This window comes from Flavobacterium sp. KACC 22761, from assembly GCF_034058155.1.
GTDB lineage: Bacteria > Bacteroidota > Bacteroidia > Flavobacteriales > Flavobacteriaceae > Flavobacterium.
The window spans coordinates 4,210,020-4,267,690 of the sequence record NZ_CP139148.1; the positions used below are offsets into that span (position 1 = coordinate 4,210,020).

25 protein-coding genes and 1 pseudogene (2 of these 26 cut by a window edge) are annotated in these 57,671 nt (G+C 38.5%); all 26 read right to left on the reverse strand.

Annotated elements, in window-relative coordinates; translation table 11 throughout:
- Positions 1 to 1,571 carry the 5' portion of an OmpA family protein gene (locus SCB73_RS18265; RefSeq protein WP_320567616.1) on the reverse strand. The gene continues 361 nt to the left of window position 1, outside the view, so 1,571 of the gene's 1,932 nt are visible here — the first part of the coding sequence; it begins with the start codon at positions 1,569 to 1,571; its stop codon lies off the left edge, out of view.
- Positions 1,572 to 1,581: 10 nt separating this feature from the next.
- Positions 1,582 to 2,499 (reverse strand): PorP/SprF family type IX secretion system membrane protein, encoded by a 918-nt coding sequence (locus tag SCB73_RS18270; RefSeq protein WP_320567617.1) that lies wholly within the window; start codon positions 2,497 to 2,499, stop codon positions 1,582 to 1,584.
- 39 nt (positions 2,500 to 2,538) lie between these two features.
- Positions 2,539 to 14,583, reverse strand: coding sequence for an Ig-like domain-containing protein (locus tag SCB73_RS18275; protein ID WP_320567618.1), 12,045 nt, complete (start codon positions 14,581 to 14,583; stop codon positions 2,539 to 2,541).
- A 969-nt stretch (positions 14,584 to 15,552) separates the two neighbouring features.
- Positions 15,553 to 16,039, reverse strand: a pseudogene (locus tag SCB73_RS18280) (IS6 family transposase).
- A gap of 564 nt (positions 16,040 to 16,603) precedes the next feature.
- Positions 16,604 to 17,509 carry a carbohydrate kinase family protein gene (locus SCB73_RS18285; RefSeq protein WP_320567619.1) on the reverse strand — a complete coding sequence of 302 codons (906 nt, stop codon included), beginning with the start codon at positions 17,507 to 17,509 and terminating at the stop codon, positions 16,604 to 16,606.
- Positions 17,510 to 17,534: 25 nt separating this feature from the next.
- Positions 17,535 to 19,091: a glycoside hydrolase family 32 protein gene (locus tag SCB73_RS18290; protein ID WP_320567620.1), complete on the reverse strand. Its 1,557-nt coding sequence runs from the start codon at positions 19,089 to 19,091 to the stop codon at positions 17,535 to 17,537.
- A 20-nt stretch (positions 19,092 to 19,111) separates the two neighbouring features.
- Positions 19,112 to 20,509, reverse strand: a complete 1,398-nt coding sequence (locus SCB73_RS18295; RefSeq protein WP_320567621.1) for a DUF4960 domain-containing protein — start codon at positions 20,507 to 20,509, stop codon at positions 19,112 to 19,114.
- A gap of 19 nt (positions 20,510 to 20,528) precedes the next feature.
- A complete protein-coding gene (locus SCB73_RS18300) occupies positions 20,529 to 22,220 on the reverse strand; it encodes a RagB/SusD family nutrient uptake outer membrane protein (RefSeq protein ID WP_320567622.1) in 1,692 nt (563 codons plus the stop codon).
- 15 nt (positions 22,221 to 22,235) lie between these two features.
- Positions 22,236 to 25,340, reverse strand: coding sequence for a SusC/RagA family TonB-linked outer membrane protein (locus SCB73_RS18305; RefSeq protein ID WP_320567623.1), 3,105 nt, complete (start codon positions 25,338 to 25,340; stop codon positions 22,236 to 22,238).
- 18 nt (positions 25,341 to 25,358) lie between these two features.
- Positions 25,359 to 26,966 carry a glycoside hydrolase family 32 protein gene (locus SCB73_RS18310; RefSeq protein WP_320567624.1) on the reverse strand — a complete coding sequence of 536 codons (1,608 nt, stop codon included), beginning with the start codon at positions 26,964 to 26,966 and terminating at the stop codon, positions 25,359 to 25,361.
- Positions 26,929 to 28,287, reverse strand: coding sequence for a sugar porter family MFS transporter (locus SCB73_RS18315; RefSeq protein ID WP_320567625.1), 1,359 nt, complete (start codon positions 28,285 to 28,287; stop codon positions 26,929 to 26,931). Before SCB73_RS18315 ends, SCB73_RS18310 begins: the two co-directional genes overlap by 38 nt.
- 230 nt (positions 28,288 to 28,517) lie before the next feature.
- The gene (locus SCB73_RS18320) at positions 28,518 to 31,256 is read right to left on the reverse strand and encodes a substrate-binding domain-containing protein (RefSeq protein ID WP_320567626.1); all 2,739 of its coding nucleotides are present in this window, start codon (positions 31,254 to 31,256) and stop codon (positions 28,518 to 28,520) included.
- Positions 31,257 to 32,260: 1,004 nt separating this feature from the next.
- Positions 32,261 to 33,307, reverse strand: coding sequence for a hypothetical protein (locus SCB73_RS18325; RefSeq protein ID WP_320567627.1), 1,047 nt, complete (start codon positions 33,305 to 33,307; stop codon positions 32,261 to 32,263).
- Positions 33,308 to 33,486: 179 nt separating this feature from the next.
- The gene (locus SCB73_RS18330; protein WP_320567628.1) at positions 33,487 to 38,553 is read right to left on the reverse strand and encodes a chondroitinase family polysaccharide lyase; all 5,067 of its coding nucleotides are present in this window, start codon (positions 38,551 to 38,553) and stop codon (positions 33,487 to 33,489) included.
- Positions 38,554 to 38,842: 289 nt separating this feature from the next.
- Positions 38,843 to 39,973 carry a DUF4861 family protein gene (locus SCB73_RS18335; RefSeq protein ID WP_320567629.1) on the reverse strand — a complete coding sequence of 377 codons (1,131 nt, stop codon included), beginning with the start codon at positions 39,971 to 39,973 and terminating at the stop codon, positions 38,843 to 38,845.
- Positions 39,974 to 40,057: 84 nt separating this feature from the next.
- Positions 40,058 to 40,846, reverse strand: coding sequence for a gluconate 5-dehydrogenase (locus SCB73_RS18340; protein WP_320567630.1), 789 nt, complete (start codon positions 40,844 to 40,846; stop codon positions 40,058 to 40,060).
- 26 nt (positions 40,847 to 40,872) lie between these two features.
- Positions 40,873 to 42,351, reverse strand: a complete 1,479-nt coding sequence (locus SCB73_RS18345; protein WP_320567631.1) for a sulfatase family protein — start codon at positions 42,349 to 42,351, stop codon at positions 40,873 to 40,875.
- Between the two features lie 6 nt (positions 42,352 to 42,357).
- Entirely contained in the window at positions 42,358 to 44,829 is a 2,472-nt protein-coding gene (locus SCB73_RS18350; protein ID WP_320567632.1) for a polysaccharide lyase family 8 super-sandwich domain-containing protein, read from the reverse strand.
- A 35-nt stretch (positions 44,830 to 44,864) separates the two neighbouring features.
- Positions 44,865 to 47,198, reverse strand: a complete 2,334-nt coding sequence (locus SCB73_RS18355; RefSeq protein ID WP_320567633.1) for a glycoside hydrolase family 3 N-terminal domain-containing protein — start codon at positions 47,196 to 47,198, stop codon at positions 44,865 to 44,867.
- Positions 47,195 to 49,708, reverse strand: a complete 2,514-nt coding sequence (locus tag SCB73_RS18360) for a beta-galactosidase (RefSeq protein WP_320567634.1) — start codon at positions 49,706 to 49,708, stop codon at positions 47,195 to 47,197. Before SCB73_RS18360 ends, SCB73_RS18355 begins: the two co-directional genes overlap by 4 nt.
- A gap of 54 nt (positions 49,709 to 49,762) precedes the next feature.
- Positions 49,763 to 50,740 carry an alpha/beta hydrolase gene (locus SCB73_RS18365; RefSeq protein WP_320567635.1) on the reverse strand — a complete coding sequence of 326 codons (978 nt, stop codon included), beginning with the start codon at positions 50,738 to 50,740 and terminating at the stop codon, positions 49,763 to 49,765.
- Positions 50,741 to 50,779: 39 nt separating this feature from the next.
- Complete coding sequence (locus SCB73_RS18370) at positions 50,780 to 52,216, reverse strand: sialate O-acetylesterase (RefSeq protein ID WP_320567636.1); 1,437 nt, start codon at positions 52,214 to 52,216, stop codon at positions 50,780 to 50,782.
- A gap of 42 nt (positions 52,217 to 52,258) precedes the next feature.
- Positions 52,259 to 53,857: a DUF4955 domain-containing protein gene (locus tag SCB73_RS18375; RefSeq protein WP_320567637.1), complete on the reverse strand. Its 1,599-nt coding sequence runs from the start codon at positions 53,855 to 53,857 to the stop codon at positions 52,259 to 52,261.
- A 206-nt stretch (positions 53,858 to 54,063) separates the two neighbouring features.
- Positions 54,064 to 55,194, reverse strand: a complete 1,131-nt coding sequence (locus SCB73_RS18380; protein ID WP_320567638.1) for a glycoside hydrolase family 88 protein — start codon at positions 55,192 to 55,194, stop codon at positions 54,064 to 54,066.
- A 101-nt stretch (positions 55,195 to 55,295) separates the two neighbouring features.
- Entirely contained in the window at positions 55,296 to 56,993 is a 1,698-nt protein-coding gene (locus tag SCB73_RS18385) for a RagB/SusD family nutrient uptake outer membrane protein (RefSeq protein WP_320567639.1), read from the reverse strand.
- Between the two features lie 21 nt (positions 56,994 to 57,014).
- Positions 57,015 to 57,671: the 3' end of a SusC/RagA family TonB-linked outer membrane protein gene (locus tag SCB73_RS18390; protein WP_320567640.1), read on the reverse strand. It continues 2,526 nt past the right edge of the window; only the last 657 of its 3,183 coding nucleotides appear in the window; the start codon falls outside the window, past its right edge; it ends in the stop codon at positions 57,015 to 57,017.

Here is a 57,671-nt window from a genome sequence, read left to right on the forward strand (position 1 = left end):
AAGTCATCGCCAACTGTAACCTTGCAGATCGCTTTATCCAATGCAATAGGAAGATGAGTTTGTCCAGAAACTTTTCCGATAGTCACCATTTCTTCTTTTGTTTCATATTCGATTTTTTGAGCTCTAACTGTGTAAGTCTTGTCACATTCTACAGTAAACGCATATTCTCCGTTAGAGTTTGAAATAGTCGATTTTACAATTTTTTGGTTTTCATACAAAATCAAATCAGTTCCGGGCAATACCACACCACTTTTAGAATCGGTTATGACGCCATTAAGCTCCTGAAAGCATTTTAATACGCGTGTTTCTGTAAATTTGTAAACATCATCAGAACCCTGTCCGCCATCTTTATTAGAGCTGAAATAACCTCTTCTGGTAATAGGATCTATGATGTAAGCAAAATCATCTTTTGGAGAATTTATGTCATTTCCAAGATTCTGAATATCGGTGACGCTTCCATCAGATTGAATCTGTCCCACAAAAACATCCAAACCGCCAAGTCCAGGATGTCCGTCTGAAGCAAAATAAATTTCGTTTTCGCTAGTTACGTATGGAAAGGTTTCTTTGCCTTCGGTATTAATTGAGGTGCCAAGATTCTCAGGAATTCCAAAGCTGTTATTGCCTTTAATGCTTACTTTATAAATGTCTGACTGGCCAATTGTGCCAGGCATATCTGATGCAAAATATAGCGTTTTCTCGTCGGGACTTAAGGCAGGCTGAGCCGTACTGTAATTATCGCTTGTGAAGGGAAGAGGAGCAATGTTGCTGAATTTTTCATTAACAAAATCAGCTTTGTAAAGTTTTACTAGCGTAATATCATTTTCATCTTTTCCTTTTTTGCCATTTATAAAATTATTTCGGGTAAAATAAGCTGTTTTTCCATCCTTGGTAAATACAATCGTAGATTCGTGGAAACGGCTGTTCAACAGCGATTTGATTTTATTCACTTTAGATGCAGCTCCAGTCGAAGGATCAATTCCAGCATTGTAAATATTGGTAAAATATTCTCCTGTCCATTTGTGTTTTCTTTGGGTGAAGTTTCCAGTGTCTCTGGCAGATGCAAAGTAGATTTTATTGTTGTAAATAAAACTTCCGTAATCAGAATATTTGGAGTTTATACCGGCATCTTCAATTTTATAGCGACCAGAATTGGCTTTAATCTGATCTAAATAATTGGTGTTTGCTGTGTAAAGTTTTGCTCTGGAATCGTTTTTATATTTAGTGCTGAATTCATTCAGGATGGCATTGGCTTTGTCGGTTTGTCCAGCTGATTTTAAAGATTGTGCATATCGGTAATAATACTCGGCTTCGGGTGTTGGATTGAGCGCAAATAGCTCGCCGTACCATTTAGTGGCATCTTCAAATTGTGAATTAAAGTAATAGGAATTGCCTAGTTTTTTGAACAGATCCTCGGATTTGTAACCTTTGTCGGCTACTTTTTCATACGTTTTTATAGCATCTATATAGGCGTAGCCATCATATTTTTTATCACCCGATTTTACTTTGGATTCTTGCGAATAACCGCAAAAAAAATTGAGTATTATTAAGCAGAGGATTGTATAATTTTTCATGATCTTTTTTTTAGAAGAAACGAGGAGTTGTCATTTTGCCTTTGTTTGAGAAGAATTCGTAACGCAGGAATATCTCATGTGATCCTGAATTATAATTATTCAGATGTGTGGTTTCGCGGTCATAGCCATAACCCAAATAGAGTCCGTCGGTGATTTGAAACCCGACCATTGCACTTAATGAGGCGCTCCATCTGTAGGCAGCTCCGACTACAAATCTGTCAATAAACATAAAATTGGCAGAAATATCAACCTGTAGCGGCGCTCCTTCTACCATTTTGGCCAGTATAGCAGGTTTGAATTTATAATACTGGTACTTATCAAGATTAAAGACATAGCCCCCCATTAAATAATAATTGATTTTGTCCTTATAAATGGCAACATCATTATCATCGTACCTGTTGGTTTCGATGAAATTAGGAACCGAAAGCCCTATATAAGCCTTGTCAGAATGCCAGTAAACCCCTGCTCCCACATTGGGAGAAAACTTGTTCTGAAGGTCTTGAAACTGCGGGTCTCCCTGATCTGCGGGATTCAGTTTGTTGACATCAAGATTAAAGATATTGGCTGTACCCTTTATACCAAAAGAAAGCTTGAAATCGGGCGAAGTCTGTATGGTATAAGATACATCTGCCGATATATTATTCTCATTTGTGGGGCCTATTTTATCATTTACCAAAGAAAGTCCAACGCCAACTCTGCTGTTATTAATTGGCGTATTGATGGAAAAGCTGCTTGTCTCGGGGGCTCCATCCAAGCCAACCCACTGGGTGCGGTATAATCCAAAAATACTTAAAGCTCCTCGTGATCCCGCATACGCTGGATTGATATTGATCGTATTGTACATGTACTGCGTAAACTGGGAATCCTGCTGGCTGTACCCTGCAATTGACGTCAAAATTAAAATGAATGAAAAAAACTTTGTTTTCATATGTCTTTAGATTATAAAAGGATAAAAGCTCCTTATAATTTAATTTTTTATATACAGATAACCCGATTTCTCCTGCGTCCTATTTGACGTTTCATCCTGATATTTCAGAGTGTAGAAATAAGTTCCATCCGGCAGGCGGTCACCTCTTGAGATTGTTGTCCTTGCGTCTGAATATCCCTGGAATATGTTTCTGTTTGACCCATAACCCGAGGTCTCGAAGACTTTTACTCCCCAGCGGTTATAAATCTCAACACTATTATTCGGATAGCACTCCAATCCCTGGATCTGGAATTCGTCATTAATTCCGTCACCATTTGGAGAGACAGCATTAAACACTTCTATGACACAGTTAACAACATCAACCACCGTTGGATTATCATCTACAAAATTTTCATCGTCAGAGAGGGCATTTACTTTTTCTCCCGAAGGCGCCGTCCCTTCTGCCAAGGCCTGGTTAGTGACTGATCCTGCATCGATATCAGCGCGTGTAATTACATACACGGCGCTGAAATTTGTTGCATTAATCTCCTGCGGCGCTAAAGTGATTGGGCTGCCGGACAGCACTATTGCAGGTAAATTATCCGTTATGAATACATTTGTCAAGGTCGTATTCCCCGTGTTTTTAACCTCAAAATTATACCTGATTGTCTCTCCTTCTTCGGCAAATCCGTTGCTGTTCTCATCTATTACAACAGCTTTCTTGATTACCGCGATGCCTGATTCTGCGGCCAATGGGGTAATGGTGCAGGTTGGACAAAGGGGATCTGCCGGACATGCGGTACATGGCAGCGGATCAGTTGATATTGCAGTTACATCATTTCCTTTAGGATCTTTACCTATTGCTTTTGCAAGGTTGTAGACTACTGCTCTATCAAGATCAGCCTGCGTTACCATATGAACGGCTGTAAATGCCGAGGTATCTGCCACATCTGGGGCTAATGAAGGCAAAGGTCCACCTGCTACAGCGGCATTATCATCAAGTATGATAATGTTGGTCAATATTGTGCTTCCAATATTCATCACTGTAAAAGAATATTCTATTCTGTCGCCGATATCAATTTTTCCGTTACCGTTCCCATCCACATAGGTTCCGTGTTTGGCAAGCGAAATGCCAGAGATATTGTCTGTCGGCAAATCGGTCGAACAGCCTGCAGGATTGGTACATGAAGGATCTGGATTCCCAGGATTATTAGGATCTTCCGGTTTAGAAGGCACCTCCGGGCCCTCATCTGCTGATGCTGTGGCAAGGTTTGCAATCGTTGTGAGACCTTTAAGATCTGACGCTGTCTTAACTTTAAAGCTGAAACTTTGGATCATGCCAACTCCCAAATTGGTGGCCGTAAAAATGACTATTCCATCTGTAAGTGTCCCCCCGCTTACATAAATTGTATTTGCCGGTACGGCATCTCTAATTGTTACAGCGGCGATTTTGGCACTTCCTGTATTTTTAACGGTAAGCCTATAAGTTAATTCTTCATTGGCCTGCGCTTTGCCGTCTCCATCTGAATCAAGTACTGTTTTCACTAAGGTAAATACAGCAGGACAATTATCTACATTCAATGTAATTAAATTGCTTTGCATTGAAGTGCATATTCCATTACTTACCACAGCACTGTAAGTTCCCGCATCAGAAGCTGATGCCTCTGCTATCACATAAGAGGAATTTACAGCTCCAATGATTGCAGTGCCATCTTTATACCACTGAAAAATTCCTGTGCCTGATGCGCTGATTGTTGTACTGTTGCCTGCACATATTGATGCTTGTCCTGATAAGCTGATAATCGGCTCTTTTGGTAATGCGTTTATGGTTACAATTACAGCCTTGACTGCTGAACATCCTTCTGCCGTTGTTCCCTTTATATAATAAATACCGCTGCTGGTTACTGCATTTGCGTTGGCAAGAACTGTTGTAGCTGTAGCATCGCTGAAATAAGCAAACGTCAGATTTGCTGTACTTCCAGAGGTTACTGCCGGTACGGTCAGATCAACTGCTGTACCCGAACATACTGCTGCAGGGTTGGTGATTGATACAATCGGTGCTGGATTGATGGTTACCTGAACTGGCTTGGTATCTGAACATCCCTCTGCCGTTGTTCCCTTTATATAATAAGTGCCAGACGCTGTGATGGCATTGGCATTGGCAAGAGGCTGTGTTCCTGCCGCATCGCTGAAATAAGCAAACGTCAGATTTGCTGTGCTTCCAGAGGTTATTGCAGGCAAGGTCAGGTCGACCGAGGTGCCAGAACATACTGCTGCTGGGTTGGTGATTGCTAAAACCGGTGCCGGATTGATGGTTACCTGCACTGGCTTCATATTTGAACATCCCGCTGCAGTTGTTCCTTTTATGTAATAGGTGCCCCCTGTGGCTACTGCATCTGCATTGGCAAGAGCAATAGTGCCCGCCGCATCTGTAAAATAAGCATAAGTCAGGTCTGCCGTGCTTCCAGCGGTTACCGCCGCCGCGGTAAGATCTACTGTCGTGCCTGAGCATACTGCCACCGGGCTGGTAATCACTACTGCGGGTGTTGGGGTTACAACAACAGAGCTTGTCGCATTATCAGAAAATGTATTGACTCCATTGCTCACGGTAGCCTGCAGGCTGACAACATAAGTGCCTGCCGCCGCATAACTATGTGTAGGGGCCTGATCAGTGCTTAGGGCGGTTCCATCACCGAAATCCCAAACCAGGCCTGTCAAGGAATAGCCTGCTGCTATAGTAGAGGCGCTGGTAAATTCAAACGCATTTCCTACAAGGCACTCATTGGCAGGATACACCGAAATGTCAACGGCCACATTCGGATTTTTGGTTATCGAAATAGACTCGCTTTTGGCTGCCGTACAGCCATAGCCGTTACTGACTGTCAGGGCTACTGTATAGCTGCCCGCAACGTCATACTGGTGCGTTGGAATAGCTGCTGAAGAAGTGCTGCCATCGCCGAAATCCCAGCTATAGCTAATACCCGTTCCAGCAGAAATTGGGGTAAAGGTATACTGGTCATTTGCGTTATTGATGGCATCATAGGTAAATGATGCATCCGGCTGGGGATTGACCACGACGTTTACCGGGCTGATCGAAGAACATCCTGTGGCAGGGTCAGTCCCCTGAATGTAATAAGTATCACTTGCTGTGATGGAATTGGCATTGGCCAGAGGCTGGGTGCCTGCCGCATCGCTGAAATAGGAATATACCAGATTTGCTGTGCTTCCAGAGATTATTGCCGGCAAGGTCAGGTCGACCGAGGTGCCAGAACATACTGCTGCTGGGTTGGTGATTGATACAATCGGCATTGGATTGATCGTTACCTGAACTGGCTTGGTATCTGAACATCCTTCTGCCGTTGTTCCCTTTATATAATAAATACCGCTGCTGGTTACTGCATTTGCGTTGGCAAGAACTGTTGTAGCTGTAGCATCGCTGAAATAAGCAAACGTCAGATTTGCTGTACTTCCAGAGGTTACTGCCGGTACGGTCAGATCAACTGCTGTACCCGAACATACTGCTGCAGGGTTGGTGATTGATACAATCGGTGCCGGATTGATGGTTACCTGAACTGGCTTGGTATCTGAACATCCCTCTGCCGTTGTTCCCTTTATATAATAAGTGCCAGACGCTGTGATGGCATTGGCATTGGCAAGAGGCTGTGTTCCTGCCGCATCGCTGAAATAAGCAAACGTCAGATTTGCTGTGCTTCCAAAGGTTATTGCAGGCAAGGTCAGGTCGATCGAGGTGCCAGAACATACTGCTGCTGGGTTGGTGATTGCTAAAACCGGTGCCGGATTGATGATTACCTGCACTGGCTTCATATTTGAACATCCCGCTGCAGTTGTTCCTTTTATGTAATAGGTGCCCCCTGTGGCTACTGCATCTGCATTGGCAAGAGCAATAGTGCCCGCCGCATCTGTAAAATAAGCATAAGTCAGGTCTGCCGTGCTTCCAGCGGTTACCGCCGCCGCGGTAAGATCTACTGTCGTGCCTGAGCATACTGCCGCCGGGCTGGTAATCACTACTGCGGGTGTTGGGGTTACAACAACAGAGCTTGTCGCATTATCAGAAAATGTATTGACTCCATTGCTCACGGTAGCCTGCAGGCTGACAACATAAGTGCCTGCCGCCGCATAACTATGTGTAGGGGCCTGATCAGTGCTTAGGGCGGTTCCATCACCGAAATCCCAAACCAGGCCTGTCAAGGAATAGCCTGCTGCTATAGTAGAGGCGCTGGTAAATTCAAACGCATTTCCTACAAGGCACTCATTGGCAGGATACACCGAAATGTCAGCGGCCACATTCGGATTTTTGGTTATCGAAATAGACTCGCTTTTGGCTGCCGTACAGCCATAGCCGTTACTGACTGTCAGGGCTACTGTATAGCTGCCCGCAACGTCATACTGGTGCGTTGGAATAGCTGCTGAAGAAGTGCTGCCATCGCCGAAATCCCAGCTATAGCTAATACCCGTTCCAGCAGAAATTGGGGTAAAGGTATACTGGTCATTTGCGTTATTGATGGCATCATAGGTAAATGATGCATCCGGCTGGGGATTGACCACGACGTTTACCGGGCTGATCGAAGAACATCCTGTGGCAGGGTCAGTCCCCTGAATGTAATAAGTATCACTTGCTGTGATGGAATTGGCATTGGCCAGAGGCTGGGTGCCTGCCGCATCGCTGAAATAGGAATATACCAGATTTGCTGTGCTTCCAGAGATTATTGCCGGCAAGGTCAGGTCGACCGAGGTGCCAGAACATACTGCTGCTGGGTTGGTGATTGATACAATCGGCATTGGATTGATCGTTACCTGAACTGGCTTGGTATCTGAACATCCTTCTGCCGTTGTTCCCTTTATATAATAAGTGCCAGACGCTGTGATGGCATTGGCATTGGCCAGAGGCTGCGTTACTGCAGCATCGCTGAAATAAGCAAACGTCAGATTTGCTGTACTTCCAGAGGTTACTGCCGGTACGGTCAGATCAACTGCTGTACCCGAACATACTGCTGCTGGGTTGGTGATTGCTAAAACCGGTGCCGGATTGATGGTTACCTGAACTGGCTTGGTATCTGAACATCCCTCTGCCGTTGTTCCCTTTATATAATAAGTGCCAGACGCTGTGATGGCATTGGCATTGGCAAGAGGCTGTGTTCCTGCCGCATCGCTGAAATAAGCAAACGTCAGATTTGCTGTGCTTCCAGAGGTTATTGCAGGCAAGGTCAGGTCGACCGAGGTGCCAGAACAAACAGCTGCCGGGTTGGTGATGGTTACAACAGGTGTCGGGTAAACCGTCACCGCTACGCTCTGGATTGCAGAACATCCCTGTGGAGTGGTTCCTTGTATGTAATAGGTGCCTCCTGCGGTTACTGAAGACGGATTGGACAGCAAGGTGGTTGCTGCCGAATCGCTAAAATAAGTGAAGGCCAGCCCGGATGTGCTTCCCGCTGTTATGGATGCCGCAGTAAGGTCAACCGATGTCCCTGAACATACTGCTGGCGGGTTGGTAACAGTTACTGTCGGTATTGGATTGATGGTTACATGCACCGGACTGATCGCATAACAGCCCTCTGGTGTAGTTCCTTTGATATAATAAGTACCCTCTGTTGTGACTGAAGCTGGATTAGAAAGTACAACACTGCCTGCAGCATCAGTAAAATAAGTAAAGGTCAGATTTGGTGTACTTCCTGTTGTAACTGTCGGTTCAGTCAAGTCAACTGGAATACCTGAACATACTGCTGGCGGGTTAGTAATGTTTACAGAAGGTATAGGATCAATAGTTACCACAACATATTGCATTGCTGAACATCCTTCTGGTGTTGTCCCTTTTATATAATAAGTACCGCCTTCTGCTACTGCCTCGGGGCTAACAAGAACTGTTGTAGCTTCAGCATCTGTAAAATAAGTAAAAGTCAGATTTGCGGTGCTTCCAGCAGTTACTGAGGGCGCTGTCAAATCTACTGTTGTGCCTGAACATACTGCTGATGGATCGGACGTTACCACTATAGGGGTCGGATAAACCGTTACCGTTACAGGCTGGATTGCTGAGCATCCTTCTGGTGTTGTTCCTTTTATGTAATAAATACCGCTTGTCGTTACTCCTTCTGCATTGTCAAGTGCTACGGTGCCTGCGGCGTCTGTAAAATAAGTAAAGGTCAGATTGGGTGTGCTTCCTGCGGTTACTTCTGCCACAGTAATATCTACGATAGTGCCCTCGCATACAGGTGCAGGATCAGTCACACTTACAACCGGTATTGGGTTAATAGTTACCAAAACAGGACTGATTGCAGAACATCCCTCTGGTGTTGTTCCTTTTATGTAGTAGGTGCCGCCTGCTGTTACTGCATCTGGATTGGCAAAAGCTGCAGTGCCGGCAGCATCAGTAAAATAAGCAAATGTCAGGTTCGGTGTGCTTCCTGCCGTTACTGACGCTGCGGTCAAGTCAACTGGTACCCCGGAACATTCTGCTGGCGGTGGTGTTATTGTAACTGTGGGAGTCGGATCAATTGTTACCGTGACAGGGCCTATTGCTGAGCATCCTTCTGATGTCGTTGCTTTTATATAATAAATGCCGCTTGCCGTTACTGTATCTGCATCGTCAAGGACTATTGTGCCTGCAACATCTGTAAAATAAGTAAAGCTCAGATTGGCTGTACTTCCAGCTGTGACGGACAGAGCCGTCAAATCAACTGTGTCCGAACAAACCGCTGGCGGGTTGTCAATCACTAAAGATGGAGCTGGGTTGATCGTTACCTGTACCGGAGTAATCGCTGAGCATCCTCCGGGTGTTGTTCCCTGAATATAATAAGTGCCGCTTGCTGTCACAGCGTTTGCATTGACTAAAGGCTGCGTGGCAGCCACATCACTGAAATAAGCAAACGATAGTCCCGATGTGCTGCCCGCTGTTATATCCGGCGCTGTCAGATCAACTGCCGTACCCGCACAGACTGCCGATGGACTGTTGACAACTACAAATGGTGTTGGGGTTACGGTTACCTGCACGGGACTGATTGACGAACATCCTTCAGGAGTTGTTCCCTTAATGTAAAAAATACCGCTTGTTGTTATGGCATCTGCCCCATCCAAGGTTTGCGTCCCATCCTGATCAATAAAATAGCTATATGCCAAATTAGCGGTACTGCCAGAAGTTACTGCTGCTGCTGTAATATCTACTGTAGTGCCCTCGCATACTGCTGGCGGATTGTTGATTGTTACAACAGGCAGCGGATTGATGGTTACCTGCACCGGACTTATCGCAGAACACCCCTCAGGAGTTGTTCCCTTTATATAATAAGTCCCTGTTGCTGTTACTGCATCTGGATTGGCGAGGGCCACTGTTCCGGCGGCATCTGTAAAATAAGCAAAGGTAAGGTTTGATGTGCTTCCAGAGGTTATTGCCGGTGCGGTCAAATCAATAGGAGTACCAGAACATACTGCCAACGGATTGGTAATGGTTACTGCAGGCGTGGCGATTACCAGAACAGAACTCGTGGCATTATCGGAAAAAGTATTGACGCCATTACTGACCGTAGCCTGCAGATTTACAACATAAGTGCCTGCTGCTGTATAATTATGAATTGGATTCAACGCAGTGCTTACCGGTGTACCATCGCCAAAATCCCAAATGAGGCCTGTCAGCGAATAGCCCGATGCTATGATCGAGGCACTTGTAAATTCAAACGCATTTCCAATAAGGCATTCATTGGCAGGAAACACCGAAATGTCTGCTGTCACATTCGGATTTTTGCTTATGAAAATAGTTTCAGTTGTGACGTCAGTGCAGCCATTGAGATTGGTAGCGGTGAGCGTTATAATATAAGTGCCCTGTAAATCATACTGATGTGTTGGAACAGCTGCAGAAGAAGTTCCTCCGTCTCCGAAATCCCAGCTATAAGTAATATCTGTGGCAGCAGAGATTGGTGTAAACGTATACTCGTCATTTGCGTTATTGATTGCATCATAGGTAAATGAAGCGTCAGGCTGCAGGTTGACTTCTACAGCTACTGGGCTGATTGAAGAACAGCCTGTAGCAGGATCAGTTCCCTTTATATAATAAGTATCGCTTGCTGTGACCGCAGTTGCATCAGCCAGAGGCTGCGTCCCTGCTGCATCGCTAAAATAGGAATAAGTTAAACTTGGTGTGCTTCCTGCAGTCACAGCTGCTGAGGTAAGGTCTACGGCTGCTGGTGAGCACACTGCTGCCGGATTGGTAATTGCAACAGTTGGCAGCGGATTTATAGTTATTGTTGCTGCAGCGCTAGACGGACACGGTGCAAATGAATATGAGGCAACAACATTTACAGTATATGTACCTGGAGTACTTGCCGCCAAATCAATCTCACCGCTATTGGGATTTATAACCAGACCGGCTGTCGAGGTGAATGTGAATGCATGTGATGCGCCGAGAAGATTGGATCCTGTCAGCCTGTGGCGGCGCAATACGGGATCTGGAGGGGCTGACCATGTGACTATCAGATCTGGCAATACTGTTCCAGATCCGCAGAAGGGACCGCCAGGATATGTCAGACTTGTATCTGCCGGCGCCAAGTTGCTTACTGCGACCGGTTTTATAGCTGAATCGCATCCTGCAACAGTATCTGTTCCTTTTATATAATACGTGCCTGGAATTGTGACTGCAGCGGGATTGGCCAATGCGTTAGCACCTGCGGCATCTGTAAAATAGGTAAAAGTCAAATTTGCCGAGCTGCCAGCGGTTACTGCAGGCAAGGTAAGATCTACAGCAGTTCCTGCGCAGACGGGATCAGGGTCAGTGATTGCTAATACTGGAATGGGATTAACAGATACAGTCACAGCCTTGATTGCGGAACATCCTGCCGCAGTTGTTCCTTTTATGTAATAGGTTCCGCCAGCTGTAACTGCACCAGGCGCACCAAGTGCAATTGTCCCTGCAGCATCTGTGAAATAAGCAAACGTAAGGTTTGGAGTACTTCCAGCAGTTACTGCCGGAGCAGTCAAATCAACTGAGGTCCCCGAACATACTGCCGCAGGAGCATTGGTAACTAATGTGGGAGTCGGGTTAATTGTTACAGCCACACCCTGTATTGCCGAACACCCAGCTGCAGTTGTTCCTTTAATGTAATAAGTTCCGCTTGTCGTCACTGCGCTTGGCGAAGCGAGAACTGCTGTAGCAGCCGCATCTGTAAAGTAAGTAAACGTTAGATTTGCAGTGCTTCCAGCAGTTACTGATGGTGCAGTAAGGTTAACTGATGTACCTGAACACACTGCTGGCGGAGCCGCTGTTACCACTGTAGGGCTCGGATTAAATGAAACTGCTACAGCCTTAATTGCCGAACATCCAGATGCAGTTGTTCCTTTTATATAATAAGTCCCCCCTGCTGTTACTGCACTTGGCGTATCAAGAACTGATGTTCCTGCTGCATCAGTAAAATAAGTATAGGTAAGGCCTGCTGTACTTCCAGCGGTTACTGACGATGCAGTCAGGTCGACTGGTGTGCCTGCACATACTTTAGGCGGGGCTGTGGTGACCACTGTTGGCACCGGATTGACCGTTACCGTTACAGGCTGGATTGCAGAACATCCTTCCGCGTTCGTAGCCTTAATGTAATAAGTGCCACTGGCGGCAACTGCCTCAGAATTGGCAAGAGCAACTGTGCCTGCCGAATCAGTAAAATAAGTAAATGTAACACCTGCTGTGCTCCCTGCCGTTACAGCTGCATCTGTAAGATTTACTGTACTAGGCGAACATACTGCAGCAGGATTATTAATAACAAGTGTTGGCAAGGGATTTAAAGTTATAACTAAGCCGGCGGTGTTGGTAGTATTGCAAGGCGCTCCGACAGTCACAGCGCAAGTGTAATTATTTACTCCTGCACTAAGATCAGTGTAGCTGACAGCAGGGCTTTTTAAATTTTGATTTCCTGAATTGATTCCTGGACCAGTCCATAAATAGGAAGCTGCACCAGATATATCAACATCTAATTGAATGGTGCCTGAATTTAATTTGCATAATGTTGGATTGTTCAAACCATTTGCAGATGCCGTCGGTGCACTTGCCACACCAATTTGTGCTGACTGTGTTACAACATTTCCGCATCCATCCTGTACTTTGAAATAATAAGTTCCTTTGCTCAGTGCTGTAAATTGGTTTGAGCTTTGAAAAGCCCCATATGTTGCCCCTCCATCTGTGCTTAAAGCATACGACAATTCATTATTGGGAGCTGGTGAAATACTAGTGGCCGAAATTGTAAGTATTCCGTCAGCCGCGCCGTCACTACAGACAAAACCTCCGGTATTACTTCTGTCTACCTTGACAGTATTGCTTGCATCATAGGTAATTGTTTCAGTCAGTACATTGGTATTGCCTCCCTTAATGCGCAACCCAAAAACGTAGGTGCCATAATTCAAGCCATTAAACGGGAGTGATGCCGTTGTACTGGCTAAATCTCTTACCTGCCCCACATTTGAAGGCCCTGAAACGATAATGACCTGATAAGCACTGGCTACATCGAAATTACCTTTCATTGTATAATTAAAACCTCCGCAGACCGGTGTCATTGTGCCAGCTGAAAGGGTTGCAACATACCCCTGTACAACTGCATTCATGGATTTCGTACCGCAGGGACCTGTTATGCTAAGCGTATAATTCCCTTTTGGCCAATATCCAACTGGATCTGTCGGATTTACTCTTGGAAGTGTAGCATTGCCTGTCGAATTTAATGTCACGCTGCCCGTTGTTCCCAAGGGCACCAAAGGATTGCTGGATGCTGTTACAGTATAAGTCAGTACATCCCCTATTTGATAAGGAGTATTGGAAAGTATCAGCAAACCATACCCCAGCACATTTAAATTAGGCTGTACAGCTGACAAAAATTGTGAAGGTGTAAATGAAGGCTCAGCGGGAATATTAATTTGAGATGAGGGATTACCTAAAAAATTTCCAGTTGTATTTCCCGCTGCATCAATGTAGGTAAAATTATAAGTGGCTCCTGCCGTAAAACCGCTTAAGGTCGCAGGAATACTTGACAATGTCTGTGTAATTACATCGGAAGGATCGGCAGTATTGGTAAAAACCATATCCATCGGAAGGCAGGTCAACAAATTGGCTCTAACGCTCAGTAAGCCAGTTCCTCCACAATTAGATGTAGTTATGGTTCCTCCATTATATACGTGCCTGATTGGAAATTCTTTTGTGTTGCCGCACTGATCCATCAGCACTACCCTCATATTATTAATGTCTGCGTATATGTCTTCACGGGTAGCTGCGAGCGGCATTTTAAAACTTATAGTCTGCGGTGAAATACCATCCGCTCCTACGGCAGCATTTCCGTCTGTACCAATTCCATACAACTGGCCTTGAAACTTTATTTTCCATCTAAACAATGCTGCATCAGCAGCCGAGATAACAGTACTGTTCGAAATATATTGAAAACCAGCTTCCACCATAATGATTATCGGTGATGAACAGGAAGAGGTCTGGTGCTTAGGATATGCGTAACCAATTCCTAATTTAAAATCGTTTACAGTTACGGTAGGATTGGTGACAGCTGTTGATCCCGTGACAGTTTGTCCGCAGGCATCTGTAGCACTTACAATGTAACTGCCTGCAGGCTGTGCATTAAAAGCAAAAGTAGAAGCGCTTACGGCACCGCTATCCTGAATTATTGAACCAGGAGAAGACTGCAGTGCTATCTTGTAGGTTATCGGTAATTTACCGCCTGTAACCGTAGTTGTTAAAACTGCAGATCCTCCAGAACAGCTGGCAACTTTAGTTGGCGTCGCAATGCTCATCGGCGTATAACCGTCTGAAACTGCTATATTTGCGCTTGTAAAAATCGTACCTGTACTTGTATTGCGCCCTTTAAGCGTATAAGTCCCTGTGGAAAGAGCCTCGAAAAGAGGGTTAGTCGTAAATTGAGCAGGATCATTTGGAATTGGTGCAATAACAACATTATTTTTAAGCAATTGATACTGGGGAGAAGCCCATCCTGCATTATTGCTGGCCGTGATAGTACCTCCGCCTAAACAGCCGGTTGTACCTGGCGTACCCGAGACTGTTTGCGCAGAGGAAAAAATACTTAGAAAAAAAATTAAAATTAGAGTTAATGTAAATTTCGATTTCATAACTATTTTTATATTAAATTATAAACTTTACCACTCAAACAATCAGGATATCCTTTAAGCAGATATTGGGCAGGCTTGATCACTCCTTGTTAGCTATTATCAACTAACTGCAAAGAAAAATCTACCAAAATATCATTGAAGACTTAAAACAATCATCTATTTCAAAAGCAGACTGCTTATCTAACCTGATTCAAATTTTTAGCTGATCAGCAATATCTTACCTTCCAATTCTCTAAATTTTGCGACAAACTTTATATTTATCACTGTTTAATTTTATTATTTGGAATCTGGCTTGGGCAATGAAAATTTAACTAGACATTTTCCTTGGCAGTTATTCAATATGGCATTAAAATAAGTACCACAACTGCAAAAAAATAAAGCCTTAAATCATGTAAAGCACATATTGATAGTACGGGCAAATAAAAAGTGCGAATAGGAATAAAATCAGATGGCGGAAAGAAGATAGAATATGATGTAAGACGACGGAATCACTTTTATAAATGACAGTGCTGCAATTTTTTGAATTAAAGAACGTGGCAGTACATCTGGGCAATATCTTGCATTATCATTTGCAGTTAAGGCTACAATTAAAGTAAGTAAGCAATTATTTTATTTTTTTATACAATAACGTTATTTCTTACAAAAGTAAATAAGTAGATAAAAAAAAAACTGTTGCAACAACAATTTCATGTTGCAAATTATAAAATGAAACAATATTTAACATAACTGCTTAGCAATAAAAAAACTAATGCTTTAAACTTCAAAGCATTTAAGACTCTAGTAATTTTCTTATAATAATCATAGCAAGGTGTTTTAAAAATAAAATTGAGGCATAAAGCGAGATTAGTATTCAGTTTTTAATGATTTTTAAAATTTCATTTTCAAATGCAACAAAATCAATTAAAATGATACTTTTAGGTTCTGTCGTATCTGTCAAAATCAAATCTAAGAATTTAGGAGATATAAAAGTTAACCCGCCAGCGTACAGAATGATTTAAATATAGAGATCCCGGTCTAATCATCTGATTCTTCCGAAGCATATGCACAACTTCAATTCCGTTTAGAGTTCTTGTTGCAGATTAAAAACTTTTAAAACCTAATTCGTTTTGTATCAGCTATTTGACAAAACGATAGTCCTGTTCGATAATATTGTTGAGATATTTACATTGCCTAATTTATCCACTGTCCTGTAATAATAACACCAAATGTCTTTTAATTTTACATAGGTTTCATCCAATCTCCAGCTTGCTCCAACTTTGACCTTTCTCTTCTTAATTTCTGATTCAATGAAAGGCTTAAATTTATAAACGCAGCCTTGGATTGTAGCATGATCCACAATCACCCCCCTAATTTTCATTAATTCTTCCTCACCCCGATAGCTTAAAGCAAACCTAAGCTTGAAATAGACTGCCTTTAGAATAATGGCCTTTGGATAGCAATGACCTTTAGTGTTCATTTTTAGGTGTGTTTAAAATTCTAAAGATAAAAGTTATTCGCAGATGCGCTAGAACCCAAAAATGCGCTCTTAACTTTATCTACATTTTTCTTTAGCAAATCCACTAACTAATTATAAAAATGTAGCTTAACTTTTTCTCCAGTTTTTGTTTGCATATCCATTAGCATCCTGATATAAGATATTGTTGATTATTTTTAATTCCAGCCACGCTTCGCCCGAAAGTTTTATTTGCATACAAAAGCAGTTTACCTTCCTTCTTGTGGTCGTATATTACCTTCCCGAAATCCAGTGCATATCCTGCATGTATTTGCTTCCAAATTTTATAATATTACGATAAAAGCCTAATATCTAAAAGATATCAGGCTTTACTTCAAAAAACAAATACTTAAATTAAGTAATTAAAACTTAAACAAAATTCGAAAAACACCCAGTATTTAATAAAATTCGAATTTTAAAAAAACATAAGACCCCTCATAAGCGATATTAAACTTAATTATTGTTAAGAAGACTAACTGCAAGAATTTTTGTTTAGACAACTCATATCTCATTTAAATTTCATAAAAGTTAAATTTTAATTTTTAACATCATTCTTTCAATTCTGGAAAGCGAAATTTCAGGATTAGCTCCAGGTGATTCAGCTACTAATGCACCAACTGCACAGGCAAAATCAATTGAATGCTGAGGAACTTTTCCGCTTAATAATGAAGCTATCAAAGCCGCCAGAAATGAATCTCCGGCACCTACGGTGTCAGCTACTTCAACAGGATATCCCTCATTTTCATAAATTTGGCCTTCCCACATCAGCAAAGCTCCGTGTTTTCCCCTGGTTACACACATTCCCTTTACTTCGCTTTTTTCAGCTATAAAATTCATATTGTCTTTCAGACTTGTAAACGGCGAGGACATAGCAGCAGTAATTTCTAATAATTCCTCATCATTAAACTTTATAAAATCAGCTGATTGCATGAGGCGTTCCAGCATTTCATAAGAATAATGCGGTTTTCTTAAATTCACATCAAAAACCTTATAGACTTTTTTTTGCAGCATTTCTTCCAGTGAAAGCCTTGAAACGTCATCTCGGCAAACTAAACTGCCATAAATTAAAACATCCGCATTAGCAACTGAATTCCTCGCCAAATCATTCAATTCAATTTTATCCCATGCAGACGGGTAACTGATTTCATAACTTGCCGATCCGCGCTCATTTAAGGTTACGTTGACCAAACCAGTCGGAAAATCTTCTGAAACTACAATCGTATCGGTTTCAAGCCCCATTTTTTTTACCTGACTTTTTATCTCTTTTCCGTCTTCATCATTTCCAACACAGCTTATCATAGTCACTTCACAACCAAGCGATTTCATACGAAGTGCTACATTCAATGGTGCTCCTCCAATCTTTTTCTCATTAGCAAAAACATCCCAAAGCACTTCTCCGTATGCCACCACCTTAAGGTTTTTTCCGTTATTCATTCTAAAATTATTTTATTATTAATTTCTATTCAGGTTGGGTTATCTGAAGATTTGAGATTGTGCTCGTTTGTCCTTCAGCAATTAAACCCCATTTATTTTTGTCTCTTCCGTAAACGCGATTTGTGAGAGCTGCTTTTCCGTTTATGTAAACTATGACAACACTTCCTTCAGTAATTATTTCAACATCATATTTTACATTCGTCTGAAATGCAAATGGTAAACGGGTTACTTCCTGCGAAGCCGAATTATAACCGCTTATTTTACTATTAGCAATATCCAAAACCACTTTATAATAACTTCCTGTATCATTGGTATGAAAAACAAATCCAGTTGTTCCTGAAGCTTTAGTTAAAGTAACTTCTGCTTTTATTTTGATTTTCTTTCCAATGCTTTTAAAAACAACCATTGCTTTTTCTGTTTCTCCAGATAAAGAATAAGTTCCATTGTTAGCAGTTGCATTCGCTGAAATTGCATCTACTTCAGCAGTAGTATTTTTTTTCGAAAATAAATCTTTCACCGATTTGGGAGATTGAGTTCCTAAAGTTCCATCTGAATTCTGAATCAATTCATGGATAACCATATTCCCTGCCCAATCTTTATTTCCTAAATCATTATCAGGCGTTTTTCTGGCATTCCATCCAAAAACATATCTTTTATTTCCGTCAGAAGCCGTTTTTCCTGCGTAAAAGTATTCTCCATCAATTCTGTCATTTTCCGGTTTTGTCCATGGACCAGTTATTGATGATGAAATTCTGTAATGCGTTCCTTTATTGCCACTCCAATTCTCAGAAAAAATTAAATACCAATTGCTTCCCATTTTGAAAATATCCGCACATTCCATCATCAGATAGTTATCTTCAGGCGTTGTGGTATAAATTGGAGCTTGAACATCCCATTTTCCTGATGTAGGATCAGCGCTTGTAAAATGTAACAAAACGGCTTTTCTTCCAGGTTCTGTTTGTGTACTCACTAACATTGAATATTTTTTCAATTCATCATTATAAAATACATGCGGATCTCTGAAATCATAGTTGTAATATCCCGCCGGAGCTGTAATTTTAAAAGATGGAACTTTTGTCCATTTTTTCAAATCGCTGCTGGTTGCACATAACACACTTTCTCTTGCATTCGATTGTACAAAAGCCGGAGTTTCATTGTGCCCTGTGTAATAGAAATAATAAAGATTGCCCACTTTGACAACTGATCCTGTGCCAATAGCAAAATCAGGTTCAAGCGTTGTACCATATGGAATGGTTTGACCTTCATAAGTAAAATGTGCCAAATCTGTACTTTGATATTCATGAATATCATGAAATCCTTTTCCAGCAGGTTTATTCTGTGCATCATGCAAAAAATAAATATGAAATTTTCCGTTATCGAAAAAAGGCATAATATCTCCTGTATAACCCGCACTGTAATATGGGTCGTTTGCGCCCATCCATTGCGCGGGCGGAACAGGAAAAACACTTGTTATTTCAGAATTGCCTCCTGAAATCGAACCTCCAATATACGTTTCATCCTGACTGCATGAAGCCAGTGAAAAGAAAACGAAGGCGATTGTTATTATATTTCTATATTTCATTTTATTAAATTCAAAGTGATTTATTTTGCCGCTAGATAATTGATACTGTTTTGCGTCAATAGTCTGATGTTTGTTATAAACTCATTGGCCTGACTTGGCACTCCGTTGCTATTGGTTTCGTTGTACCAATCGTAAGCTCCCATAGAAATTACAATTACATTTTTATTCGTACTTGTATTTGGAAATTCTGCAATGGTAACTCTTCCGTTCAGTTCATTATCCCAAGCTTCACTTGCCAGATTGGTTCCTCCTGTTTGGTTTCTCCAACCTTCTCCATTATTGTAGCCTCCCCATTCCGGTAAAAACCACCACGCTGTATGATTTAATCTGAAAGTTCCGCTTTGTAATAAATTGGCTTTTCCAGCTTCAAAAGTGGTTAAACCCTGAAAGATTGGATGACCTTCATGACCAACGAATGACATTCCCCACGAATTACCATCAACAAATCCGTTTGGAGGGAAATCACCAAAAACATTATTTGGTCCTTTTCCTGACGGAACAATTCCTAAAGCATCGACATATTGCGAAGCAAAAGAAGTCAAAAGCAGGTTTCCACCATTTGTTCTGAAATTTTTAAGTGCGTTTGTAACCGCAGGATTATAAGCTACAGAAGGTAAATTTGCAGCTGAATCAAAATGCCACCAAATCACATCAATATCACTTAAATCGGCACCGTTTTGTATACTTTCGAAAGAAATGTATTTCGCACCAGGGAAATTATCAAACAACCAGTTCGAAGCCGTAACTTCATCCATGTTTGTAATTCCTGATCTTGTAGCGGCAGTTCCTAAAAACGCCACAGTTAATCCTGTTACCGGAACTCCAACGTTTGCTGTATAATTAACGCTTTTTCCGTTTGATGTTATTACAAAAGTGACTGCATTTGTAAAATCAATTGTTGCGCCCGAAGCAGGTGAAATTGTAACACCCGTTGTAACTTCGATTACTGGCTTAAGCGCTCTTAAATTAGTATCTTCAGGCAAAGTCATATTAATCGTTTTATTAATATCGTTTACAGTAGCTGCAACACCATTTATCTTAAAACTCTTAATCGGACTTAAAACAGTTGTGGTTACTGTATAATCTTTATATAAATTGCCATTAACCACTCTGAATTTTACCGGATTTGTAAAATTCATAGCTGAATTTAATTCCGGATTTGATGTTGCCCCTTCTTCAAAAACAACTTCCGGCTTTATGGCTGTTATATCTGATCCGTACGGCATTACAACAGTAATTTTTCCTGTTGTCTGATCAATGCTTCCTGAAACTCCGTTTAGTTTGAAGGAAAGTACATTTGAAGGCGAACTCACATCAAATCCGCCAGTTTCAAAATTATTTTCGCAGGCAGTAATCATAAAAATCATTGCCAATATTATAGATACTTTGGTCCAATATTTATTTAAAGCTTTTTTCATATTGCTGAATCTTTAAGGATTAATAACCTGGATTTTGTTTGTACAATCCCTGACTGAAATTAATTTGTTTCAACGGAATTGGGCAATATTCTTCTTTATGCGCATCAAAAAAAGCATCCTGATAATACGTACGTTTTGTTTTTTCTTTTGCATAAAAGTCATTCATAACCTGATCTGTAATTCCCCAGCGAACAAGGTCAAAAAATCGGCTTCCTTCCATAGCCAATTCTAAACGACGTTCCCAACGTAAAGCTTTGCGGGCAAAATCCTGTGTCCAGTTGCAATTGCCTCCATCTACATAGGTATTGATTTTGAAGTTTTTCACGTAAGGCAGTCTTCCTGTACTTTGTGCTGCCCTTTCTCTGATTTGATTAATTAACGGCAAAGCTTCAGATTGTCTTCCTAATTCAATCAAAGCTTCCGCACGCATCAAAATCACATCAGCATAACGAATCTGAATTCTGTTTTTAGAATTTCCGTAAAACGGATCAATATTTACAACACAACTGCAATTTGGAGCAACATTTTCTTTTAAAGAAGCAAAATAGCCATAGGTTCCCGGAGATCTTACCCAAGCTTCAACATACAGAAATTCAGGGTCATATTTATAAGGCAAACCTGGCATTGCAACTGTATGATACAATCTCGGATCAACAGTATTGGCGTCTATATTTTTATAATCAAAATCTTCGTTATTGTAAGTATCAAATTCAGGCAGACCGTTTGCACCGGTTTTAAAAGCATTCACTAAATTCTGACTTGGCTTATGAAAATCACAACAGCCTAAACCTTGTGGCGTTGAAAGAACATCTGAGAAATTCAATCTTCCGTAAAGCGTTCCGTCATTATCAGAGAACTGAATTGAGAAAATAGATTCCGGTCCATTTTCGTAAGTTCCTGGCAGGAAGTTGTTTGCAAAATCAGGTTCTAAAGAAGCTTTTCCGATTACATTATCTGTTGCCGCAATTACTTCCTGCAGATGCTGCTGGTTTATACCTGTAACTTTGAATGTTTCATCCTGTGTGTACGCCTGGTACAATCTTGTTTTTGCCAAATAAGCATAAGCTGCTTTTTTAGTGGCACGCCCCACCTGTGGCTGTGTATCTGGCAAATTATCGGCTGCAGCCTGAAAATCTTCAGCAATTTTATTCCAAAGTTCTTCGTTTGAAAGTGCTTTGTTTGAAATCGTTTTATAATCTTCTACCGGAATATCTTCTGTGATATAAGGTACATTTCTAAACATAATTTTCAGCATAAAATAAAAATGTCCTCTTAAAAAACGCATTTCAGCCATTCTTGTTTTTTTCAATGGATAATCCGCTTCTGAGAGCTGCTCTAAGGCTTTCAACGCTTTATTGGTTCTTGAAACCCCTACATAACTGATGTACCAGAAACTGTCCAATTCTCCAAAATCCGGACGGATGTTATTTGAAACTTCAAAAAAGTGAAAATCCTGAATATCATTTGTACCACTTCCGCCTTTATAAGCATCATCTGAACGAACATTACCAAAAGGCCACAAACTGTACGGAGAATCATAATGATCATTTCCTAACTGTGCATACGCTGCATTCATAAATCCTTCAACCGACTGAGGCGTAACAATATCTTCTTCTGACAACACACCACGCGGATCATTTTCTAAAAAATCGGAACAGGAAGCAAAGAAACCCATCACTGCAAATCCTGCGATATATAATATTTTTTTCATTTTTTTAATCTTTTGTTATAAAGTAAAATTAAGACCAGCAGTAAAAGTTGTCGGCTGAGGATATCCAAAACCAGCATTTTCCGGATCAACTCCTGTGAAGCTTTTAGCATCAATAATCAACAAATTCTGTCCGCTGATGTAAAGTCTAAAACTTTCCATATTCAATTTCTTCAGTAATTCTTTAGGAAAACTATATCCAAACTGCAAAACTCTAAGTTTAAGATAATTTCCATTTTCTACGTAATAAGTTGAAAATCTAGACTCTGCATTTCTGTCAACTGTTGTCAGAGCTGGAATTGTAGAATTTGTATTGTCTAAAGACCATGCATTCAGCAAACGAGTTCCTTTGTTTGATCCCACATCATCTACGCTCCAGAAATCAGTCTGATATTTAGTATTATTGATAACATCCACGTCGCTTGCACCTTCCCAGAAAGTGGTGAAATCAAAGTTTTTATAAGACAAGTTTAAATTAATTCCGTACAACAATCCCGGATTTGGATTTCCGATCCAGGTACGGTCTTTATCTGTAATTGTTCCGTCGCCATTTAAGTCTTTGTAACGAATTCTTCCAAGGCCTTTTCCTTCCTGAATTGCCGAGTTATCCACCTGATCCTGACTTGTAAACAATCCGTCAGTAACATAACCGTACATCGAATTTATTGGACGCCCTAAAATATTATCATTCAGTCCGTCGCCACCATAATTGTTTTTTACTTCATCCGGCAGTTGTGTAATCTTATTTTTGTTTGCCGAAATGTTTCCGGAAATATCATATTTCAGTCCAAATGAGGTTTCGTCATGATAGCCCAAAGAAAACTCCCAACCTTTATTTTCCATAGAGGCTCCGTTTACCCAGCGGTTTCCACCTTCACCAATAACGCCTAAATAAGGTGGCAATACTAGAATATCATCTGTTTTCTTAATATAATAATCAACAGATCCGCTTAATTTTTGTTTGAATAAACCAAAGTCCAAACCAATGTTGGTCTGCGTAGTAGTTTCCCATTTCAAATCATCATTTCCGGATTGCGTTGCAATAAAACCAGAAGGAAGCAATCCGTTTCCGTTTCCTGCAATATCGTAAGCTGTTCCAAACGAGGTTGCCCAAGTTGGACTTCCACCAGCATAACTTGCTAAATAAAGTGAGTAAACAGCCGTATTACTGATTTCCTGATTACCGGTTTGTCCCCAGCCTGCTCTTAATTTTAAGTCAGAAAAAACAGGAGCACTATTTTTAATGAAATTTTCATTGCTGATTCTCCATCCCGCTGATACTGCCGGAAATGTCCCGAATTGATTGTTTTTTCCAAAACGAGAAGAACCATCACGACGAATTGTAGCCGAAACCAAATAACGATTGTCAAACTCGTAATCTGCTTTTCCAAAATAAGAAAGTAAAGAATACACAGTAGAAGTTCCGCTAGTAAACGATTCTCCTGTTCCTGCATCAGGATACATATAATCTGGCGTTTCGATCAAAAAGTCATTTTTACGTAATGTATTTGTATCATAAGTGTCTTTGTACATCTCCGTTCCCGCCATCAAATTCAGATTGCTTTTTCCAAAGTTTAAGCTATAAATTGCTGTATTCGTCCAAGTCCATTTGTCGCTGATCGATTGGTCGATTGTAACAGACGTTTGATCGTTTTGCAGATAACCTGATTTGTAGCTTCTTTGCAAAGTACGCTTCTTATAAAAACCATAATCCATTCCGAAACTGGTTTTGATGTGCAGGTTTTTAATGATTTCCAAATCTGCGTAAGCGTTACCAAATAGGCGCAAATAATCATACTTATTGTCTTTATTATATTCTAAAAGTCTAACCGGATTTTGTCTGTCGTTCATTCCTCCAACCGGTCCTCCCCAGCCTATTCCGTCTACAGTGTGCACCGGAATAATTGGTAGAGCTCTAAGTGCAGGATCTAAAACGCCCGGATCTGTAACTTCGTTCGTACGGTTTAAACTGAAGTTTTCTCCAATAACTAATTTGCCATCAAAGTATTTATATGAACTGTTCATTCTCGCAGAAATTCTTTCAAAATCTGTTGTTTTTACAACACCTTCATTTCCATAATAACCCAGAGAGAAAACATAATTTCCTTTGTCTGAAGCATTCGAAACCGACAAATCATAAGAATTAGCAACTCCGGTTTGAGAAATTGCGTCATACCAATCTGTATTTGAAGCTTTTATGGTTTGTTGTGCATCTAAATATTCCGGAACCAAAACTTTATTCAATTGCGGTTTATTATTGTTTACCGACCAATCAAACTGATAACGTAAATTGTTATTATTGGGATTTAAACCGTCGTTAATATTCGCCTGCCAAAGTGCCTGCCCAAACTGGTTAGCGTTTAGAACATCTAACTTTCTTGAATAATCAGAAAAGGAAGCATAGGTACTGAAATTGATTCTCATTTTACCTTCTTTACCTTTTTTGGTTGTAATGATGATTACTCCGTTTGAAGCTCGGGAACCATAAATACTCGCTGAAGAAGCATCTTTCAGAACCTGAATCGTTTCAATATCATTAGGATTTAATTCATGCATTCCAGATTTTGTCGGCATTCCGTCAATAACGTAAAGCGGATCTGTGTTGTTCAAAGTTCCAACACCACGAATGACCACTTTTGTATTTCCTCCGCTCGGCGAACCATCTGAAGATACTTTTACTCCGGCAATTCTTCCCTGCAAAGCTTTAATTGGGTTTGGCTCCGGTTGCTTCATGACTTCCTTCATGTTTACAACGGCAACTGCACCTGTGATATCTGTTTTCTTTTGTTTAGAATATCCTGTTACGACAACTTCATTTAGCTGGTTGTTATCTACTTTTAAAGTTACATTGATCATTTTTTGACCTTTAACAGGAATAGATTGTGGAGCATATCCTATAAAGGAAACTACAAGAATAGCATCTGAATTTATATTGCCGAACGAAAAATTGCCATCAAAATCTGTTACGGTACTGGTATTTGTACCTGAAATAAGTACGGTTGCTCCTGGAAGCGGCATTCCGTCATCTGCAGAAAATACCGTTCCCTTTACTCCATTTTCCTGAGCCGTCATAAGTAGCACCGGAAAGAAGAAAAATAGAAAATAAATAATTTTACTTTTCATGAGGTTAGTGGTTTTTAGTTAGTTTATATTTAATTGGTTAATTACGAGGTTATTCAATTCAATTTCCTCCTTTGAAGAAACTGATAGAGATGTAAATGGCTGGTTTGTGAAAAAGATTTCTGTTATAACTTTTTCGCCATTGTTGTAAAATATTTCAATAGAGGTTTTATCTAAAATAATTTTAAAAACACCTTCTTTTTGATTCCCGTTTAAAGCTGCTTTTGTGATCGTTGCTGCAAACTTTTCAGAGAAATCATTTTTTCCAGACTTCGAACGATCTACAAATAAATAATGATCTGAATTATTGATTCCGAAAGTCAAAGACTCACCTTTTTCATTTGAAAGCGTAAAAGTGTACGTGTCTTGTTTTATGTTTTTCAGCTTAAAATCAATAATTGCTTTAGTTAAATCAATTTTCCCTGATCCGGAAATCGAAAGATTGCCTTTTCCTTTTAGGTTTTTCTTTTTTATAGATTTAGAAACATATTTATTGATTTCTTTTACCGGATTACTGATTAGACTATAAGCATTTCCTTTTTTTATCAACTGAATTTCGCGGGCAATTGTAGTGCTGCTTCTCCATGCAAATGTTGGAACATCTTGCGCGTACTCCCAATTAGACATCCACCCGATAAATAATCGACGTCCGTCAGCACTTGGAACATTATTCCAGGTTACACCAGCATAATTGTCTTTTCCGTAATCAATCCAAACGGCTTTTTCCTGTTCTATTCTTTTGGCAAAATTTGGGTCTAATGTAAAAGTAGTTCCATCAAAATCTCCAATAAAATATTGCGTTCCGGAACCTCCATTTACACCTCCTGGATTTAAGCTCTGAATTAAAACCCATTTGGTTTCATTTGACCCTTGTACTTTTATTTCAAAAAAATCTGGACATTCCCAAACACCTCCATGTGCCCCAATATTTTTTCCGAAATCTGATAAATATTCCCAGTTTTTTAAGTCTTTGGATTTATAAAATTGAGAACGGTCCTGTGCTGCTAAAACCATAATCCATTGCTTATTCGTTTCATCCCAAGTTACTTTCGGGTCACGAAAATCTCGAATTCCAGGGTTTTTTATGACAGGATTTCCTTCCTCAAATTTCTGCCATGTAAAACCATTGTCATTCGAGAAAGCAATATCCTGCTGCTCGACATCAATTTTATTTTCTTTTTCTTTTGTCATATTATGCAGCGTATAAATTGCTACAATTGGAGCCGTTTTTCCCGTTCCTAAACCAGAAGTATTGTTTGAATCTACAACAGCACTTCCTGAAAAAATATATTTATTGTTATCTGGGTAAATCGCGATAGGCAACTCTTCCCATTTAATGAGATCTTTACTAACGGCATGTCCCCAATGCATCGGTCCCCATTTATTTCCATCAGGAAAGTGCTGGTAGAATAAATGATATTTTCCATCTGCATAGAACATTCCGTTAGGATCGTTCATCCAGCCTTTTTTTGGTGTAAAATGAAAATTAGGACGGTACATTTGCTCCTCTGAAGATGCTGATACTGAAACAGCAGTTGTTTGCGCCACAGCCGAATACGGTTTAAGTCCCCCTACTGAGAGGAGTATCGCACTATAAAATGCCAGCGGTAGATGTTTCTTTGATCTCATTTTTTTTGATATTTTTTTTGGTTAGATTTTCACTTAATACTTCTAAAGAAACTCCTTTGGTTTCGGGCATCAGAAAAATTACGAACAGTAATTGCAGCACCATCATCAATGTAAAAATTAAGAATACTACTTCCGGGCCAATTTCTGAAAATAGCATCGGAATTAAAGATGGGATAATTGCTGCCAAAACCCAATGTACTGAACTCCCAAATGCCTGTCCAGAAGCCCGAATGTGATTTGGAAAAATTTCGGAAATAAAAACCCAGATAACTGCCCCTTGGCCAATGGCGTGAGAAGCAATAAATAAGAAAAGGAAAATAGGTACAGATAAGCCTCCCCAATTGAAATAAAAGGCAGCAGAAACCAATCCTAAAGAAATAATATATCCTATAGAACCAATGTACATTAACAACTTTCTTCCTAATTTGTCAATTAATGCTACGCCGATTAAAGTGAATATAAGATTCGTAATTCCGATTCCGATGCTACTTAATAAAGCCGTATTTTGTCCTAAACCTGCTTCTTCAAAAATTCTTGGCGCATAATATAAAAAGGCATTGATTCCCGAAAACTGGTTAAAGAATGCAATTAAAAAAGCCAATACTAACGGAAAACGGTATTTCTTCATGAAGATATTTTCATGTTTTGTAACACCATTTTCTCTGGAATCATCCATGATGTCTTTTAGGTCAGCAGACGGATCAATTTGAAACAGCACTTTACGAGCCTCTTCATCTCGGTTTTTAGATAATAACCATCTTGGGCTCTCTGGAATTGTAAGTATAAAAAGAATGTAAATAAAAGAAGGAATAGCCTGCACTCCTATCATCCAACGCCAGGCATTTTCTCCAATATCTTTTAAAAAGTAGTTGGAGATAAATGCAATTAAAATTCCAAGTACAATATTAAACTGATAAAGCGCTACTAAACGTCCGCGTTTGTCAGCCGGGGCAATTTCGGAAACATAGGCCGGCGCCGCAATAGTTGAAGCCCCAACACCCAAGCCTCCAATAAATCTGAAAGCAGCAAATACAAATGGATCATTTGCAAAAGCAGCACCAATAGCAGAAAGAAAGTATAAAATTCCTATCCAGAACAGTGTTTTTTTACGACCTATTTTATTGGTTGGAATTCCACCAAAAATGGCACCTACAACTGTTCCCCAAAGTGCCATTGCCATAACAACAGATCCATGAAAAGCATCAGATGAATGCCAAAGAAGCTGTAGCTGTTTATCAGCTCCAGAAATAACTACGGTATCAAAACCGAATAGAAAACCTGCCAGTGCAGCAGTAACAGACCAAATCAATATCTTGTTCATTGTAGATGTATTAAAAACTTGTTGCTAAGATATCCGCAAAAAAAACAACTTATTTTTAATGATGTTACAATTTAATTCTATAAATACTGACAGTTTGATATTTAAATAACAAAAGCCTTATTTACAAGGCTTTAGATAATTTAAAATTTATTTACGAAAACCTTGTAGTTTCGATTTTGTTACATTAGGTTTAAAATTGATACCTAAATTGTATCAATTTTAAACCAATATTAAATGGAAGATTTGTATTCCTTTGGTGAAATTCCAAATTTATTCTTAAAAGCTGTAGAAAAATAGTTGGGAGAAGAGAAACCAAGTGAGTACGCAATTTCAGAAATATTCATATTATTTGACTTTAAAAGCTCTGCCGCCTTCTCCAATTTTACATTATTGATATGGTCACTGATATTAATTCCTATAATTGCTTTTACTTTTCGATACAACTGAACTCTCGAAACTCCGAGTTTATCGGCTAAATCTTCAACAGAGAATTTGGAATTTTCGACGTTTTTCTTAATAATGTCATTCATTTTGGTAATAAAGGATTGTTCCTGATTGCCAAATTTCGACTCAGGTTCAACACGATAAATGTTATTAGTATAGTAATAACGAAGTTTCTCTCTGTTGAAAAGCAGACTTGATATAGATTGTTTTAAAATAGACAGGCTAAAAGGCTTCGTTAGATACTGATCTACTCCACTTTGCAATCCTTTTAAAACTGATTCTTTATTGCTCTGCGCTGTTAAAATAATAATAGGAATATGTGACGAACGCAAATCTTTTTTCAATTCTTTACTGATTTCGTAACCGTCTTTGTCTACCAAATTAATGTCGCAAATGATAATATCAGGAACAATTTCCATTGCTTTTTCAATAGCATCGCTTCCGTCAGAAGTATAAATGACATATTCATTAGATAATTTAGCTTTTAAAAATGAAACCAAATCTAAATTGTCTTCTATAACCAAAAGTGTATGTTTTTCAGATTCAGAAATTACATTTTTCTCATTCAAATCAGATTCTATATCAAGATTATCTGTAATTAAACTTGGTGTTTCATTTAGTTTTTCAGCTTTATTTATAATTTCAGAAGGCTGTAAATGGCTTACTCCTTTCAATAAGGTAATTACGAATTCGCTTCCTTGTTTTGATTTCAATTCTATCGTTCCCTGATGTAAGAGCACAAACTCTTTTGAGAGATGAAGTCCAATTCCCGAACTGTTTTTATTATTATTTGAAGCCCTGAAAAAAGGATTAAAAACATTCGATAATTCATTTTCGGGTATTCCGATTCCAGAATCTTTAAAACTGATTTTAACTGTATTATCTTGATTGTCGATAATTGAAATGCTGATTTTTCCGTTATCGGGTGTAAATTTAAAGGCATTAGAAAGCAAATTGAAATACACTTTATCCATCAATCCTCTATCGATAAACAATTCCAAGTTTTTATTTTTGCAAGTAAGCTGAAAATCAATATTTCTTCGGGCAGCTTCGCCTTTAAAATTAGCCATGACTTCATTTGTGAAATCGTAAATTTTTGTATTGGAAGCTCTAAGTGCAAATTTTTGTTCTTCAATCTTCCTGAAATCCAACAATTGATTTATTAATCTGAGCAATCGATTTGAGTTTTTATGAATTAGTTTTACTTCATCAATCAGTGCTGTACCTTTAATTTTTTCATTTTCAATCAACGACTCTACATAACTCATAATAAGCGTTATGGGTGTTTTAAATTCATGCGAAAGTCCAGTAAAGAAATTCAATTTTGCTTCGTTGCTTCTTTGAGCAATTTGAGCCATTTCCTGAATTTCATTATTCTGATCAATTACGGTTTGATTAATTCTTTCAAGCTGTTTTTTCTTTCTTGAAATAGAAATAGTTGAATAAATACTATAAATCGTCAAACTCAAAATAATCACTAAGAAAAAACTCAGCAACCTAACCAAGTTATTCTGCGAAGCATATTCTCTTTCCTGAACCTTTATCGCTCCCTGTTGTGACTCAATAACTGTTTGCTGTTGATCGACTTTATCCATTTGATTTTCGATAATTTCAGCATTATTCTTATCTATTACAATTGTATTTAGAATATTATTTTTTGCAATTGCTTCTTTATTGTGCATTTTTAAAGCTAATTTCAACGCTTCATTTCCTCCTGTCGGATATAGTATTGTACCGTCTAAAACTCCACTTTTTACCAATTCTATCCCCCCATTTACTGTATTGAGTCCGTCAACACCAATAAATTTGATTTTCTTTTCTAAACCAACAGTTTTGGCAGTTTCCCAGGCACTTAAAGCCATACGATCATTATGAGCAAAAATATATTCGATGTCATGATTTTGTAAAAGAAGTGCTTTTAAAGGCACTTTGACTGACTCTTTTTCCCAATCGCCATTTATAGTGTTTTCGATCTTAAAACGCTTATTTTCTTTGATAATCTGATCAAATCCGAGACTACGTTCATATGCTGGTGAAGAACCGTTTGCTCCTGTTATTTCAATGATTTTGCCAGAACCTTTACTGTGAGAGATAATATATCGGGCAGCAATTCTGCCAATTTCGATATTATCAGCTCCAAGATAAGCAGTATAGCTTTCTCCCTCAATTTTTCGATCTACAACAAGAACAGGAATTCCTGCCTTTATTGATTTTTCTACAACTGCAGTCAAAGGTTTAGATTGAATTGGAGAGACAATAATAACATCAACTTTATTAGATATGAATCTTTCAATATCTTCTATCTGTTTCTCGATATTGTTATTGGCATCTTTTATAGTTAAATCTACCTCAGGCCGCAATGAAGCTTCAATCTTCATTGAGCTGTTCATTTGTTTACGCCAATCATCTGTAGTCATAGCCTGAGAGAATCCAACTTTTATTTTATCGCTCAGTTTTTGTTTGCAGGAAATTAAAGTTGATGATGCTAAAAAAAGCAGCAAAATATATTTTACAGTTTGATACATGAAATTATAAGTTTATGTAAATGAAAGTGAGTTTCGAAAATACCTTCTTAAACCAGTAACTTGCCAAAATAATTAGGAAGGATTATTTTGTTATGACAAGTAAGAAGTGTGTATATAATTGTAAAGATAAAATTAAACTTTTAAGTTTTAACAATGACACCTCATAATTTTCTCATTATTATAATCAACAAATTTTCTTTGCCAACATTTCAGTAAAGTTCAATGCAAAATCGTGGTAAAAGAGGTTAAAAAAACAACAAACGCAAGAAATACGCGGGTTCCGGGCGTAAGGTTCGAATCCTGCTCTCCTCATTGCAATAAAATGCATAAATAATTATCTTCTAATTAGGTTAAAGCGGTTTAAAAACTCTAATATCCGACCAAATTTTGATTTGAATAATCTCCAAATTATTATATAATTTTACAAAAAACTAACCCGTTCTCTTTACATAGTACCAAATTTTATTTTCAAGAATTTTGTAAAAAGCTATTACATCTTAATAAATTTAAATATACATATGTTTTAACATTTTTTAACGTTTAACCCTTACGATACATACAAACCGCTTACAAATGAAAATTCAAAATAATTATCTTACAAATTCACTTGAAAATAAGCCAATTTCTTTAAATCATTCATAAAATGGTTTGTAAATTGTAAAGTAGCCGTCACTTGACGGGACATAAAAACAGTAAATACTTACAAGAAAAAGACTAAAAAATAGGGCAAAAAAAAGTCCATTTTTAAAAAATGGACTTTGAGTTTAGAAAGGCATATTGGGAATTTCACTCCCAGAAATTAAAACTACAGTATTGGGTTAAATAAAATGGAATCGAGATACATACAAAATACAAAATCTTTGATAATACACTAAAAAACTTGGAACGGATTTTGGAATTTAGATCTCAACAACAGAATATTTATTGCTATTTTTCAAACAAAAAAGCTCCAAAATCAAATGACTTTGAAGCTTTCTGCACTATAGCAGGTGATATCCAAATTTTTATTGAAAGTCTGCGGGCTTATAGTAGTTTTGCAGTGTCACAATAAATAGCCCTCCACTGAAAAATTCCTTGTTAATTCTAGACATTACAGGGCTGATACCAACACTGATATTATTTATTGTCTTAGGATAAGTCATATTAGAATCGTGATTGAAGCCGACGCAATGCCCAATTTCATGCGAGGTAATGTCTCCTGCATCTATTTTTATATAATCATGCAAAATATGTTCGGCATAACCTAAAGTTGACCCACCTCCTAAGCCGGATACATTTGTACATTTGCCACATTCAAAAAGAGGATGAATAAGAATGTCATTGTAAACTTTCTCTTTTTCAGCCATTGTCAAAGGTGTTTTCCCATCATTTCCGATAATTTGCTCATTTAAAAAAGCCTGCTTGAATTGATCTGACACAAAAACGATTCCCATATTAAGCATAAGTCCTGAAAAGCGACGAATATCTTTGGCTTTTATGGGCTCCCAATTATTATTGGGATCATTATTCGGGTCATAATCATAATATCGGATTGTCCATTTTAGGTCTCTCAGCTTTTTAAGCTTGAGTATTATTTCGCTGTCACCCGTAAAATCAAATGAAATCTTGCTTGGATCCACCCCGGTTGTTTTATATTGTGATAAGTCAACTTTTTTGTTATCTGTATCTAAGAAAAGATTGGTTCCATCCATAAAAGGATACTTCATAGTTTGTGTTGCATGTGCCCTAATTTTTTTTATTTTGAAAAGTTGAATCGGTTTGCCTTCAATTACAGCCAATATCGTAGCATTTTCAATATCGAAAGGAGCAAAATTTGAAACTTCGATATTTTTTTCATCAACAGCTTTTACACGTATGATTTGTCCAATGCTATAAGTTCTAGCTTTTGAAGTCATCACTTCCACAGCTTCATTATCCTGAAACATTAATGATGAATTCTGATCGGTATCGAATGATACAATTTTTAGACTTATTGTATCTTCTTGTTTATCTTCATTACAGGCAGTAAAAATTCCAAAAATAATAAGAAGTGCTAGAATTTTTTTTATCATAATTATAGGTTTTTAATTGATTAGTTAAAATACTTTTTATATGGCATAAAATGACTTTTTTATAAAAGAAAATTGAAAAAATATCAAGACAACATTTGATAACCTCTTATAAAGAATATTAAATATTTAGAGCAAAAGAGACTGTTCATATATTTTGAACAGCCTCATAATTGTGGTTATTATTGTTTTACAATTGTACTTTTAAAGGTTTCAACACCATTTTGTATAACTAAAATATAATTTCCGGAAGGTAAATCTCCGCAGAAAACATTTTGTGGTACAGCGGTAAAACGAACCTGACGAAGATTGTTTCCAATTATATTATAAATGCTAATTGCTGCAGTCGGATCTAACTTTGAAGAAACGCTCACATTAAAGCTGTCATGCACAGGATTAGGGTAAATAGTGTAATCAGCTAAAGTTATTATTTCCTCTTTACCTGCCATCCTAGAAAAAGCAGGGCAAGAACCTAACTTATCTCCATGATTCAAGTGATTTTGAACGGCTGATGGTGCTACGCAAATAACATTATTATTATGACAAATCTGTACCTTATCGTTTTTATTTCCACATCTCACATCAAGAGTATTTATTGTAATTGAAGCGCTAGATTGACATTCTCCTGCATATGAAGCAGTAACGGTATACGTGCCTGCTTGTGATACTGAAATCGATGGCGTGTGTGCTCCAGTGTTCCAAGTATAAACAACATCTTGATTATAGCCTTGTAACAATGAATTTAGGGTAAGAGATGTTGGCCCATATCCAAGATAAATCGTATTTGCATCATCTACAGCAGGATTCATCACATACACATCTGGAATAGACAACTGTACTGAAGGACATACTATATTTACAGTAACAGCTGTAGAAGTAGTTATGGCACCATCATTATCGGTGGCTTTTGCGGTTAATATGTAAGAACCTGCAGCGACATTGTTCCAATCAAAGCTGAATGGAGCTGTAGTAGCTTCTCCTAATTTATTAATTCCTTCGAAGAATTCAACTTTGCTCACGCTGCCGTCAACATCGGTTGCATCGGCTGTAATGGTAATATTACCAGGAGCATTGTAACTTGCATCTGCCAAAGGCGAAGCAATAGATACAGTTGGTTCTGTATTGACCCTAAGTATTTGTTCTATCGATGGGGCTGCATCATAAATGCTGTTACCTTGCTGTGAAGCTTTGATAGTAGTTCTCCCTTTTCCAACAATAGTTACTGTATTTCCGCTAATGGTAGCCACATCACTATTTGAACTGGTATAACTAACCGGTAAATTTGATGAAGCCAAAGCACTCAGATCAAAGTTAGTATCTCCGATTGCTTTTGTAGGTATCGCGTAAAAAGCAATAATTTGCGCAGCTGCATTCACATTTAGTGTTTGTTCTACCGCTTCGGCAATGCTATAAATGTCATCACCGTCCTGTTTTGCCGTAATTGTGCTTGTACCTTTACCAACAATCGTCACGGTATTTCCGCTGATTACGGCCACTTCAGGATTGGAACTTGTGTAGCTAACTGGCAAACCCGAAGAAGCTGTAGCCATTACATCAAATGCTGCATCGGTGGCTATTTTAGCAGGGATGGCTTCAAATCCAATTGTTTGCGGAGTTAAAACACGGTTTAATGTTATTTCTACCGGTAGTCCATCCACAACGGTGAATTTGATTGTAGTTTCTCCATTTGTCGTGCCTGTTATACTGGCTCTTGCGTTAGGCTGGAAAATTTGCCAGTTGGTTCCTTTTATTGTGATGTTTATCTGCTTTTCCAAAGACGGAATATTTGCTCTGTAAGTAAATCCAATATCGGGATTGTTTAGCGCCAGTTTTAGGCTTTTCTGAGCCGAATCATATTGCGACATTACCAAACACGGATAATCTGCACCAGTCAATTGTCCTTTATTATTTATTCCTGAAAGCGCACTGAAAAATGCAGATCCAAATATGGAATTTGAAGTCGCAGTAGGTTTGTACTCCACGATATGCGCCACTTCGTCTTTTCGGTGAACGGTATAAGGTTTGTTTCCGGCATCAATTTGACTGCCCAAAGCGGTCATATCAGTAACAGTTGTTTTTGGCATACAAACATATTCGTATCCTCCGTTTGATGGAGCCGTTCCATGATCGATATAACCAATGGCATAGTTCCCCACAGGATTGGTCGAAATATTTTGAGCCGATAACAGCTTGTCGTGTTGTGGTGTTTGCTGGTCAGCTTTTGTCAATTTGATAGTCCCGCTTCCGGCAAACACATAAAAACCTGTACCATAGTTATCCACGATCCAGTGGTTGGCTGTGTCGTCATAGGAATTATCATAGGAACCTGTCGACAATAAATTACTGTCAATATTTACCTGATCTTTGCCTACAAAGGTTTTGCGTTGATACAAAGTGGTCAGTGTAGTATTGCCAGTATCGTTGTTGCCAATACCTGAACCCAGACAAATCAACATATTGTCAAACGTAAATACAGATTTCTTGAAAGTAAATGTGTTGTTATGACCTTCCGGAGCATAAACGGTTCCAAATCCCTGACCAACCTTTTCCTGAAAATCCATGGCAAACATACCGTAAGTACCCTGAACTGCTTTTAAATAAGTACCATTTTTATTGATAAAACTTAAAGAACCTACAAATCTTTTTTCTTGCAACTCATCAACACGGTCTTTTTCAGCTTGTAGCTTGTCCCATGGCAGTCGTATAACTGTGGTTCCTGGTACAAAATTCCAATCACGGGTGGTTACGTCATAACCATTTTCGGTAAGGTTGTCTCCGGCATAAACAATATCAACGGCACCATAACTTTGATAGCGTCCAAAACGATTAGCAGTACCGCTAGAAGGTCCAAATATCTCTGTCCCAAACATATTGTCGCTAAATCCTTTGCAAGTGGCGACCCAATTATCCTTACGGTAAATACCGGCCATGCTGTGGTTGAACTGGAAATAACCTTCATTAAAAGAAGCTACGGTACCATTGCCAAAAGGTCCATAACTACCCCATACACGATTATAATAAGTAGCCATAACCGGATCTGAGGCTCCCGTTCCCATTACACTTCCTCCTCCCACTGCCATATTACGGAAAGAAAATTTACTTATGGTTGAATTGAATTCCTGAGGTTTTCTTCCTCCCATAGCTATCGATCTGGTGGTTTTGTCATTACCAAACATAAGTTGCGTCATAATCGCATCTCTCAATCGAAGATATGATTCAGTATTTACCTGGAAAGAAGTTTGCTGCAAATAATAAATAATATCAGCTCCCGAATTTAGATCATAACCCGTATAAGACGGATAACTGGCCCAATGATGAAACCCTGAACCATCTGGTTTGATACCATCAAGGGTTCCTGGTGAGTAGCTCAGAAATTTATCCATTTGACGTTTGAATGCAGTCATATAACGATAACGCTCATCGGCAGAATCAATCCATTTTACATAACCCAGCGTAACAGGCAATATATTCCCCAAATCGTCTAAATCGTATCCTACGGCAGTATTTACTTCGTTAGGTTCCCACATATAGTCAAAAGTATTTTGTTGATTCAACAAATTCTCAAATAAACTTTTTACATAAAAATTATCTTTAATGTGAGGAATTAATATTGCGGACTTCCCGAAATCATCATAAGAATACCCATTACCATCTGGACTCATTAATCCTTTACACATACGATCTGATGCTAGCCATACCGTATTGAGGGCTTTGGTATATATATTATTAGTATCTTCAGGATGAAACTTGAGGTATTGGGCAAAAGTTTTTAAATACGAAAGCTGGTCAAAACTGGTAACAGCTGTCGTTGAGCTGATAGTATATCCGTCTACCGTAATACCAAGTGCATTATAGCTGGCAATCGCTGAATTAAGTGTAGTCGCTGATGGCTCAGTAGTACCTAGATAATTATCTGAAAAACGCTGTAAAATTGATTCTATTTCAGCATTAATAGTTGAATTTGATGCAACCAATGGCAGATCAGGATTCATTGTCAACGAACAAGCCGGTGGCGGAGGTGCCGGAGCCGGTGTTGTAAGTAGCTGATATTTCACAGCATTTCCCGTATATGTAACATTACCCGTATAACCGGTTGTGCTTTGAATGGTGCCAAAGCTTCCCGAAACTGTTTCTGGTGATGTTGTTTGCGCAAAAGTGAGAAAAGGCTGATTTGAAGTAGTATAGGCATTGATAAAGTCAACCTTTAATGTTGTCGATGTCCCTATACTAATAGTTCCCGTCGCGTTTAATTGATCGTAAGCAGTAATTGCTGTAGGTCCTCCCGCCTGTACACGCATAGTACCACTGTTGGCTAATGCAAAATTACCGTTTACCTGTAGAGTTCTAGTAGCTTTATCGCCGGAAGTAGTTCCAAAATTCAATGTATTTACCGTAAGATTCCCATTAACAGTAACAGGTCCGGCCGCTGTCGCCAAGTACTCGCTGTTAACATTAAGTTCATTAAGAACTGCTGCCGCAGGATCAAAAGTAACTACTGTAGCTGCAGTATTCGGAAGCGTTGCACTAGTTCCCGAAATAGTAAGTTTTGAATTGACATTCCCTTTTATTAATCGGGTGCTGGTATTTCCCTGTTTGATGGTAGATGCCTGCAGGTTATACCCGGCAAGATCTAACGTTACAGTTGTCGCGTTGAAAACAAGCGGACTGTAGAATTTGCAATTTCCTGTCAACGAACGGCTCGTACCAAGAAGTAAACCAACACTGATACTGTTATTAGAGATAACACCAGTAGAAAGTTGGGTCAGGTTAATTGTTTTGTTAGTTCCTCCCAGGTAAATCCCTCTGGTACTGTTACTATCATGAATCGCTGTGCTTCCTGTAATATCACCATTTGCGTTAAAAAAATTACTGCCGGAGACTGCTTGTATTGTTTTTATGGTTCCATTCCAGGTTAAAAGCCCATTTATGGTAAATGCCGAAGCAGTAGCATTATTTTTATGAAAAACAGTCCCTCCCGCATTAATATTTAGAGCAGCAATGGTCATGGATGTTGCTGTAATAGTAGCCGTACCTCCATTCAAAATAATTAGATTATCAGTTGCTAAAATAGCAACAGTAGCCAGGCCAGTCGTTCCATCTGGATTGGTAGTCCAGTTAGCGTTAACCGCACCTGAGTTTCCTGCAAGTGTTGCATTAGAAGATGCGGTATAATAATCGGTTGCAAAAGCATGAGGTATGAAGCTGTAAAATAACAGCAACATAAAAACAACGTGTAGTTTTGTTTTCATAATTTTTGGTTGGTTAAAGTTTAGTTAGTTTGTTTACGATTACGAAATCGTTTTCATAAATAAAATGATTTCAAATTTATTTTTATAAAAGATTATAAGAGAGGATGTTCTTCCTTTTTAAGAGTAAAATCCTCCTTTTTCACGTGATTGCTGAGTTTTAAGATACTCACTAATCATTTTACAAAATTTTGCAAACCCTTTTTTTCCATCCCAACTATTTTTATTAAACCAAAAAAGCTGCAAAAAAATCTTTGAATTTTTTGCAGCTTTTTCTATGAGAACTATTGTTCTATTTTACGCTTACCAATAACGGTTTTTTCAATTCCTCAGAAAAATTATCCAAATACTCAAACCATTGTGCCGAATTTGTAATTATACCCGCCTTATCCCAAACTGCTCCGGTGTAATACACTATTGGTTCGTTATTTTTTGTTTCTGTTATGGCCAATAACTGATTATTTTCGACCAGCATTTTCTTAACTGGAGTACTCAAAATACTTCCCACTCCGGTTGTGCCGTCCTGCCCATGAACAGGCTCCCAATAGCCCAAAATACCTTGCTGTTCGTTTAATAAAAGTACACCGTTTTCTGGCCTTTTGCTGATTCCAATAGCAACTGGCAACGCTTTGCTGTCTGCGTAAGCGTAAACATTTTCAATTCGATTCAGTTGTGAACCTGCATCCAGTGATATGGTTTTGGTGCAGGAAACTTTAATTCCTGATGCATCCCATGTGTCATATTCTAATTTGAAAGTAGAACGCAAAGGACCATTGTCCAATAATTTCCATCGATGGTAATTTCCGGAATAATAAACGCTGTCTTTGATATACGGTGCCATACTTCCAGCTCCTAATGTGAATGCTACTTTGTAATAATCCAATCCGTTTCCATGATCTACATGATACTCTCCTAATTTATAACGCTCATTAATGACCATTTTATCGGTACGTTTTACCCAAACGTCCAAGCCATAAGCATCGTCTCTCGTTTTTTCAAGAGCTTTCCCATAAGCCCTGAAAGCTATTCTGTCATTTTCCCATGCGAAATCATCCATTCTTTCCGGAACATAACGCGCGTAGCTTTTGGTTTGAAATGCTATTGGCTTTCCTTTTTGTATCGAAAGAAGAGCTTTTCCTTTGGCTTTGACATTTACCTGTACCAATAAATTTTGAATCGCACGAAGTCCTTTATGTTCCAACTGATACGGAATTTGTTTTTTAGTTGCTGAATTAATCACCACAAAATTTGACGTATCGATTTGAGGAAAACCAGACAAGATTGTTTCCCATTTAACTGAAACGACAGCTTCTTTTCTATCTAAATCAGAATTGTTTTGTACTTCAATACTTATCTTTGTCTGGGACAAAAGCAGTAATGGCAAAAAAAGAAATAATAAACTGAGGTATTTGGTGAATTTCATATATGTAATAGTTTGTTTGATGTTAAAAAAAATCTGCTGATACTGTTTTTTTTAAACAATATCAGCAGAAAAAATTTTAATCATTTATTCATTTGATGGTTTTCCAATGGTAGCCAGGATTCCACCATCAACATACAGGATATGACCATTCACAAAATCACTTGCTTTTGAAGACAAGAAAATGGCAGCTCCCTGTAAATCTTCAGGGTCTCCCCAACGATTTGCCGGTGTTCTGCTTATGATAAACTCGTTGAATGGATGTCCGTCTACTCTAATTGGAGCTGTCTGGCTGGTTGCAAAATACCCGGGACCTATTCCGTTTGTCTGAATATTAAATTTAGCCCATTCGGTTGCCATATTTTTGGTAAGCATTTTCAAGCCTCCTTTTGCGGCAGCATACGCACTGACTGAATCTCTGCCCAATTCGCTCATCATCGAGCAAATATTGATGATTTTCCCGCCACCGCGTGCAATCATTCCTTTGGCAACGTTTTTGGAAACAATAAAAGGACTGATTAAATCTACATTGATTACTGCTGCAAAATCTTTCACTTCCATTTCAATGATTGGAGTTCTTTTGATGATTCCCGCATTATTGATCAAAATATCGATTGGCGCTACGTCGGCTTCGATTTTATTTATTGCTGCAATTACAGCTGCTTCATCGGTCACGTCAAATACATATCCATAGGCTTCAATCCCATCTGCCTTATATTCTGCTATCGCCTTGTCTATGTTTTCCTGCGAAAGATCGTTTACCACAATTTTTGCTCCGGCATGCCCCAATCCTTTAGCCATTGCCATTCCCAGGCCATGAACTCCTCCTGTAATAAGAGCTGTTTTCCCTGTTAAATCAAATAAGTTAATTGACATTTTTTAAATTTTATAGTTAGTAATTATTATTTTTCTAAAACAAAACCGTCTTTTGTTTTTTCAAGCCACTTTATCAAAGAAGGCTGTAATTTTTTCACAATCGGCAAATCCGGATTATAGATATTTGTCAGTTCAAAAGGATCTGCCTTCAAATCGTACAAAACATATTCTCCCGTCCCTTTTTTCTTCACAAAAGACAATTTATAATCAGTTGTTCGGATTCCTCTGAAACCGGTATTCATATTGACATTATTGCTGATAATCGCGCCTAAAATATATTGTTCGGTTGGTTTTTCTCCTTTGCCATTAAGATAATATGGAGCGTAGCTTTTCCCATCCAAATCTTTTGGGGTTTTGTTTTTCATCCCCATTAGTTCCAAAAGAGTCGGATAAATATCAGGGAGACTTCCTAAAAAAGTATTGTCGATTCTTGGCAGAATATGACCTTTCCAGTAAACGATAAACGGAATTCGCAGCGACTCTTCATAAATGTTGTTTTTTGATACTTCAGAATGTTTTCCCAAACAATTCCCGTGATCGGCCATGATTATTACAATGGTATTTTCATCCAGTTTTTGATCTTTTAGACCTTGTACTATTCGGCCTATTTGCTCATCAACGCCAGTTATATTGGCATAATAATAACGAACATCTTTTCGGTATTGATCACCTTGTTCCGTTTCTTCGGCAGGAATATTGGGGTCTTTCACCAAATCTTTCAAAGGGATATCTTTGTATAGATCATAATATTTTTTGGGAACGGTTTGGTATTCTGAATGTGGCGGGTTCATCGAAACTACTAATGAAAACGGAGCACGGCTTTTACGCATTTTGCCATTTTCATTTTTGAAAAAAGCCAATGCTTTATCGGCTTCATGAATGGGTCCCCATTGGTTCACATATTTGAAATCCTCCCTTTTGTCGTTGGTATCCCAATACATCGGTTTGTCATGCTCATCATAGGTACCATAGGCATACCAGTAATCAAAACCGTGCCTTCTGTCCGGAGAAGTCCATTCGTTCCAAGCTATTTTTTCGGTATTATTTGATGTTGGGACATAGGGTTTGTACGGAGAATCCAAATGCCATTTTCCTATATAGCCATTAAAATATCCGTTTTGCTTCAAAATATCAGACCAACAAACAGCATCCTTTTGCAATTCGACACCAAACGGAGCCGAATTGGAATTCACATTGCTGTACACGTGGTTTTTTATCGGATATTGACCCGTCATCAGCATGGCTCTTGCCGGAGAACAAACCGGATAGTTGCTCACCATTTGTGTAAGCACCAAACTTTCTTTGGCAAATTTGTCTACATTAGGAGTCTTAACAGGCTCTTTTCGTTCAAAACCCAAGGCCTGCCCTCTCCATTGATCGGCAAGAATAATCAACAAGTTGGGAGGTGTTTCAGATTTAGTTTTATTTTGGGCAACTGCTGAAATCGCTGCTAGCCAAAATAAAAGAAAAAACCTGGAAGAAATATTTTGTTTTATATACTTCATGTTTTATCAAAAGTTTAGTTTCTGAGTTACCGGTTTCCCTGACAATTTCCCTTGTGGCAATTCAAATACAAATGATTTATTATTGAAGGTTACTGTGATTTGTTTCAAATCTTTATTCATTTGCGGATCTTGAACCGAAATTACATTTTCCTTACCTTTCAATTCTATTTGCACAATACAAGGATTGGATACCACAATACGAACTCCTTGTTGATTTAATTGAGTATTTCCATCATAAAACACAACTTGTATCAGATTACTGTCCAACGATTTAACCGCTTGTATTGAAGTATCATTTTGCAACACAACAAATGGAAGCGTAGCTGTCGGATTGTCTTTTCCGCAGTACACAACATAGCCGTAAGTGTCATTTTTTACCTCACGGCCGTGATCGATCCAAAGTCTCAGGATATCTACACTGGCAGGTAAATCTTTTACCGTTTTGTTTTGAATATTCATTTTTAGCCAGTCGGCTGATTTTGTTTCACAGGTATAATAGGCCTTTTTACTGTATTGTGGTAAAACAGTGTAAGCGAATTTATCCTGTTGTTTTATCCAGACAGGCTGACCTTTATCAAAAAAGGACTGAACTCCAGATTTCACTTTTTGCCATGACCCATTTTCAAATACTACTACATCATTCTCTTTAGCAGTTTGATCAATGGTTGTACGAATAGTGCCTTCCAACTCAGCTCGAAGATTGTTTACGCCTGCACCCAAAGCAATAAGATAATCGCCCTGCATGAAATAAGCCTTATGTACTTGTACGCCATAAATACATTCGTTTTCATTTTTATTGGTTCCTTTATCGTTCACATCATCCCTATCTGAGGCGTTCTCTTTTTCAAAAACAAAACCGGCCACTGCATTTTCGCCTCCTGAAGTAGCACTTCCGGAAAAATTAAATTTACTATTATACCCTCTCCAGTTTGTAACTGGTTTGATTTTTTCCATTCCTTCCCGGGCAGTCACACCTGGAGAAGCGGTAACATCCCAGCCACCATATATTTTTCGGTATTCAGTTCCGTTACGTTGAAAAAACGTCATGCCATCATCGTTAAAAAAGTTATAGCAATCGGCAAAATTGGTAGCACTTTCAATTCCATCACATCTGTTCGAAGCCATATTCACCATAATATGGTAATCTGGATTCTTCTTCATCAAATCATCATTATTAAAAAACCATCGGGTACCATTGTAAATCCCAGCCTCAAATTGCGACATATTAACAGTTTTCGCATTAGCTTCCTGTATAAACTGCTCTATTTCTTTTTGTTCTGAATCCGTAAAAGAAGTTTTCCAGTCTTTCATCAAACTTTTGGCAAGTCCCAATGAAGGAATAGTACCACTGCCTCTTCCATAAACCGATGAATAACGATCCAGGCATGGAAGTTCATTTCCTTTATAATGATACCAATTCCCTCCCTGAAAAAAATTGATTAAAGTTTCTTTATTTTCCTGCGTTAATTTTTTCTCCCATGGTGAGCCTTTCAGCATCACCAACATATTCAAAGCATTGTTACCTCCGTCAATCGGATATCCCCAGATCAAGCTCTGCTTACCATGCCCCCATCCTGCACCATCTGCCGTAAAGCCTTCTATCCAAAACGATTCATTATAGGTTGACTGAGAGGTTTGACTGATACCTCTTTGGCATACTTCTGACAGTAAATCAATCATAGGAATCGACTTGTACATAAATGCTGTAGGCAACAATGAACGATACGCCAGCGCATTGCCTCCTACCCACCAAACATGGTTTCGGAAACGTTCAATCTGCACCACATTATTATCCGTTGCATCGTTGCGGAAAGGCTGTGTCCAGCACTGCAAAGCCACTTCTTTCAATACCAAACTGGCATCATTTAATAATGGATTCTTACTTTTTCCGGCTTCCACTTGATCCATTTGTTTCAGCAGAGAAAAATAAATATTCACTGCCGCCGTTGGAATAAGAAAACAAGAGGCATGAAACCTCGGGGCTGCGTTGTTGCGCCCCATTTCTAGATTACCATAGTGGATGATGGCTTTATAAAATTTGTCAACCAATACCTCTTTTTCTTTCATTTCGCCAAGACGATATGCATCTGCAATTTTCCAAAGGCGGTTAATTGCTTCCGATACTACAGGAACGATCACTTCTCTTTGTAATTCTCCTTTGTCTAGCAATATTTTTTCATCTGCAATCCTTTTTTCCTGCTGTGCCAGATCGGTAAATTGACCATTTTCGCCAAGCAAGGTTAAACATTCCTGACTGCTCTTTTTCATTTCATTCGCTAGTTGATTATAGCGATACGGAATTTTATTGAATCCTTCACGGTACTCTTGGATGGATGCTTCTTTTTTATCATCCTTGACTGATTTAGCTTGTGTGGAATATTTTAAATAGTTGTCGTATGCCACTTTACGCTCGGCTTCTTGTGCCTGACTACACAGGATTGTGCTGATTGCGCATAAAACAAAAAATAGTTTTTTCATATTAATTATCCAATTCTATTACTCTTTGCCTTAATCTATTTTTTTAATACTAATGCGAATTTGTTTGTAACGCCATCCACACTATTTCCTCCAACAAATATTTCAAAATCTCCCGCATCTACTTTTCGTTTCAGATTCTCATCCAAATGGCTTAAATCTGATGGATTTAATGTGAAGGTTACAGTTTGCGTTCCTCCGGCTGGAATACTTACACGCTGAAATGCCCTCAATTGCTTAGGAGCCTGGGTAATATGCTTGGTATGCAGATTGGTAAAATACAACTGTACTATTTCATCGCCATCTCTATTACCCGTGTTGGTAACATTTACAGACAACTGTATTTTTTCATCTATTGAAAATTTATCCTTTGCAAATTTGATATCACCATATTGAAATGTGGTATAAGACAATCCGAAACCGAAAGGATATAAACAGTAATATCTATCTTTAGAAACAATTCCGGCAACCTTAGTTTCAGGATACTCTGCAACACTTCCTTCCCTTCCATAAGGACGGGTAATTTGTGTCAACGGAATTTGCCCTGTATGCCTTGGGATGGTAACGGTAGTCTTGCCCGATGGGTTCACTTTCCCTGATAGTATTTCTGCCAATGCATTTCCTCCTTCTTCTCCAGCAGGAAACATAAGTAAAACAGCATCTACTTTATCGATCCAGTTCAACATGGTTACAGGTCGGCTATCATCCAACACGACAATCACGGGTTTACCTAAACTGCTTATTGTTTTTATAAGTTCTTCCTGAACCCCCATTAAGTTTAAATCAATGCGATCTTGCGATTCACCACCAGTTACACTATATTGTCCTCCCATCACCAACACGGTTATATCCGATTGTTTCGCAATATTGACAGCTTCTTCAAAGCCTGATGTATCAGTATCAGTAAGAGTACAACCTTTAGCATAACGAATAGTGGCTGTCGAACCAAAAAGATTTTTTATTCCATCTATCGGGCTAACACCAGGCACTCCGGCGGATGAATAACCTCCAAATTGAGCCTTGGCGGCATTCGGGCCGATAACAGCTATATTCTTAGCGGTCTCCGCGATAGGCAATACATTGTTTTTGTTTTTCAAAAGTATAATACTCTCTTCTGCTGCTTTTTTTGCCAATGCTCTAAATTCGGGAGCATTACATAATTTGGCGGCTTGAGTAGTATCTTCAATATAAGGGTGTTCAAACAGCCCCATCTCAAATTTCACACGGAGGATGCGTTTTACACTTTCATCAATTACCGATTGGTCAATATTTCCTTTTTTAACCTCCTCTATTAATTCTACATAAGCTTTGTATCTGGGTAAATCTACATCTAAGCCAGCCTTGGCACATATTACAGCAGCTTCTCCCCTAGATTCAGCAATTTTGTGCATACCCATTGTATGTACTACTCCACTCCAATCAGACACAGTATAGCCTGTAAACCCCCATTCTTTACGTAATAAATCAGTGAGCAGCCATTTATTGGCGTGACATGGCACTCCATCTATGGCATTATAGGCCGCCATTAACGATTTTGCATGGGCTTCGGTTACAGCAGCTTTATAAGGAACTAAATGAATTTCTCTTAGTTCTCTTTCACTCAATGAAACATTAGCTGCATCCAAACCATTAGAAGGCACAAAATTTGCGGCAAAGTGTTTCGGTGTGCAGATAACTCCATTTTGTTGTACATTCTTGATAAATTCAACAGCAAAACGGGAAGCTAAAAAAGGGTCTTCCCCATACGTTTCTTCCATCCTCCCATGGCGTGGATCCCTTGCCAAATCAAGTACGGGACTCAATGCCTGTCTAATACCCCTGCTATAGGCTTCTTTTCCGATAGCATCTGTTATTTTTTTCATCAGTGGCAAGTCCCATGTACAAGAAAGTGCAATAGACTGCGGGTAAATAGTAGCGCCAAAACCTTTCACACCGTGCAACGCCTCATCATTAATAAGCGTAGGAATACCCAATCTTGTTTCTTCTACAGCAACTTTTTGAATTTCATTGACTGTTTTAACTCCTTTCGCAGCATCCATATCGGTTGTAGGACAACTAATGTGACCGGTACCATGGGACTTCATTTGCTGACGGATATAATCGATTGAATATACCCCACTGCTTTTGAATATTTCGTCTCCATCTCCCAAGCGCAAGGCGCACATTTGATATACTTTTTCTTCGAGAGTCATTCGCATAATTAAATCATTTACACGTTTCTCGACCGGAAGAGCGGGGTTTTTATAAGGCAAAATTTTGGTCGCAGGTTTTGTTTGTGCAATTACCACTCCATTAAAAAGCAAAGAAAAAATAACTGTTGACAATATAGTTGACGATAAAAATTTCATTTTTTTTGTTTTATAATTTTTCATTTCACCATGTTTTTTTCAATCGATACTTGGTACCTGTAAACCGGAACAATATCAATTTTCTTTACTTTAGCCTTCAACTGATCGTCCAATGTTTTTTCTAAACTGCCCCAATAAACATCGAATTGTTTATCTACAGGCAATACCTGAATTAATATAGGAGCAGTTGTATTTTTTGATATGTAATTCAATCTGAACTTGCAGATACCATTATAATTGAACTGGTCATAAACTAATTTATTACCCTGATACATAGTCATATAATCACCATCGTAATTTACAGCCACTTCCCAATCAACCACACCAGCAGTTGGCTTACAGCTGTAAGTCGATTGATACAATTGCTGATTCGGCAATGAATGAAATGTCGCTTTGTATAAAGCCCCAGGCTGCAACGGTTTGAATTCTTTTGATTTTTTGAATGCCGTTAACATCGAGTCTTTAAATTTTTGGGCTGCTTCAATATTAGTATCAACGAATGGCATAAAATTTACAGCAGGTCTGTTGACAATGGAAGGATTCAACATAAATGAGCCCAACAAATTATCAGTATTAATTTGCTTGCAGCTTATATCTTTTGAAATTGATTTAAGCACTATATCAGCACTTGGATATGCTTTAACCTCAATCTTACCATCCTTACTGGCAATTTCAAAACTCAATTGATGGTCTGATTCCTCTCTTAACAAAGCTTCGGTAAAAATCAATGCTTCTTGTTTATTACCGTAATTAATTTTGTATGCCTGTAAAGCCTGTTCTCTGGTAACAACAAGTACTTTAACCAATTCGCCATTTTTACTTGTTACTTCAAAATAAAAATTACCTTCTTGTTTATCGCTGGTTACAATTCCGTCTTTTTCATTCCAAACACAGCCTTTCAGAGCGCTTACTTTTTTAATGGCCGTATTATCAAAAACCATTTCCGGATTGATGGCATCTCTAAAAAAAACAAACGTTTTTGTTTCACCATTATTTAAAATAGAAAGTGGCTGTACGGTAGCATATTTCAACAATACGCTTTGCATATCCAGCTTATAAGGCCAGACTACATAATGGTTGGCAGGAAAAGTAATGGGCTTTGCCGGAACCGTTTCCGTTGCTGTCCCATCATTTATACTCAATTGAAAATCTTTAATTTCTGGCAATGAAACCAGTCTTTGGTAGTTCGAAAGAAAGATAAAACCTTTGCCGTTTTTTGAACGAACAGAAGACTGTACTGTATCTTTTGAAACCATTGAACGTTTTAATTTAGCAGGGAAATAAGGTCGTGTTTCTGCTAGTCTATCGCCATAATCCTTTACGAAAAGATTCATTAATTTTAATTCAGAAAAAGATGGCGCCGGTATTCCCATAGCGCCCAACGGAGCCTGAAAATCGTAATTAAGCAACGGCATATCGTTAGGATAATTGGAAACCCTTGATTCCTGAAAACCGTAGTCATTTGCCCAATCAAGAGGAGTAAAACCTCCATGAAACATAAAATACCCAAAACCGTTCAAACCTGCCGCTAATTTTGTAAAAATATTGGCTGCTACATCAGCAGCAGATACATCTACGCGCCTGTGATAGGTTTTCTGCATACCAGATCCCAATTCGGCAGAGATTAATGGATAATTATTGCGAACTTTTGCATCAACTTTACCCAACAAATCACTTCCTATGTCATCATCGGCTTTCAGTGGCTTAATGAAATACACTCCCTTAATAAACGGTTTGGTAGTTGTGTTCCAAGGACTATCTGGATAACTGCCAAGGCTATAGAAAAATTCATCCTGATTATCAGGACCCGGAGCAAAACCACTATAATAAGGAACATCCATTCCATCAGCAATTGCCATATTTTTCAATGTTTTCATATGCTGGTACTCAGGGTCATTTTTAAAATTCATCTCATTTTCCAGTTGAATTCCAATAATTGGTCCGCCTTGCTTGAAATAAAGTCCCTCGCATTGTTTTGCTATTTGTTTATAATATGAAGCCGAATAACGCAAGTATTCCGGATCGTCTGTTCGTAGTTTTATGTTTTTGTTCATCAGCCAGTCCGGGAAACCTCCATTCTTAATTTCGGCATGTACCCACGGGCCTATTCGTATCCACACAAGCATTCCGTGTTTTTTGCACAATGCCAAAAACCTGTTGAGATTATTATTTCCATTCCAATCATAAACACCTTCTTTGGTTTCATGAAAAATCCAAATAATATAGGAACTGATTACCTCGACGCCTCCTGCCTTCATGGCAATAATTTCCTGTTCCCATTGATCAGCCTTGTACCTTTCATAATTAAATTCTCCCATAACAGGAAACCAAGGTTTCCCATTGCGCAATAGGTAATTACCCGTATAACCCAAACTTTCACCATTTGGTCTCACACTAGTTCCTCTTTTAATATCCGGGGTTACTACTGCGGCATTATTGCTTTTGATCTTTATATCATATTGCAAACGATTTTGTGCTTGCATGCCGACACAAGAAATATAAATTATACATAAAAGAAAAAAAAGTCTTTTCATTTTATCATTTTTGGTTTTGAATCTCCTTTTTATTGTCATTGAATCGTATCGATTTTATTCTTTTTTCAAATTGACTGTGGCTTCTGTTGTAGTTTTAATCAAATCATTTTCAGCTAACCATTTTTCGCAGGCATTTGGCCAATTTTTATTGGTTCCCGCAATTCCTAAACCAAAACCATGTCCGCCATTTTCATACAAATGCATCTCGACCGAAACCTTATTTTGCTTTAATGCCAAATAATAATTGATGCTGTTTTCAACCGGCACCGATTTGTCGTCGGTAGCATGCATTAAAAATGTTTTTGGTGTGTTTTTGTTAACCATTTTTTCATTCGAATATTTGGCTACCATTTCATTGCTGGCGTTTTTGCCTAATAGGTTTTCTTTTGATCCACGGTGCGTAATTCCGTCTTCCATAGAAATTACCGGATAAAGCAAAATAGAGAAATCGGGACGTGCGCTGGTTTTATCTTTAGATTCATACACTTTATCGTTATAATGTGTTGACAAAGTAGAAGCCAAATGTCCTCCTGCAGAAAACCCGAGGACACCAATTTTGGAGACATCAAGATTCCATTGGTCAGCATTTCGGCGTAAAGTTCTTATCGCTTCCTGAGCATCCTGCAACGGACCAATTGTTTTGTTTTTCATAATACTGTCACTTGGAAGCCTGTACTTCAAAACAAAAGCCGAAACCCCAATAGACTGAAGCCATTTGGCAACATCATCGCCTTCTTTTTCATGCGACAAAAGGGCATAACCTCCGCCAGGACAAATAACAACCGCTGTGTTTTTAGCTCCTTTGTTATCTGCTAAAAATATTTTCAGAGTCGGTTCCGTAACTTTTCTGATTCCCGTAATATTTCCAGATTCATCTCTTCTCGGGTCTTCTTTATAACGTTTAGAAGTTATGGCATCCGGGATTTTATCCCATAATTTTATTTCTTTGCTTTGCGAAAAAGAAGAAATACTCATTCCGAAGAATAAAATTAATGCAGACGTTTTTTGAGATGAAATAATTGATTCGGTCATAAAATTTGATTTTGAAAATATATTTTTTCAATTAGACAATTATTCCCAATCATCAGTTCTAAAACTGCTGGCTGGAAATCCTTCGGTGTTGAACAAATCGCCAATCACAAAATCTTTAAAGGCGTACCTCACCGCTACAGGATTAGGAACCTCTTGCGATGATACAGTTAAAACCCCTTTTGTAATTACTGCTTTTGCCGGATGAAAAATTTTATCTTCTCCCGCAATTTCAAAATTGCTCAGAGGCTTACCATAAGAAGTAAAACCGTTGGGCGTATTGCTGAATTGGACAGTAGCCACATTTCCTGCAAAACTTACCGATTCATAAATTGGTGAAGCGTAAGGAAATCCCTTTAAAGCATAGGTTTTGGCAAGTGCCATATACGCCAGACGTTTTCCAACCGTTTCCTTATCCCAAGGATGAATGAAAATTTCATTACCAATATCCAATGTAACCACCATACCGCTGTTTGGGATTACTGCCAATGCTTTTCTTTGGGCATCTCTCAAATAAGCAGAATTCAGCTTTGGATCAGATTCGATAGGTTTGTTTTTGTACGGAGCAATCTGCACATAGTAAAACGGAAGATTCTCATTATTTGATTTTGTTCTCAGCATTTTTACAAAAGCAGGAAACAAAGTTTCGTATTGTTTTGGGCGATTATAATTGGTTTCTCCCTGATACCAGATACAGCCTTTAATAGTGTAGCCAAGAACAGGATGCAACATCGCATTATAAACCGCAGTAGCATTTTTATTGTCAATTTTTTGTGAGGCATCGGTTTTAGATGGAAACGAGTTAACATCAGGGAATGGTTTCAATGCTTCTTCATCCATAAAGCCTTCTACGGGAGTACCACCATAACTGCTGCACACTAGACCAATTGGCACTTTTAACTTAGCATACAATAATCTCCCAAAATAATAGGCAGTAGCGCTGAAGTTGGTAACCGATTCTGGTTCAGCTTCATTCCAAATAGCCTTATTAGAATCATCCTGAACCGCTCTCTCAACTGCTTTTGGAACGGTGTACAACCTAATTTTGTCATTAGCCGAATTAAAAATCGCATCGCCTGAACCAAGAATAGGCTGATCTTTGAAGCCCTTCATTGGCATTTCCATATTACTTTGTCCGCTGCAAAGCCAAACTTCACCAATCAAGACATTTTTGATCGTAATGCTATTGTTGTGTTCACTTATTTTTATCTCAAAAGGACCGCCTGCTGCAGGAGTATCAACATTTGCTTTCCACTTTCCGTTGGAATCTGCTGTAACTGTAATCTTCTTTTTATTCCACGATGTAACAAGACTAACTTGAACTCCAGCTGTACTCCAACCCCAAATAAAAGGATGCGATTGTTGTTGCAGCACCATATTATCCGAAAATAAATAAGGAAGTTTGATGGCACTAAAAGCTGTACTCCCGAAAAAAGTAAAGCAAATTAGGCAAATAATTAGTTGTTTTTTAAGTTTCATGATTTTGATTATTCTTTGAATTAGTCTGTTAGTTTAAACATTTTAAAAGGTTCCAGATTTACTCGTTTCCTTAATCCATTTGGGTAATTTTCCCAATCTTAATTTTAATTGTGCTTCGTATAATGAAGCCGGATCAACAGCTGTACCAATAGATTCAGATTGTCCTAATTGTTCCAATTTAAAAGAAGTTCCTTTGCTTGTAAACCCTACAATTATGGGATTCGGAATTCTCCACCATTCAGATACTGCCGAGGACGGCCAAAATTCAAAATCCTTAACAGGTTCGTTGGTTTGTTTGTAATTCCAAAGAACCAAGCCTTGCATATGGTTGGGCATATTTTCTTTTGCACCGCCACCACGGCCATTCATTAAACCGCCTTCTACACCATCTAGCAATGTGTTTCGTGGTTGGCTCGAATGCGACTCAAAACTTGTAGTTGCAGGATAAGTACATTTCCAAATTACAGTATTCATGGTTCCACCAGTAGTTCCAAAAGAATGCCATTGTGAAGCTTCATCAACGCATTTAGCAATCAATACATTAGTAGAACCTCCGGAGCTTATCGCTTCATGTCCCGCATTGCCATTTACTAAACAATTTAAAACAGTCACATTAGCACTTTGCGAAATCGTTGCTGCAGCATTGCAATCTGTAAAACGACAATTTTTCATCCATGAGTTTGTTGTTCTTTGAATTCGAAGCATGGTATAGCCGCTATCATCTTTCCAGGAACGGTGGTGTACAAATTTTTCTGTCCAGTTCCCTACAAAGGCAATGTCTTCTATTCCAACTTCTTCACTATTTGAGAATTTATAAACTTCCCATTTATATTTTGGGTTAATCTTATATGAAATTGGCGCATTCAGTGTAAGTACTTCATTTTTTATATTTTTTATCTGATAAAAAACTTTGACACTTATTCCTTTTTCTATAAGGTTAGTCCATTCAGGTTCTGCCTTATTGTTTTTTAATTCAGCTGCTATTAGAACTTTGTTATTATCCAATAATTTTAGTGCAATCCAATCTCCTGTTTGCAGACCTTGAGTTGTATTTACCTGAATTGTCAAATCACCAATAGAAGCTGCCTCAGTAACCTGACCTATTTTTTTATCAGAACCAGAGCTGGTAAAAACAAATAATGGCGGAACAGTCCACATTTGAGAAGGATTTGCGGGCTGAAGATTGTTTTTCGTGTACAACTCCGTTCCTTCAGGACCAGAACCGCTTCCTCTGAAAATAATATGCCCTTTTTTTGAAATAATAGAATTGGCCGCATCTCCCTCTTCATTAACCAAAAATCTTCCTTTTGGAAAAAAAACAATTCCCGAACCATTTTTATTAGCCGCATCAATTGCTGATTGGATTGCTGTTTTATCTGAAATATCATCATTAGGTTTTGCACCAAAAGAAGTAACATCAAAAATTTTATAATTGGTTACATTTGGGATTTCTTCTTCACCCTGATGATAACCGGCATAAGAAAAATCAGGCAATACATTTCTGTCCTTCTTATACTTTTCAAATATTTTGGCTTCTTTTTGGGCAAAAATCGCTGTTATGGCAAACAGATTCAAAAGAAGAATTAATCCCTTTCGAATCTGTTTTTTTATGCCATTGTACATTATAACAAATCCTTTCATGATATCAATATTTAGGCTTTTTAATGAAGTGTTTTTATTTAAAAAATTTGTATTGACTCGTTTACTAGTATCAGTAAAAAACACATAGAACATAACTTTAAAGTTCTATTTTTAACAGTAAGAGATGTTGTTGCAGCTAGACAAAAAAGCCTTTATAAACTAAAAAACTATGTTTCTATGTGCTATATTTAGAATCTCCCCAAAGATTATAAATACCATTTTTGATAACGCAATAATGCTTCCAGAAAATAATAGTCAGCATAGGTAAGCGGAACGTCTATTTCACCGTTATGCGGAATCGAACCTACGCTGTGCATCAGCAAATAACCTCCATTCTTTCCTAATTCGGCTCTATATTTTGGACTTGACAATGATGTCAAAATCGTTTTGGCAACATCAACATAATTCTGCTTTTCTTTCCCCGAAGTATATTGTCCCAATTCCAAAAGTGCTGATGCATAAATCGAAGCTGCCGATGCATCGCGCAAAGCATTCGGAATATTTGGCGCATCAAAATCCCAGTACGGAATCTTATCAGCTGGTAAATGAGGATTGTTCAGTATAAATTTAGCAATTTCCTGCGCTTGTTTTAAATAAACAGGATTTTTGGTAAAACGGTACATCATGGTGTAACCGTACAATGCCCATCCCTGTCCCCTGCTCCATGCGCTGGAATCAGCATATCCCTGAGCTGTAACTTTCTTAAGCACTTCTCCCGTCTTTAAATCATAGTCAAGCACATGATAACTGCTGTAATCAGGCCTGAAATGATTTTTAATGGTCGTGTTGGCGTGAGTTTCTGCAATATTGGCAAAACTTTTGTCTGCACTGTGTTGGCTCGACCATTCCAGCATTTCCAGATTCATCATGTTGTCAATGATAACCGGGCCTACAAAACCATTTTTTTTATTTCTCAATCCATCATCGCTGACTTCCCATGATTGAATTACTTTTGCATCAGGACGATATCTTGTAGCTAATGATTTTGATGACTGAAGAATCACTTTTTTGTATGCTTCATTTTTTGTCAATCGGTAAGCGTTTCCAAAACTGCAATACATCATAAAACCTAAATCATGGTTTTTGGTGTAATATTTTACCGTATCCAATATGGCCAATCTCTTTTTGGCTTCATCGAGGATCAACGGCTTTTTTGTATATTCATAAATATACAAAAGTGTCCCGGGATAAAAGCCACTACACCACCAGTAAGCATCAGAACTAACATTGTGATTCTTCTCAAATGTTTTAGGCATTGAGTCTGATGGTGTGGCCTTCTCCAAAAATTGATATTGCTTCTCGGCAAAAACAAAATTATCGTGGATCATTTTTTTCATTTCAAAATGATCCGTTTTATTATCTTTCTGAGCAAATATTGATAAGCTGCAGAAAGATAATAGTATCGGAAAGTATTTAATATTTTTCAATTAATGGAATTTTACCAACCTGGGTTGTTTTCTGTTATTAATTTATTCGACAGTATTTCTATAGAAGGAATAGGAAACAACAAGTTTCTAGGAGTAACATTAAGTCCCGCTATCTTTCCATATCGCTGATCTCCTATAGACAATGGTCCAGAAACCGAAGGAGCTGCTGCCATTTCTGCTCCCACAGAATTCATTGTAGAAACAAATTTATTCCAACGAATCAAGTCATAACGGCGTAATCCTTCAAAACATAATTCACGCATACGCTCATCTTCAATAGCTTGTTGAAAAGTTGCTTTATTAAGACCTGTAAAATCAGCCACCAAACTTGGTATACCAACTGGAAGTCCATAACCTCTTCGACGCACTTGATTCATTGCTTCATAAGCAGCAGCAGTTGGACCATTTACTTGATTTTCTGCTTCTGCAAACATCAAAAGTACATCAGCATATCTCAAGACAGGAAAATTGATTCCAGTTTGGTTTTTATCTTTAGGACTAAGCAATTCATACTCTCTTCTCCATTTTGCAACATCTCTACCAAATTGAACCGTTTTTGCAATGGCTGTTTTAGTAGCAACATTTGTTGTATTGTTTATAGTCCATGTGTACGTAGTCAGATTCCAATCACGTCTTAAATCTTTTCCTGTAGCATCATACTTATTAAATAAGCGAGATGTTCCTTTTACAAAGCCGTAACAATATCCTATACTGTTATATAAAGGAGAATTGGCTGCTGATGGTGTCATCGTGATACCAATTTGGCTTCCTAAACCTCCCAGATCAAAATAGCCATCGGCACGATTTCCTTTAAATTCAACTTCCCACATACATTCCTTTGTATTATAAGCTTCTCTCGCAGCATTTATAAATATTTGACGGTAAGCGTTATTAGAATTTGCGGGAATAGACGGTACTGTTTCGTTAAAGCTATTATAAGCAGCATCCGTACTATAAGTTGTATTTAGAGCATGTTCACCTGAGTCGATTACTTTTTTAGACCAGCTTAAAGATTCTGCATACTTTGAAGCATCATTTAATGGATATCCAGCCATTTGCAAACATACTCTGGCAAGAATTCCTTGTACTACCGTTTTTGAAACACGACTTGGGTAACCAATAGCCGATGAAGTACTTACTTTTGCTTCAGCCTCTTTCATATCTTTCAATATTTGAGCATAAACCTGAGCAGTTGGCGTTCTGGCTATTTGAACTCCATTAGGACTCGTAGTTGGAGTCAGTCTTACTGGCACATCTCCAAATCTGGTAACCAGCATAAAATAATAGTATCCTCTTAGAAACAAGGCCTCACCTAATATTTGCTGGCGTTTGTCTTCATCCATTTTTGGCAAATCTATATGCGCAATTAAATCATTGGCTCTGTTAATTCCGGTATATAAATCTGTCCACAAACCTGCTATATTGGCATTGGTCGGATCAAAATTATAAACCTGAACACCTGTAGTCTGGGCAGAACGGGCATAATAGCCTTCATCAGAACCTACTTCATTAATCACATTGATATTATTTCCATAAAGGTTAACAGAACCTAAAGGGTCATAAACCCCAGCTAAAACCTGAGTTAAACCGGCTTCATCTGTATAATATTGTTCTGCGCCAATTTTATCGATTGGCTCTTCATTTAAAAAATCTTCACAAGAGCTGGTAAACATTGCTACCATTCCTAATAATATATATATCTTTTTCATTTTGAAACTAATTTAATGTTGTTAAAATGTAATATTGGTACCAAGAGCAAAAGTACGTGCACGAGGATAAGCAGAAAAATCGAATCCAGGTGTTAACACTGATCTATAAGTATTTACCTCCGGATCTGGACCCGTATATTTCGTCCAGGTTGCTAAATTTTGTCCTGAAACAAAGAATCGCAATGATTTTAAGTGCCATTTAGCTACCAATTTTGAATCGACATTGTAACCCAAGGCAACTGTCTTCAATCTTAAATAAGAACCATCTTCAACATATCTTGATGAATATCCTCCACCGAAAAACCCTTTTGGACGGAAAACATCAGAATCCTGATTTGTTGGAGACCAACGGTCTTCATACGATGCAGCTTGATTGAAATTTCCATAATTATTTGCATTTCCATCAAATAAAATACGGTTGGCATTCAAAAGATCATTACCATATGACCATTGGAAGAAAATGTTCAGATCAAAACCTTTGTAAGTAAAATTATTACTGAAACCGCCGGTATTTTTTGGCAAACCATTTCCAATTGTAGTATAATCTTTTGCATTCACAACTCCGTCACCATTTTGATCTACATATTTGATATCTCCTGGCTGAATAGCAGCAGCTGTATTTCCATTTGTCGCAATTCCTGTTTTTAACTTATAAGGATCTGCTGTTGTACCACTGCC

Coding starts and splice junctions, on each gene's coding strand:
- SCB73_RS18270 (WP_320567617.1), bottom strand. CDS start 2,499: ATGAAAACAAAGTTTTTTTCATTCATTTTAATTTTGACGTCAATTGCA.
- SCB73_RS18275 (WP_320567618.1), bottom strand. CDS start 14,583: ATGAAATCGAAATTTACATTAACTCTAATTTTAATTTTTTTTCTAAGT.
- SCB73_RS18285 (WP_320567619.1), bottom strand. CDS start 17,509: ATGAATAACGGAAAAAACCTTAAGGTGGTGGCATACGGAGAAGTGCTT.
- SCB73_RS18290 (WP_320567620.1), bottom strand. CDS start 19,091: ATGAAATATAGAAATATAATAACAATCGCCTTCGTTTTCTTTTCACTG.
- SCB73_RS18295 (WP_320567621.1), bottom strand. CDS start 20,509: ATGAAAAAAGCTTTAAATAAATATTGGACCAAAGTATCTATAATATTG.
- SCB73_RS18300 (WP_320567622.1), bottom strand. CDS start 22,220: ATGAAAAAAATATTATATATCGCAGGATTTGCAGTGATGGGTTTCTTT.
- SCB73_RS18305 (WP_320567623.1), bottom strand. CDS start 25,340: ATGAAAAGTAAAATTATTTATTTTCTATTTTTCTTCTTTCCGGTGCTA.
- SCB73_RS18310 (WP_320567624.1), bottom strand. CDS start 26,966: ATGAGATCAAAGAAACATCTACCGCTGGCATTTTATAGTGCGATACTC.
- SCB73_RS18315 (WP_320567625.1), bottom strand. CDS start 28,287: ATGAACAAGATATTGATTTGGTCTGTTACTGCTGCACTGGCAGGTTTT.
- SCB73_RS18320 (WP_320567626.1), bottom strand. CDS start 31,256: ATGTATCAAACTGTAAAATATATTTTGCTGCTTTTTTTAGCATCATCA.
- SCB73_RS18325 (WP_320567627.1), bottom strand. CDS start 33,307: ATGATAAAAAAAATTCTAGCACTTCTTATTATTTTTGGAATTTTTACT.
- SCB73_RS18330 (WP_320567628.1), bottom strand. CDS start 38,553: ATGAAAACAAAACTACACGTTGTTTTTATGTTGCTGTTATTTTACAGC.
- SCB73_RS18335 (WP_320567629.1), bottom strand. CDS start 39,973: ATGAAATTCACCAAATACCTCAGTTTATTATTTCTTTTTTTGCCATTA.
- SCB73_RS18340 (WP_320567630.1), bottom strand. CDS start 40,846: ATGTCAATTAACTTATTTGATTTAACAGGGAAAACAGCTCTTATTACA.
- SCB73_RS18345 (WP_320567631.1), bottom strand. CDS start 42,351: ATGAAGTATATAAAACAAAATATTTCTTCCAGGTTTTTTCTTTTATTT.
- SCB73_RS18350 (WP_320567632.1), bottom strand. CDS start 44,829: ATGAAAAAACTATTTTTTGTTTTATGCGCAATCAGCACAATCCTGTGT.
- SCB73_RS18355 (WP_320567633.1), bottom strand. CDS start 47,198: ATGAAAAATTATAAAACAAAAAAAATGAAATTTTTATCGTCAACTATA.
- SCB73_RS18360 (WP_320567634.1), bottom strand. CDS start 49,708: ATGAAAAGACTTTTTTTTCTTTTATGTATAATTTATATTTCTTGTGTC.
- SCB73_RS18365 (WP_320567635.1), bottom strand. CDS start 50,740: ATGACCGAATCAATTATTTCATCTCAAAAAACGTCTGCATTAATTTTA.
- SCB73_RS18370 (WP_320567636.1), bottom strand. CDS start 52,216: ATGAAACTTAAAAAACAACTAATTATTTGCCTAATTTGCTTTACTTTT.
- SCB73_RS18375 (WP_320567637.1), bottom strand. CDS start 53,857: ATGAAAGGATTTGTTATAATGTACAATGGCATAAAAAAACAGATTCGA.
- SCB73_RS18380 (WP_320567638.1), bottom strand. CDS start 55,194: ATGAAAAAAATGATCCACGATAATTTTGTTTTTGCCGAGAAGCAATAT.
- SCB73_RS18385 (WP_320567639.1), bottom strand. CDS start 56,993: ATGAAAAAGATATATATATTATTAGGAATGGTAGCAATGTTTACCAGC.